This window comes from Streptomyces sp. NPDC107500, from assembly GCF_055582785.1.
On sequence record NZ_JBVJPF010000013.1, the window covers coordinates 57,672 to 115,342 of the forward strand.

General features: G+C 74.3%; 30 protein-coding genes and 1 pseudogene (2 of these 31 cut by a window edge). 11 read left to right on the forward strand and 20 right to left on the reverse strand.

The window, feature by feature from the left end:
• The 8 genes from ACZ67M_RS37455 to ACZ67M_RS37490 all read right to left on the reverse strand — a co-directional run.
• Positions 1-3,572, reverse strand: partial view of a non-ribosomal peptide synthetase gene (locus ACZ67M_RS37455; protein ID WP_469854327.1) — the 5' portion only. 307 nt of this gene lie to the left of the window's left edge; only the first 3,572 of its 3,879 coding nucleotides appear in the window; the start codon lies at positions 3,570-3,572; its stop codon lies off the left edge, out of view.
• Positions 3,573-3,577: 5 nt separating this feature from the next.
• Positions 3,578-11,332 (reverse strand): amino acid adenylation domain-containing protein, encoded by a 7,755-nt coding sequence (locus ACZ67M_RS37460; protein WP_469854328.1) that lies wholly within the window; start codon positions 11,330-11,332, stop codon positions 3,578-3,580.
• A 12-nt stretch (positions 11,333-11,344) separates the two neighbouring features.
• Positions 11,345-19,123 carry an amino acid adenylation domain-containing protein gene (locus ACZ67M_RS37465; RefSeq protein WP_469854329.1) on the reverse strand — a complete coding sequence of 2,593 codons (7,779 nt, stop codon included), beginning with the start codon at positions 19,121-19,123 and terminating at the stop codon, positions 11,345-11,347.
• Positions 19,124-19,165: 42 nt separating this feature from the next.
• The gene (locus ACZ67M_RS37470) at positions 19,166-20,353 is read right to left on the reverse strand and encodes an NAD(P)/FAD-dependent oxidoreductase (protein ID WP_361362355.1); all 1,188 of its coding nucleotides are present in this window, start codon (positions 20,351-20,353) and stop codon (positions 19,166-19,168) included.
• Between the two features lie 40 nt (positions 20,354-20,393).
• Entirely contained in the window at positions 20,394-20,627 is a 234-nt protein-coding gene (locus ACZ67M_RS37475) for a phosphopantetheine-binding protein (RefSeq protein ID WP_064732275.1), read from the reverse strand.
• A 34-nt stretch (positions 20,628-20,661) separates the two neighbouring features.
• A complete protein-coding gene (locus ACZ67M_RS37480) occupies positions 20,662-22,245 on the reverse strand; it encodes an amino acid adenylation domain-containing protein (RefSeq protein WP_469854330.1) in 1,584 nt (527 codons plus the stop codon).
• A 67-nt stretch (positions 22,246-22,312) separates the two neighbouring features.
• Entirely contained in the window at positions 22,313-23,014 is a 702-nt protein-coding gene (locus ACZ67M_RS37485) for an LmbU family transcriptional regulator (protein WP_469854331.1), read from the reverse strand.
• A gap of 80 nt (positions 23,015-23,094) precedes the next feature.
• Positions 23,095-23,310, reverse strand: coding sequence for an MbtH family protein (locus ACZ67M_RS37490; protein WP_361362364.1), 216 nt, complete (start codon positions 23,308-23,310; stop codon positions 23,095-23,097).
• A gap of 544 nt (positions 23,311-23,854) precedes the next feature.
• On the opposite strand from ACZ67M_RS37490, the gene ACZ67M_RS37495 reads away from it, so the two are divergent.
• From ACZ67M_RS37495 to ACZ67M_RS37525, 7 genes are all read left to right on the forward strand, one after another.
• A complete protein-coding gene (locus ACZ67M_RS37495) occupies positions 23,855-24,601 on the forward strand; it encodes a thioesterase II family protein (protein WP_469854332.1) in 747 nt (248 codons plus the stop codon).
• A 186-nt stretch (positions 24,602-24,787) separates the two neighbouring features.
• On the forward strand, positions 24,788-26,065 hold the full coding sequence (locus ACZ67M_RS37500) for a serine hydrolase domain-containing protein (protein ID WP_469854333.1): 1,278 nt from the start codon (positions 24,788-24,790) through the stop codon (positions 26,063-26,065).
• A gap of 59 nt (positions 26,066-26,124) precedes the next feature.
• On the forward strand, positions 26,125-27,153 hold the full coding sequence (argC, locus tag ACZ67M_RS37505) for an N-acetyl-gamma-glutamyl-phosphate reductase (protein ID WP_469854334.1): 1,029 nt from the start codon (positions 26,125-26,127) through the stop codon (positions 27,151-27,153).
• Complete coding sequence (gene argJ / locus ACZ67M_RS37510; RefSeq protein ID WP_469854335.1) at positions 27,150-28,301, forward strand: bifunctional glutamate N-acetyltransferase/amino-acid acetyltransferase ArgJ; 1,152 nt, start codon at positions 27,150-27,152, stop codon at positions 28,299-28,301. Before argC ends, argJ begins: the two co-directional genes overlap by 4 nt.
• Entirely contained in the window at positions 28,298-29,263 is a 966-nt protein-coding gene (gene argB, locus ACZ67M_RS37515; protein ID WP_469854336.1) for an acetylglutamate kinase, read from the forward strand. Before argJ ends, argB begins: the two co-directional genes overlap by 4 nt.
• Positions 29,260-30,480: an acetylornithine transaminase gene (locus ACZ67M_RS37520; RefSeq protein ID WP_392239622.1), complete on the forward strand. Its 1,221-nt coding sequence runs from the start codon at positions 29,260-29,262 to the stop codon at positions 30,478-30,480. Before argB ends, ACZ67M_RS37520 begins: the two co-directional genes overlap by 4 nt.
• A 132-nt stretch (positions 30,481-30,612) precedes the next feature.
• Positions 30,613-31,413: an LmbU family transcriptional regulator gene (locus ACZ67M_RS37525; protein WP_450736637.1), complete on the forward strand. Its 801-nt coding sequence runs from the start codon at positions 30,613-30,615 to the stop codon at positions 31,411-31,413.
• Between the two features lie 21 nt (positions 31,414-31,434).
• On the opposite strand, the gene ACZ67M_RS37530 is transcribed toward ACZ67M_RS37525, so the two are convergent.
• Positions 31,435-32,079 carry an FMN-binding negative transcriptional regulator gene (locus tag ACZ67M_RS37530; protein ID WP_361362386.1) on the reverse strand — a complete coding sequence of 215 codons (645 nt, stop codon included), beginning with the start codon at positions 32,077-32,079 and terminating at the stop codon, positions 31,435-31,437.
• A gap of 298 nt (positions 32,080-32,377) precedes the next feature.
• On the opposite strand from ACZ67M_RS37530, the gene ACZ67M_RS37535 reads away from it, so the two are divergent.
• Together ACZ67M_RS37535 and ACZ67M_RS37540 are read left to right on the forward strand one after the other, a co-directional pair.
• Entirely contained in the window at positions 32,378-33,730 is a 1,353-nt protein-coding gene (locus ACZ67M_RS37535; RefSeq protein WP_361362388.1) for a lysine N(6)-hydroxylase/L-ornithine N(5)-oxygenase family protein, read from the forward strand.
• A 94-nt stretch (positions 33,731-33,824) separates the two neighbouring features.
• Entirely contained in the window at positions 33,825-34,310 is a 486-nt protein-coding gene (locus tag ACZ67M_RS37540; protein WP_385797546.1) for a hypothetical protein, read from the forward strand.
• 441 nt (positions 34,311-34,751) lie between these two features.
• Here the strand turns inward: ACZ67M_RS37540 and ACZ67M_RS37545 are convergent, their stop codons facing one another.
• The 3 genes from ACZ67M_RS37545 to ACZ67M_RS37555 all read right to left on the reverse strand — a co-directional run bounded on the left by ACZ67M_RS37545 (position 34,752) and on the right by ACZ67M_RS37555 (position 36,701).
• Positions 34,752-35,216: a nuclear transport factor 2 family protein gene (locus tag ACZ67M_RS37545; protein WP_361362394.1), complete on the reverse strand. Its 465-nt coding sequence runs from the start codon at positions 35,214-35,216 to the stop codon at positions 34,752-34,754.
• 82 nt (positions 35,217-35,298) lie between these two features.
• Positions 35,299-36,216, reverse strand: a complete 918-nt coding sequence (gene mca / locus ACZ67M_RS37550; RefSeq protein ID WP_392103202.1) for a mycothiol conjugate amidase Mca — start codon at positions 36,214-36,216, stop codon at positions 35,299-35,301.
• 302 nt (positions 36,217-36,518) lie between these two features.
• Positions 36,519-36,701 carry a DUF5302 domain-containing protein gene (locus ACZ67M_RS37555; protein WP_064732257.1) on the reverse strand — a complete coding sequence of 61 codons (183 nt, stop codon included), beginning with the start codon at positions 36,699-36,701 and terminating at the stop codon, positions 36,519-36,521.
• Positions 36,702-36,911: 210 nt separating this feature from the next.
• On the opposite strand from ACZ67M_RS37555, the gene rfbH reads away from it, so the two are divergent.
• Positions 36,912-38,210, forward strand: a complete 1,299-nt coding sequence (rfbH, locus tag ACZ67M_RS37560; RefSeq protein ID WP_361362402.1) for a lipopolysaccharide biosynthesis protein RfbH — start codon at positions 36,912-36,914, stop codon at positions 38,208-38,210.
• A 143-nt stretch (positions 38,211-38,353) separates the two neighbouring features.
• Complete coding sequence (locus tag ACZ67M_RS37565; RefSeq protein ID WP_469854337.1) at positions 38,354-39,541, forward strand: prephenate dehydrogenase; 1,188 nt, start codon at positions 38,354-38,356, stop codon at positions 39,539-39,541.
• 97 nt (positions 39,542-39,638) lie between these two features.
• Here ACZ67M_RS37565 and hflX read toward each other — a convergent pair whose 3' ends face one another.
• The 8 genes and pseudogenes from hflX to ACZ67M_RS37605 form a co-directional block, all read right to left on the reverse strand.
• The gene (gene hflX, locus ACZ67M_RS37570; RefSeq protein WP_361362445.1) at positions 39,639-41,006 is read right to left on the reverse strand and encodes a GTPase HflX; all 1,368 of its coding nucleotides are present in this window, start codon (positions 41,004-41,006) and stop codon (positions 39,639-39,641) included.
• A gap of 128 nt (positions 41,007-41,134) precedes the next feature.
• Positions 41,135-43,684 carry a glycoside hydrolase family 3 protein gene (locus tag ACZ67M_RS37575; RefSeq protein WP_392103205.1) on the reverse strand — a complete coding sequence of 850 codons (2,550 nt, stop codon included), beginning with the start codon at positions 43,682-43,684 and terminating at the stop codon, positions 41,135-41,137.
• Positions 43,685-44,092: 408 nt separating this feature from the next.
• Positions 44,093-44,836, reverse strand: a complete 744-nt coding sequence (locus ACZ67M_RS37580) for a class I SAM-dependent methyltransferase (RefSeq protein ID WP_361362410.1) — start codon at positions 44,834-44,836, stop codon at positions 44,093-44,095.
• Complete coding sequence (locus ACZ67M_RS37585; protein ID WP_469854338.1) at positions 44,833-46,134, reverse strand: activator-dependent family glycosyltransferase; 1,302 nt, start codon at positions 46,132-46,134, stop codon at positions 44,833-44,835. Before ACZ67M_RS37585 ends, ACZ67M_RS37580 begins: the two co-directional genes overlap by 4 nt.
• Entirely contained in the window at positions 46,122-47,450 is a 1,329-nt protein-coding gene (locus ACZ67M_RS37590) for a cytochrome P450 family protein (protein ID WP_467322850.1), read from the reverse strand. Before ACZ67M_RS37590 ends, ACZ67M_RS37585 begins: the two co-directional genes overlap by 13 nt.
• 52 nt (positions 47,451-47,502) lie before the next feature.
• Positions 47,503-52,956: pseudogene (locus ACZ67M_RS37595) on the reverse strand (SDR family NAD(P)-dependent oxidoreductase); the annotation flags it as partial.
• Positions 52,957-52,994: 38 nt separating this feature from the next.
• The gene (locus ACZ67M_RS37600) at positions 52,995-57,632 is read right to left on the reverse strand and encodes a type I polyketide synthase (protein WP_469854339.1); all 4,638 of its coding nucleotides are present in this window, start codon (positions 57,630-57,632) and stop codon (positions 52,995-52,997) included.
• 33 nt (positions 57,633-57,665) lie between these two features.
• On the reverse strand, positions 57,666-57,671 hold part of the coding region annotated (locus ACZ67M_RS37605; protein ID WP_469854340.1) for an SDR family NAD(P)-dependent oxidoreductase (this coding region is incomplete at its 5' end). 9,894 nt of the annotated region lie beyond the right edge of the window; 6 of 9,900 annotated nt are visible.

The following is a 57,671-nucleotide window of genomic DNA, read 5'->3' on the forward strand; positions in this document are numbered from 1 at the left end:
AAGTCGGAGGAGTCCTTTCCGGCGTGCACCTGCTCGAAGCCGTGACCGCCCGGCTGGGCGTCCAGTACGGCCACCAGGGCCACCTCGTGGCCGCGCCGGTCCAGGGCGTCGGCGACGGCCTGCACGACGGAACCGCCGTAGGACCAGCCGATGAGGTTGAAGGGCCCCTCCGGCTGGACCTTCAGGATCTGCGTGACGTAGTCCTCGATCATCTCCTCCACGGAGGCTGCCAGGGGCTCCACGCCGTCGGAGCCGCGGGACTGGAGCGCGTACGCGGCCCGGTCCGGCAGGTGCAGCACGAAGCTGTAGTACGCCCAGCCGAGACCGCCGCCGCCGTGCAGGAACCACACCGGCTTGCGGCCCTTGCCGGGGTCGCTGTTGAGGGGCAGGACGACGGCGAAGGAGTCGGCGTCGTCGTCGGGGATGCCGCCGGCCAGCATCAGCGCGGCCAGTTCGGCCACCGTGGGATACCTGATGATCGTCCTGATGGGGATGTCGATGTCGAACCGGTTGCGGATGCGGACGCTGAGCCGGGTGGCGAGCAGCGAGTGGCCGCCGAGCGCGAAGAAGCCGTCGTCGATGCCGACCCTCTCCAGGCCGAGCAGCTCGGCGAACAGCTCGCACAGCGCCCGCTCGTAGGTGTTGCGCGGCTCCCGGCCGACCGCGGCCGTCGTCTCCTCCGCCGGCAGGGCCCGCTTGTCGAGCTTGCCGTTGGAGGTCAGCGGGATCTCGGCCAGCGGGATCACCGTGGACGGCACCATGTAGTCCGGCAGGCGTCCGCGCAGGTACTCCGAAAGCTCCTCGCCGGTGACGGCGGCACCGGCCTCGGGCACGGCGTAACCCACCAGGCGCTTGTCGCCCTCGTGGTTCTCGCGGACCAGGATCACCGCCTGGGCCACGTCCGGGTGTCCGGCCAGCGCGTGCTCGATCTCGCCCAGTTCGATGCGGAAGCCGCGGATCTTCACCTGGGAGTCGGCGCGTCCCACGTACTCCAGCCGGCCCTCGCGGTCCCAGCGGACCAGGTCGCCGCTGCGGTACATCCGCTCGCCGGGCTCGCCGAACGGGCAGGCCACGAAGCGCCCCGCGGTCAGGCCGGGCCGGCCGTGGTAGCCGCGGGCCAGGCCGTAGCCGCCCACGTACAGCTCACCGGTGACGCCTGCGGGCACCGGCCTGAGGTGGGCGTCCAGGACGTGGGCGCGCAGCCCCGGCACGGCCGGACCGATCACGCCGGCCCGGTGGCGGGCGACGGAGTGCTCGTCCAGGTCGACGCGGGTGACGTGGACGGTGGTCTCGGTGATGCCGTACATGTTCACCAGCACCGGCGCGTCGGACGCGTGGCGCGTGTACCAGTCCGTGAGGCGGTTCAGGTCGAGGGCCTCGCCGCCGAAGACCACGTACCGCAGGGCCAGTTCCTGGCCGGGGGCGTCGGCGTCGGCCTGGGCGAGCTGGTAGAAGGCCGAGGGCGTCTGGTTGAGGACGGTGACCCGCTCGCGGGCGAGGAGCCGGAGGAAGTCGGCCGGGGAGCGGGAGACGTCGAAGGGGACGACGACCAGGCGTCCGCCGTGCAGCAGCGGGCCCCACAGCTCCCACACCGAGAAGTCGAAGGCGTAGGAGTGGAAGAGGGTCCACACGTCGTCCGCGCCGAACCCGAAGTCCCGGGTGGCGGTGAAGAGTCCGACCACGTTGCGGTGCGGGACCGGCACTCCCTTGGGGCGGCCGGTCGACCCGGAGGTGTAGATGACGTACGCCGGGTGCGCGGGGCGCAGGACGGTGCGGCGCTCGGCGTCGGTGAGGTCGGCGGCGGACTCCGCGTCGAAGGCGTCGGCCCGGTCGAGGCGGACCACGGGGAGGTCGTGGGCGAGGTCCCCGGCGGCGCCGCCCGTGACCAGCAGGACCGGTGCGGCGTCCTCGACGATGTAGGCGATGCGGTCGGCCGGCGAGTCGGGGTCGATGGGCAGGTAGGCGCCGCCCGCCTTGAGCACCGCGAGGAGCGCGACGACCAGGTCCGCCGAGCGCTCCAGGCAGACGCCGACCAGGGACTCGGGGCCCACTCCCCGGGCGACCAGGTGCCGTGCGAGCCGGTTGGCCCGGGCGTTCAGCTCGCCGTAGGTGAGCGAGGTGTCCTCGTGCACCACGGCGACTTCGCCGCTCCGGCGCGCGGCCTGCCGCTCGAACAGCTCCACGAGGGTGACCTCGTCGATGGTCCCGCCGGCGGTGTTCACCCCGAACAGCAGCCGCTCGCGCTCCGACGCGCTGAGCACGTCGACCTCTCCGACCCGCAGGCCCGGGTCGGCGGCGAGCTGCTCCAGCACCCGCACCAGCCGGGCGGCGATCTCCTCGGCGGTGCCGCGGTCGAACAGGTCGGTCGCGTACTGGAGGTCGCCGCGCAGTGCCCCCGTGGCGTCCACGGCCAGGAAGAAGGTCAGGTCGACCATGGCGGTCGACGGGATGGCCTGCTCGAACCTCATCTCCAGGCCGGGCAGCGCGAGGTCCGGCTTCTCGTAGCTCTGCCAGGAGAAGATCACCTGGAAAAGCGGCTGGTAGGCGGCGGAGCGGTCGGGGTTGATCGCCTCGACCACCACGTCGAACGGCACGTCCTGGTGCTCGTAGGCGCTCAGCGCCTTGTCGCGCACCTGCGCCAGCAGCTCCCTGAAGGGCGGGTTGCCGGAGAGGTCGGCGCGCAGCACCTGGGTGTTGACGAAGCAGCCGATCATGTCGGCCAGCGCCTCGTCGGTGCGGCCGGCGATCGGGGAGCCGATCGTCACGTCCTCGCCGCCGCCGAGCTTGCCCAGCAGCACCGCCAGCGCGGACTGCACCACCATCGACAGGCTCATCCCGCGCTCGTCGGCGAGCTTCTGCAGCCCGGCCGCCACCTCGGGGCCCGCCTCGATGGCGACCGTGTCGCCGCGTGAACTGGCCTCGGCGGGCCGCGGCCGGTCCAGCGGCAGGCTCAACGGCTGCGGCACGCCGTCGAGTTCCCCGCGCCAGTACTCGATCTGCGCCGCGGCGAGACTGGCCGGGTCGGCGACGTCGCCGAGCACCTCGCGCTGCCACAGCGCGTAGTCCTTGTACTGGAGCGGCAGTTCCTCCCACGCCGGCGCCCCGCCGCCCAGGCGGGCGGTGTAGGCGGCGACCAGGTCCCGCATCAGCGGGGCGCTGGAACTGCCGTCCGAGGCGATGTGGTGGATGACCAGGACGAGGACGTGCTCCTCGGGCGAGCAGCGCAGCAGGGTGGCCCGGAAGGGCAGTTCGGCGGCGAGGTCGAAGCGGTGCGCGACCGCCCGGTCGACCTCGGCGGGCAGCTCCTCGGGGCTCACCTCGGCCACCGGGACGGCGAGCCCGGCCTCGGCCGTCGGCCACACCCGCGCGTACGGCTCGCCCTCGTCGTCGGTCAGGTACGTGGTGCGCAGGATCTCGTGCCGCCCGACCACGTCGTGGAGGGCCCGCACCAGGGCGTCCCGGTCCAGGGTGCCGGTCAGCCGGAACGCCGCCGATATGTTGTAGGTCGCCGCCCCGCGCTCCAGTCTGTGCAGCAGCCACATGCGGCGTTGTGCGAATGACAGGGGGATCATGGGCTTCACTCCTTGTTGAACATCTGGCGCATACTCGGGCGACGGGGAGCGGCCGATTCCTCCGACCACGCGGCGAGCGCGGCGACCGTCGGCTGGTCGAAGACCTGGCGGATGGGTATCTCGACGCCCAGTTCGGCGCGGGCGCGGCTGATCAGCCGGGTGGCGAGCAGGGAGTGCCCGCCGAGTGCGAAGAAGCCGTCGTCGAGGCCGACCCGGTCCACGTCGAGGACCTCCGCGAACAGTTCGGCCAGGGCCTTCTCGCGGGCGGTACGGGGCTCGCGGTACGGGGCGCCGGTGAACTCCGGCTCGGGCAGCGCGGCCCGGTCCAGCTTGCCGTTGGGCATCAGCGGCAGCCGGTCCAGGAGCACGACGGCGGAGGGGACCATGAACTCCGGCAGCCGCTCGGCGGCGAACCGGCCCAGGTCCGCCGAGGAGGTACCGCCCGAGGGCACGGCGTACGCGACGAGCCGTCCGGCGGCGCCGGTGCCGCGGACGACCACGGCGGCCTGGGCGATGTCGGGGTGCGCGGTCAGCGCCGCCTCGACCTCGGCCGGTTCGACGCGGAAGCCGCGCACCTTGACCTGGGTGTCCGCGCGGCCCGCGTACTCCAGCAGGCCCTCGGCGTTCCACCGGGCCAGGTCGCCGGTGCGGTACATGCGCGCGCCGGGCGGGCCGTACGGGTCGGCGACGAACCGCTCGGCGGTCAGCGCGGCCCGGCCGTGGTACCCGCGGCCCACGCTGCCGCCGACGTACAGCTCGCCGACCGCACCCGGCGGTACGGGGCCGAGGCCGGGGTCGAGGACGTAGGCCCGCATGTTGCCGAGCGGGGTGCCGACGGGGGCGTTGCCCGGCGCGTCCGGCTCGCCCGCTCCGTCGGCGAGGGTGCAGGTGGTGGCGTAGAACGACTCGCTCTGTCCGTAGGCGTTGACGATCCGCGCCCCGGGGAAGGCGCCGCGCACCTTCCGGACGAGGGCGAGGGGCAGGGCCTCGCCGGCGAAGACGAGCGTCTCGACGTCGGTGCGGTCGGCGATCTGGTCGACGAGTTCGGCGAAGGCGGACGGCACGGTGGAGATGACGGCACCGCTCCAGGCCTTGCGCTCCCCCAGCACCAGGACGTCCCGAACCAGTTCGACGATCCCGCCGGTGGCGAGCGTGGTGAAGATCTCGAAGGCGGAGACGTCGAAGTTGACCGAGGCGCCGGCCAGCATGCGCTTGCCCGGACCGAGTTCGAGGCGGGAGGCGAGCCGCAGCACGCCGTTGACCACGTTGGCGTGAGTGATGGCGACGCCCTTGGGCGTGCCGGTGGAGCCGGAGGTGTACATCACGTACGCCAGTTGCCCCGCGTGCACCGGCGGTGCCGGGTCGGCGGCAGCCGCGGCCGGGTCGAGCGTGTCGAGCAGGAGGTCCGGGGTGTCGTGCCCGGGCAGCGTCGCGGCCGTCGCGGTGTCCGTCAGGACCAGGTGGGGCCGCGCCTCGCCGAGGATGGCCCGCAGGCGCTCGCCGGGGTAGCGGGGGTCGGCCGGCAGGTACGCGCCGCCCGACCTGAGGACCGCGAGCAGGGCGACCACCAGGTCCGCCGACCGGGGCAGGGCCACGGCGACCACCGACTCGGCGCCCACGCCCCGCCGGGCCAGTTCGCCCGCCAGGCGCGCGACCCGGTCGTCCAGCTCGCGGTAGGTGAGCGTGACGTCGCCGGCGACGAGGGCCGTCTCGTCCGGGGTGCGTGCCGTCTGCGCCTCGACGAGCCCGCCGATCGTGGTGGCCGGCGTCGGGGCGGCCGTGTCGTTGAACCGGTCGAGGAGCAGGCGGCGTTCGGCCGGCTCCAGGACGTCCAGCCGCCCGGCCGGCAGCTCGGGGGTGGTGGTGAGCTGCTGGAGGACCCGGACCAGCCGGGCCGCGTAGGTCCGCACCGTCGCGCGGTCGAGGGCGCCCTCGGCGTACTGGAGAGTGAGCCGCAGCTCGGGTTCGACCAGCGCCATCAGGGTCAGCGGGTAGTTGGTGCCGGTGGCGGCGGTCATGCCGGTGAGGGTGATCCCGGCGGTGGCGTCGAGGGCGGCGCCGAGGCCCTCCTGGTCGACGGGGTACGACTCGAAGACGACCAGGGTGTCGAAGAGGGATTGCAGTCCGGTGGCCCGCTGGATCTCGGTGAGCCCGTGGTGGTGGTGTTCCAGCAGGCCGGCCTGGCGGTCCTGGAGGCGGGTGAGGATCTCGGCGAGGGTGTCCCCGGGCCCGTAGCGGACGCGGACGGGGAGGGTGTTGATGAACAGGCCGACCATCGACTCGACGTCGCTGACGGCGGGCGGGCGCCCGGAGACGGTCGCGCCGAACACCACGTCCTGGCGTCCGGTGAGCCGGCCGAGCAGCAGCGCCCAGGCGCCCTGTACCAGGTTGTTGACGGTGACGCCCAGCGCGGCGGCGCGGCGGGCGACGCCGCGGGCCGTCTCGGGCGGCAGCGGGACCTCGACCTGGCCGAGGCCGTCGTCGCCCGCGCTCACGGCACCGGGGACGAGCAGCGTGGGCTCCTCCAGCCCGTCCAGCTCGGCCGCCCAGGCGCGGGCCGACTCGTCCCGGTCCTGCCGCGCGCGCCAGGTCAGGAAGTCGCCGAAGCCGCGCGCGGCGGGCAGGGCGGCGCCGTCGCCGTCGAAGGCGTAGAGCAGCAGCAGGTCCCGCATCAGCAGCGGCGTGGACCAGCCGTCGAACAGGACGTGGTGGGCGGTCATCACCAGTTCGGTGCGGTCGGGTCCGAGAACGGCCAGGGCCAGCCGGAACAGCGGCGGGGCGGCCCGGTCGAAGTGGGCGGCCCGGTCCTCGGCGAGGAAGCGCTCGAACGCCTCCGTCCCCTCCGCGCCGTCCGTCGCGCTCAGGTCGAGGTGGCGCCAGGGCAGGGTCACCTCGCGCGGCACCACCTGCACCACGTCGCCGTCGGCCTGCTCGACGTAGGCGGCGCGGAGGTTGGCGTGCCGGTCCAGCAGTGCCTGCCCGGCGCGGCGCATCCGCTCCGGGTCGACGTCGCCGCGGAGGTGGAAGACCATCTGCATGTGGTAGGCGTCGAAGGACGACGTCCCGGCCAGCATGGTGTGGAAGAGCATCCCGGACTGCGCGGGGGTCACCGGCCACACCTCGGTCAGCCGGCCGAAGCGCTCCTCCCAGGTGTCGATCTCCTCCTGGGTCACCCGGACCAGCGGTGCGTCGCTCGGCGTCGGTCCGCCCGCTCCGGGGGTGGCGGCGTGCCGGGCCAGCGCGGTCAGCGCCTCGACCCACAGCCCGGCCAGCTCGGTGACCTCGTCGCGCGAGAGCACACCGGTCGGGAAGCCGAAGTAGGCGGTCAGCTCGTCGCCTTCGGGGGTGGCGCCGGCGACCGCGTTGATCTCCAGCGCGGAGAGCACCGGCATGTCGGCGTCGGGCGCGGCGATCAGGTCGCGGTGCCCGGGGTCCGGGTTCCAGCCCTGGCCGCGCAGTTCCTCGGGGATGTCCGCCGCGGAGGACTTGCCGAGGTAGTTGAAGCCGATCTGGGGCGTGCGGCGCCCGGCGAGGTGGGCGGCGGTGCCGGGGTTGAGGTGGCGCAGCATGCCGTAGCCGACGCCGTGGTCCGGTACCGCGCGGAGCTGCTCCTTGACGGCCTTGACCGCCCGTCCGGCCGCCGGTCCGCCGGCGAAGGCGTCGGCCACGTCGACGCCGGCCAGGTCCAGGCGCACCGGGAACATGGCGGTGAACCAGCCGACCGTGCCGGACAGGTCGGCGCCCGGCACCACGTGCTCCTCCCGGCCGTGTCCCTCCAGCCGGACCAGTGCGGTGGAGCCGGGCACGCCCCGGGTACGGCGCCAGCGCAGCAGCGCGAGGGCCAGGGCGGCCAGCAGTCCGTCGTCGGCTCCGGCGCGGAACACCGCGGGCACCGTGTCGAGCAGCGTCCGGGTGACGTCGGCCGGCACCCGGACGCGGACCGTGTCCACGGTGGCGGCGACGTCGCGCACGAAATCGGTCTCCCGCGCGCCCAGCGGCGCTTCCTCGCCGCGCAGGATCTCCTGCCACACGGGCAGTTCCGCCTCCCGCTCCGCGGTGGCGGCCTCGTCGGCCAGGGCGTGCGTCCAGCGGCGCAGTGAGGTGCCCGTCTCGGCCCGCCGCGGCGGCAGTCCGTCGCGGACCCGCTGCCAGGAGGACACCAGGTCCGGCAGCAGGATCCGCCAGGACACCCCGTCGACGACGAGGTGGTGCAGCACGATCAGCAGCCGGTCCGCGTCGGTGGCCGAGGTCAGCCGCACGAACTGCGCCATGACGCCCGCGTCCGGGTCGAGGCGGTCGGCCGCCGCGTCCAGTTCGGCCTGCGCGTCGGCGCCGTCCCAGGGGACCTCGCGCACCAGGGCGCCGGCGTCCACGCTGCCGGCCGGGGCCATGTGCAGGCACCGTCCGGTGCGGTCGAGCCGGGACCTGAGGACGTCGTGGCGATCGAGTACGGCCTGAAGTGTGGCGGCCAGTTGCGGCCGGTCGATCTCCTCGGGGAGGACCAGCAGCGCGGACATGCAGAACCGGCCGAGTCCGCCGCCGAGTTCGAGGACGTGGGCCGCGGTCGGCGGCAGCGGGCAGGACCCGGTCCCGCCGCCGGGCAGCTCGGCCAGGGTCACCGGTTCCCGCTCCGCGCGGCCCTCGACGAGTTCCGCGAGGCGGACGACCGTGCGGTGTTCGAAGACCTCCCGGGTGCTGACCGTGACGCCCCGCGTCTTGGCCCGGGCGACGACCTGGATGGAGCGGATGCTGTCGCCGCCGCTGGTGAAGAAGTCGTCGTCGACGCCTATCCGTTCGGCGCCGAGTACGTCCGCGTACACCTCGGCGAGGATCCGCTCGGTGGCGGTGCGCGGCGCCCGGTACTCGGCGGCGGTGAACTCCGGATCGGGCAGCGCGGCCCGGTCCAGCTTGCCGCTGGCGGTCAGCGGGAGCCGGTCCAGCACGACGAGCAGCGCGGGCACCATGTAGTCCGGCAGCCGCCCGGCGGCGAACCGCCGCAGCTCCGCGGCCGGGACGGCGGCGGGGTCCGCGCCGCCGTCCGCGGTGCGGGGCGGTGCCACGTAGCCGACGAGCCGGGCGTTGCCCGCGGGGTCCTCGCGCACGGTGACCACGGCCTGGCCGACCGCGGGGTGCTGGGCGAGGACCGTCTCGATCTCGGTGGGCTCGACGCGGATGCCGTTGACCTTGACCTGGGTGTCGGCGCGTCCCGCGTACTCCAGCCGGCCCTCGCGGTCCCACCGCGCGAGGTCGCCGGTGCGGTACATCCGCGCGCCGGGTGCGCCGAACGGGCAGGGCACGAAGCGCTCGGCGGTGGCCCGTCCGTCGCGGTGGTAGCCGCGGGCGAGCCGCCCGGCGACGTACAGCTCGCCGACGACGCCCGGCGGCACCGGGGCGAGGTCCGGGCCCAGGACGTGGGCGCGCATGTTGGCGAGCGGGCGTCCGACGGGGACCGCGCCGGTCCCCCCGGCCTCCTCGGGGACGGTGTGCGTGGTGGCGTAGAAGCTCTCGGTCTGCCCGTAGGCGTTGACGACGCGGACGCCGGGCAGGGCTTCGCGGACCTTGCGCACCAGGCCGGCCGTGAGGGCCTCGCCGGCGAAGACGACGGTGTCCACGTCGAGTCCGCCGCCGCTTCGGCCGGTGGCGGCGAGTTGGTCGAGCAGGGCCGAGAAGACGGTGGGCACGGCGCTGATCGTGGTGCCCGACCACGTGCCGCGTTCGGCGAGTTCGAGCACGTCGCGGACGATCTCGACGGTGGCGCCCGCGGTGAGGGCGGTGAAGATCTCGAAGACGGAGACGTCGAAGTTCACGGACGTCGCGGCGAGCATCCGGGAACCGGCCCCGACGCCCACGGTGCGGCGCAGGTCCCGCACGCCGTTGACCACGGCTCCGTGTGTGACGGCGACGCCCTTGGGGGTGCCGGTCGAGCCGGAGGTGAACATCACGTAGGCGAGGTCGTCCGCCGAGACGCGGGGGCCGGGGGCCGGGGGCGCCGGGGCGTCCAGGGCCGGGTCCAGCTCCTCCAGGCGGAGCACCGGAGGGCGGCATCCGGCGACGCTCGCCGCCGCCTCGTGGCCGGTGAGCACCAGCGCCGGCCGGGCGGTGTCGAGCAGCAGGCCGACCCGCGAGGACGGGTATCCGGGGTCGACCGGGAGGTAGGCGCCGCCGGCCTTGAGCACGGCGAGCGTGCCGACGACCAGGTCGGCGGTGCGGGGCAGGGCCACGGCGACCAGGACGTCCGGACCGACGCCGTGCTCGCGCAGCACGGCGGCGAGACGCCCGGCTCGGTCCTCCAGTTCCCGGTACGTCAGCGCGGTACCGGCGCACACCACGGCCGTCGCGTCGGGGGTGCGGGCCGCCTGGGCGGCGACCAGCTCCGGCACCGTCGACGCAGGCACCGGGGCCGCCGTGTCGTTCAGCCGGGTCAGCTGGTCCCGTTCGGCGTCGCTGCGCACGTCCACCGCGGCGAGCGGCGCGCCGGGGTCGGCGACGACCTGGCGCAGGACTCGCAGGAAGCGGTCGACGATCGCCTGGGCCGTGGCGTGGTCGAAGAGCTGTGCGGCGTACTCCAGCCGCCCGTAGGCGCCGCCGTCGGCCTGCGGGACGACGTTGAAGAACAGGTCGAACTTGGCGCTGCCGGTGTCGGCCGCGACGGGGGTGGCCCGGAGACCCGGCATCTCGATGCGCGGCCACACGAACTGCCAGGCCAGCATGGTCTGGAAGAGCGGCTGGTAGGAGGTGGCGCGTTCGGGGCCGAGCAGCTCCACCAGCCGCTCGAACGGCATGTCCTGGTTGTCGTAGGCGGCGAGGGCCTTGTCGCGCACCTGCTCCAGGAGGTCGCGGAAGGCCGGGCCGCCGGACAGGTCGGCGCGCAGGACCCAGGTGTTGACGAAGAAGCCGATCAGGTCGTCGAGCTGTTCGTCGGCGCGCCCCTCGATGGGGCTGCCGATGGTCAGGTCGGTGCCGCCGCCGAGTTTGTGCAGGAGGACCGCGAGCGCGGCCTGGGCGGCCATCGGCGGTGTGGCCCCGTGCTCGGCGGCCAGCCGGCCGAGCCCGGTGAGGAGGTCGGGGGCCAGCTCGAAGGAGACGTGGCCGCCGCGGTGGTCGGACATCGTGGGGCGGGGCCGGTCCAGCGGGAGCTGGACCGGCTGCGGCACCCCTGCCAGCTCCTGGCGCCAGTAGTCGATCTGCGAAGCGGCGACCGACTCGGGGTCCGCTTCGTCGCCGAGGACCTCCCGCTGCCACAGCGTGTAGTCCTTGTACTGCACCGGCAGCGGCTCCCAGCGGGGGGCGCCGCCCCGGCGGCGGGCCGTGTACGCCGACACGAGTCCCTGGAGGAAGGGGGCCATGGAGGCGCCGTCCACCGCGATGTGGTGGAAGACGAACGCGACGACGTGCTCCTCGGGGGAGAGCCGCAGGACGGTGACGCGCAGGGGCAGCTCCGTCTCCAGGTCGAAGCCCTCGCGCAGCTCCTCGCCCAGTGCGGCGTCCAGCGCGTCCGCCGTCACGTCGGCCACCCGGAACGGGACGAGTGCCTCCCCCGCGGGCAGGACGCGCTGCTCGGGGGTGCCGTCCGCGTTCTCGGCGATCAGGGTGCGCAGTGTCTCGTGCCGGGTCACGACGTCCGTCACGGCCGCGGCCAGGGCCGCGGTGTCCAGCGGCCCCTCCAGGCGCAGCGCGAAGGGGATGTTGTAGGTCGCGGACGGGCCTTCCAGACGGTGGAGGAACCACAGCCGGCGTTGGGCGAACGACAGCGGAATCATCGGCGCAAACTCCTACACGGTCATCTGACGCAGCTGGGGGCGGTTCTTCTTGCGGGGCCGGGAGTCGTCCGCGGTCAGTTCCTCGATACGGGCCGCCAGTTGGGCGACGGTCGGGTTGCGGAACACCATCGTGACCTTGGAGTCGACGCCGAACCGGTTGCGGATGCGCCCGCTGAGCCGGGTGGCCAGCAGGGAGTGGCCGCCGTTGCCGAAGAAGTCGTCGTCGATGCCGATCTCCTCCCTGCCGAGCAGGTCGGCGAAGAGTCCGCACAGGGCTTCCTCGGTGGGTGTGCGCGGAGGCCGCCCGGTCCCGGCGCCGCCCTGGTCGGGTGCGGGGAGCGCGGCGCGGTCGAGCTTGCCGCTCGGGTTCACGGGCAGCTCGGCGAGGGGCACGATCGCGGAGGGGACCATGTACTCGGGCAGGCGCCGGCGCAGCAGCTCCGCCAGGGGCGCGAGGTCCAGCCCGGCCGCGTCCGCCTTGCCGGCGGGCACCAGGTACGCGACCAGCCGCTGGTCGCCGGGGCGGTCCTCCCGGACCACGGCGACCGTCTGCGCCACGGTGGGGTGTTCGGCCAGGACGTGCTCGATCTCGCCCAGCTCGATCCGGAATCCCCGGACCTTGACCTGGAAGTCGGAGCGTCCGATGTACTCCAGCCGGCCGTCCTCCCGCCAGCGCACCAGGTCGCCGGTGCGGTACATCCGGTCGCCGGGTCCGCCGAACGGGCAGGCCACGAAGCGGCCCGCGGTGAGGTCGGGCCGGCCCTGGTAGCCGCGGGCCAGGCCGTCGCCGGCGATGTACAGCTCGCCCTGCACGCCGCGCGGTACGGGCCGCAGTCGCGCGTCGAGCACGTACACCTGGGTGTTGCCGATCGGTGCCCCGATGGCCGGGGTGCCGGCGCCCGGGGTGACCGGGGCGCTCGTGGACCAGATCGTGGTCTCGGTCGGGCCGTACACGTTGGCGACCTCGGCGGCCTGCCCGGCGAGGTCCTCGGCCAGGCTCGGCGGCAGCGCCTCTCCGCCGACCAGGACCCTGAGGCCGGTGGCGGCGTCGGGTTCCTCCATGAGCAGGATCTGCCAGAACGCCGGTGTCGCCTGGACGACGGTCACCCCGTGGCGGCGCATCGCCTGGCGTACCGCCGCGGGCTGGGCGACGGTCTCCTTGCCCGCGAGCACCACCGCCGCCCCGGAGATCAGCGGCAGGTACAGCTCCAGGCCCGCGATGTCGAAGGAGACGGTCGTCACGGCGAGCAGCCGGTCACCCGGGGTCAGCGGGTGGCGCCGCCGCATGGTGGCCAGGAAGTTGGCCAGGCCGCGGTGGGTGACCGACACGCCCTTGGGCCTGCCCGTGGATCCGGAGGTGTAGATGACGTACGCGGCGTTGTCCGGGTGGACGGTCACGGTGGGCGCCGACGCGGGGTGGCCCGCGCAGTCGGCGCCGTCGAGGGTGTCGGCGTCGAGGACGAGGGCGGGGCGGGCGTCGTCGAGGATGTGGTCGATGCGGGTCGCCGGGTGGTCCGGGTCGACCGGGACGTAGGTGGCGCCCGCCTTGAGCACCGCCAGCAGCGCGACCACGAGCCGCGCGGACCGGGGCAGCCGTACGGCCACCGGCGACTCGGGTCCCGCGCCGCGGTCGATCAGCCAGTGCGCGAGGCGGTTGGCGCGTGCGTCCAGCTCGGCGTAGGTGAGCGACTCGTCCTCGGCGATGACCGCCGGGGCCTCGGGGGTGGCCTCCGCCTGCCGGCGCACTTCCTCCACCAGGCCGGCCCGGAGGGTGGGTTCGGCGGTGTCGTTGACCTCGCGCAGCAGCCAGTCGCGCTCCCGGTCGTCGAGTACGTCGACGTCGCCGAGGCGGGTGGCCGGGTCGGCCAGCAGCAGGTCGAGGACGCGTACGAGCCGGGCGGCGATCTCCTCGGCCTGCGCGCGCTCGTAGAGGTTGTTCTGGTAGTCGAGGGAGAGCCGCAGGTAGGGGTCGGAGGAGTTGAGCGTGAGCGGGTAGTGGGAGCCCGCGAAGGGGCGGATGCCGTCGATGGTGAAGCCCGCCGAGGTGTTGGCCTCCACCATGCCTTCGCGGTCGATCGGGTAGTTCTCGAACACGATCAGCGTGTCGAACAGGGCGGGCAGTCCGACGCTCCGCTGGATGTCCGCCAGCCCGTGGTGGTGGTGGTCGAGCAGGGCGGTCTGCCGGTCCTGGAGGCCGGTGATGACCTCGCCCATGGTGTGCCGGGGGCCGCAGTCGACCCTGGTCGGCAGGGTGTTGATGAACAGGCCGACCATCTCGTCGGAGCCGGCCAGGTCGGCAGGGCGGCCGTTGACGGCGGCTCCGAAGACCACGTCGCGCTGCCCGGTGAGCTGCGACAGCAGGATCGCCCAGGCCCCCTGGAGGAGCGTGTTCAGGGTGACGCCCAGCTCCGCCGCCCGGCGGGCGAGTTCGCGCCCCTTGTCGATCGGCAGCGGTACCTCGACACGGCCGAGGGCGGACGCGCTGCCCTTGAGGGCCGCGTTCGGGGCGACGAGGGTCGGCTCGTCGAACCCGTCCAGCTCGGCCTTCCACCGCGCCTCGGACACCGCGTGGTCCTGGCGCGACAGCCAGGTCAGGTAGTCGCCGTAGTCGCGGACCGGGGTCAGGTCCCGGCTCCCGGAGTACAGCCTGATCAGGTCCGTGATCACCATGGGTGAGGACCAGCCGTCGAAGAGGGTGTGGTGCGCGGTGACGATCAGCTTGGCCCGGTCGGGGCCGCAGGTGAGCAGCGCCAGGCGGATCAGCGGGGGCCGGGCCGGGTCGAGCTGGTCGGCCCGGTCGTCGGCGAGCGCCCGGTCGAGCGCCGCGTCCTGCTCGGTCTCGCTCAGCCCGGTCAGGTCCAGGTGCCGCCAGGGGATGTCGACGTGTTCCGGCACGACCTGCACCGGGTCGCCCTCGTCGGTGGTGAGGAACGCGGAGCGCAGGTTCGGGTAGCGCTCCAGCAGTGCCTGTCCGGCCGCCCGCATGCGCTCGGGGTCCACGTGTCCGTTCAGGTGCAGCGCGAACTGCATGTGGTAGACGTCGAAGGAGCCCTCGGCGAGCGCGGCCTGGAACTGGATGCCGGACTGCCCGGGGGCCTGCGGCCACACCTCGGTCAGCCGGCCGTAGCGCTCCTCCCAGGCCTCGATCTCGTACTGCCGGACCGGGACCAGCGGGGCGTCGGAGGGGGTGAGCCCGCCGATGCCGGCCCGCGCGGCGTGGGCGGCCATGCCGCGCAGCACCTCGACCCACAGCTCGGCCAGTTCGGTGGTCCGCTCGCGGGAGAGGACCTTGCCGGCGAACATGAAGGCGGCGTGCAGCCGGGTGCCGTCGGGGGTGTCGGTGGCGACCGAGTTGACCTCCAGCGCGGACAGCGCCGGCAGGTCCCCGTCGGGCAGCGCGATCAGCTCGGCCGACCAGGACGCCGGTCCCCAGCCCTCGGCACGCAGGTGCTCGGGCACGTCGGAGTCGGAGATCCGGCCGAGGTAGTTGAACCCGACCTGCGGCACGGGGCAGTCGGCGAGCTGCTCGCCGGTCTCCTGGTTCAGCCAGCGCAGCATTCCGTAGCCGACGCCCTTGTCGGGGACGGCGCGCAGCTGCTCCTTGACGAGTTTGACGGCCTGCCCGGCGGCGGGGCCTCCGGCCAGTACGTCGGCCAGGTCCACGTCCCGCACGTCGACGCGGGCCGGGTACATGCTGGTGAACCATCCGACGGTGCGGGAGAGGTCGGCTCCGGGGACGACGTCCTCCTCGCGGCCGTGCCCCTCCAGGCGGACCAGGGTCGAGGCGTCCGCGCCGCGCCACCGCTCCATGGCCAGCGCGAGGGCGGCGAGCAGCACGTCGGTGCCGGTGCCGCGGAACGCGGTGGGGAGGGTGGTCAGTACGGCCTCGGTGACGTCGGCGGGCAGCTCCACCCGCACGGTGTCGACGGTGGACCACACATCCACCGACGGGTCGAACGGCCGGCTGCCGAGCGGCGGGTCGGACGCCTCCAGGACGTTCAGCCAGTGCGTCAGTTCGGCCTCCCGCCCGGGGGTGTACGCCTCGTCCTCCAGCGCGGCGGCCCAGCGCCGGGCCGAGGTGCCGACCGGCGGCAGTTCGGGCACCTTCCCGGCCCGCACCCGCTGCCAGGCCTCGGCGAGGTCGGACATGAGGACGCGCCAGGAGACGCCGTCCACGACCAGGTGGTGCAGCACCACCAGCAGCCGGCCCCGGCCGGAGCCCGCGTCGAACCAGACGAGGTCCGCCACGGTGCCGGCCTCGGGGTCCAGGCGACCCACCGAGGCGTCCAGTTCCGCCCTGGCCGCGTCCAGCGCGGCCGGCTCGTCCCAGCGGCCGTCGCAGCCGACCCGGCGGATCAGGTCCGCGGCGCGGACGGTGCCGGGGCCGCTCACGACGAGGGTGGGCTCGTCGCCGCGGACCAGGCGGGCGCGCAGCAGGTCGTGCCGGTCGAAGACGGCGTCCAGCGTCGCGGCGAGGGTGCCGGCGTCGATGCCCTCGGGCAGTTCCAGCACCATCGACATGGCGAACCGGTCGGTGCCGCCGCCGTGTTCGAACACCTGCCGCGCCACCGGCGGCAGCGGCATGGGGCCGACGCCGCCGCCGTCGAGTTCGGCGAGGACGGGCGCCCGGTCCCGGCGGTCGGCGGCCACCTCGGACAGCCTGGCCGCCGTGCGGCACTCGAAGATCTCCCGGGTGGTCAGTTCCAGGCCCTTGGCGCGGGCCCGGGCGACGACCTGGATGGAGCGCAGGCTGTCCCCGCCCACGGCGAAGAAGTCGTCGTCGGCGCCGACCCGGTCGACGCCGAGCACGTCCGCGTAGGCGGCGGTGATGATCTTCTCCGCCTCGGTGCGGGGCTCCCGGTAGGTCTCGCCGAGGAACTCCGGCTCGGGCAGCGCCGATCGGTCCAGCTTGCCGGTCGGGCCGAGCGGCAGCCTGCCGAGGGCGACGAAGGCCGACGGCACCATGTAGTCCGGCAGCCGGGCGGCGACGTACTTGCGCAGCTCGGCGGCGGACGCGCCGGACTGCACGTCGACGTCGCCGATGCCGCCGACGCCGTCGTCGCCCACGGCCCCCTCGCCGGTGTGCACCACGTAGGCGACGAGTTGCTTGCCGCCCGAGGGCTGCTCCCGGCCGATGACCACGGCCTCGCTGATGCCGGGGTGGCCGGTGACGACGGCCTCGACCTCGGTCGTCTCGATGCGGAATCCGCGGACCTTGACCTGGCCGTCGCCGCGGCCGACGCACTCCAGTTCGCCGCGGGCGTTCCAGCGGGCCAGGTCGCCGGTGCGGTACATCCGCTCGCCGGCCGGGCCGAAGGGATCGGCCAGGTAGCGTTCGGCGGTCAGGGCGGGGCGGCCGTGGTATCCGCGGCCCAGGCAGGCGCCTGCCACGTACAGCTCGCCCACCACGCCCTCGGGTACCGGGGCCAGGCCCGGGCCGAGGACGTAGGCGCGCATGTTGCCCAGCGGCGTGCCGATGGGCGCGACGTCGCCGTCGGCCCACTCCTCGTCCGCGGCGAGGGAGAAGGCGGTGGCGTAGAAACTCTCGCTCTGGCCGTAGGAGTTGACGATCCGCGCGCCGGGCAGCGCCTCGCGCACCTGCCGCACGAGCCGGCCGGGCAGGACGTCGCCGGCGAAGACGACGGTGCGTACGTCGGGCGCCTTGTCGAGGTGGCCGACCAGCTCGCCGAGGACCGAGGGGACGCCGCTGAGGACGTGGCCGTCGAAGCCGTCCCGTTCGCCGAGCGCCAGGGCGTTCGGCAGGATCTCTACGGTGCCGCCGGTGGTGAGGGTGGTCAGCAGCTCGAAGACCGAGACGTCGAAGTTGACCGAGGTGCCGGCCGGCATCCGCCACCCGGGCGGTGTGCCGAGCACGCGGACCAGTTCCCGTACGCCGTTGACGACGTTGCGGTGGGTGATCGCCGCGCCCTTCGGCTTGCCGGTGGAGCCGGAGGTGTACATCACGTACGCCAGGTTGTCCGGCCCGAGCGGCGCGGCAGGGGCCCTGGAGGGCTCGTCGGCGGGTCCTTCCCACCCGGCGCGCTCGTCGAGGAGGACCGGCGCGAGGTCGCCCGGCGGCATCTCGCGCCAGGTGGCGGTGTCGGTGACCGCGTACCGGGGGCGGGCCTCGGCCAGCACGGTCGGGGCCCGCCCGCTGAGGTACTGCGGGTCCAGCGGGACGTATCCGGCGCCGGACTTGAGGATGCCGAGCAGGCCGGTGACGAGGTCCTCGGTGCGGGGCAGCGCGAGCACCACCAGGTCCTCGGGGCCCGCCCCGCGCCGGACCAGCTCCCGGGCGACGGCGTCCGCCCGCCCGTCCAGCTCCCGGTAGGTCAGGGTCCGCCCGTCGCACACGAGCGCGGGGGCGTCGGGGGTGGCGGCCGCCTGCCGCTCGAACAGCTCGGGGACGGTGAGGTCGGGCAGTTCGGCCGCGGTGTCGGTGGCCCGGTCGAGCCAGCGCCGACGCTCGGCCGGGTCGAGGACGTCGACGGCGGCGACCGCGCGTTCCGGTTCGGCCACCAGCCGGCGAAGGACGCGGACGAACCGGTCGGCGATGCTCTCGGCCGTGTCCCGGTCGAAGAGCCCGGTGGAGAACTCCAGCCGGCAGTCGGCGCCGCCGGAGGCGTTCGGCAGCAGGTCGAAGAAGAGGTCGAACTTGGCGGTGCCGGTCTCCAGCCGCTCGACCAGCACGCCCAGGCCGGGCAGTTGGAGCGGCGGCACGGACGGCTGCCAGGAGAGCATGACCTGGAAGAACGGGTTGTAGGCGGTGGAGCGGTGCGGGTTGAGCAGCTCCACGAGCCGCTCGAAGGGCATGTCCTGGTTGTCGTAGGCGGCCAGGGACCTCTCCCGCACCCGCTGGAGCAGCTTGCGGAAGGTGGGGTTGCCGGCCAGGTCGACGCGGAGCACCCAGGTGTTGACGAAGAACCCGACCAGGTCGCGCAGGTCCTCGTCGGTGCGGTCGGTGATCGGGGCGCCGATGGGCACGTCGTCGCCGCAGCCGAGGTGCTGGAGGAGCACCGCGAGCGCCGAGTGCATGACCATCGAGACGGTGGTGTCCAGGTCGGCGGCCAGCTTCTCCACGGACTCCAGCAGGCCGGGGTCGAGGGCGAACGGGACGCGGTCGCCGTCGGGGCTGGTCGTCGAGCGGCGCGGGCGGTCCGTCGGCAGCGGCAGCGGCTGCGGCAGGTCGGCCAGTGCCTCGCGCCAGTAGTCGAGCTGCCGGGCCGCCAGGCTCTCGGGGTCGGACTCGTCGCCCAGCACGTCGAGCTGCCAGAGCGTGTAGTCCGCGTACTGCACCGGCAGCGGCTCCCAGGCGGGGGCCCGGCCCTCGGCGCGTGCCGAGTAGGCGGCGGTGAGGTCGCGGAAGAGCGGACCGAAGGACTCGCCGTCCACGGCGATGTGGTGCGCGACGACGACGAGGGTGTGGTCGTGCGGTCCGCCGCGCACCAGCCGGGCGCGGATCGGCACGTCGGCGGCCAGGTCGAAGGTCTCGGTGGCGGTCTCCTCGATCGCCGCCGCGCGTTGTTCGCCGGCCGCGTCGAGGACGGGCAGGTCGAACGGTCGCTCCCCGGCCGCCAGCACCCGCTGGTGCGGGACACCGTCGTCGCCCTCGACGATCACCGTGCGCAGGACCTCGTGCCGGTCGACGACGTCGCGGAGCGCCGCCGTGAGCGCGTCCACGTCCAGCTCGCCGGTGAGCCGCAGGGCGAACGCGCCGTTGTAGGTCGGTGAGGGGCCTTCGAACCGGTCCACGAACCACAGCCGGCGCTGCGCGAACGACAACGGGATCATTGTGTCTCCAATATCGGCGAGCCAGGGGGCGGGGTGGCGGGCTCAGCCCTGGTCGAGGAGGGTCAGGAGTTCGTCGTTGTAGAAGTCGTCGATGGAGCACGCTCCCGACAGCGTCGAGAAGTACCGGTCGATGTGCTCCTGGTGGCCGACCAGCTTGCGCAGCATCTCGGTACGCCCCTCGGGCTTGAGTTCGGCCACGTTGAGCGCGCCCTGGTAGTGGTTGAGGGCCTCGTTGCCCAGCTCGTTCTCGTAGCGCCGCAGGGCGGACCTGAGGGCGGCGTCGTCGTGCAGCCGGTCCCCGATCAGGTCGGTGAGCGACTGGGCCTGGACGAAGGCCTCGGTGATGCCGCGGGCGGTGATGGAGTCCTTGTGGTTCACCGCGTCGCCGACCAGCACCCAGCCGGGTCCGTAGGCCTTGCGGAAGTAGTTCTCCTGGTGGCCGGTGCCGTAGAGCTGCTCCTCGCGCCGGCCCGAGCGCATCCGCTCGTACAGCTCGGGGGCCGTGGTGCGGAACGCCTCCAGGTAGGCGGGCTCCACGTTCTTGCGGATGTCGTTGTAGTCCGCCTGCGGGAAGTACGTCATGAGCAGGGTGAGGTCGTCGTTGGTCGGCAGGACGCCGATCCAGCGGCCCGGCCGCTCGTACAGCTCGAAGTCGGCCGGCACCCCGGACCAGTAGCTGTAGTAGGTGGTGGTCATGCGCGGGTGCTCGATGACGTTCTCCGCGCCGGTCTTGCGCGCCACCAGCGAGCGCATGCCGTCCGCGCCGACGACCAGGCGGGCCCGGTCCGTCGTCTCGGTGCCGCCGGGCGTGGCGTACCGCACCCCGACGACCCGGTCGTCCTCGAACACCAGGTCCTTGACCGCGCAGCCCTGGCGGAACTCCACGCCGGCCGCCACCGCGCCCTCGGCGAGGATCGGGTCGAGCACGTACCGCCGCGGCGCGTACGTGGTGGTCAGTCCGTCGATCGGCAGGGAGAAGCCCTCGATGCGCACGCCGGGGCCCTGGTAGACCTGGTGGGTGATCGGCTGGGCGCCCGAGTCGCGGATCCGGTCGAGCAGCCCCCAGCGGTTGAGCAGCGCCACGCCCTGCATGTGCAGGTAGTGCGAGGAGAGCGTGTCCTGCGGGAAGCGCGCTTTCTCCAGGAGCAGGACGCGGTAGCCCTGCCGCGCGAACAGCATGGCCGTCGGCGATCCCGCACAACGGGCACCTATGACAATCACGTCGTACATGGCGCGCCTCTCTTACCAGTAGTTCTTCGACACGGGGCGGCTACGGGGCGGTCGTAGCGGCCTGGGACTCGATGTAGGCGGAGATGGAGGCCACCGTCGGGTTGAGGAACATCTGGTCCATCGGGACCTCGACGCCCAGCTCCTCGATGTAGGCGCCCTGGATCCGCACCATGACCAGGGACTGTCCTCCCAGGGCGAAGAAGTCGTCGTCCACGGAGATGTCGTCCCGCTGGAACTCCCGGCACCAGATGGCACGTACGCGGTCGGCAGTCATCGCTGTCCTCTCGGTTCTCGTCGCTGTTGCGCCGCTAGGCGGCCGTGCCGCTGCCCGCGTAGTGCTCGCCGCGGGTGTCGGCCAGCGCGGCGCGGTCGACCTTCCCGTGCGGGCTCAGGGGCAGCCGCGGGATGTTGTGGAACCGGGCGGGGACCATGTTCCGCGGCAGCACCGCCAGCAGGCGGGCGCGTACGTCGTCCGCCGCGAGGTCGTCCCCGGCCGGGACGAGGAACGCGGTCAGCTCGGCCTCGCCGGTGTCGCCGGCGGTGACCACCACCGCGGCCTCGCGTACGCCGTCGAGGCGGGCGAGGGCGCGTTCGACGTCGGTGGGGTCGATGCGCATGCCGCGCACCTTCACCTGGGCGTCGATCCGGCCGAGGACGACGAGGTCGCCGGCGTCGGTCACCCGGCCGCGGTCGCCCGTGCGGTAGACGCGGACCCGCTCGCCGCCCGCCTCCAGGGTGGTGAACCTGGCGTTCTCGGGACCGGCGCCCAGGTAGCCCGCGCCGACGCCGGCTCCGGCGATGCAGATCTCGCCCTGCTCGCCGGGGGCCACGTGGCGCAGGTCCTCGTCGACGAGGTGGATGTCGGTGTTGTGGGCGGGCCTGCCGACCGGCGGGACGTCCTGTCCGCCGGGGTGGTGTCCGGCGAGGTCGTAGGAGGTCGCCACGTCCGTGCACTCGGCGACGCCGTACTGGTGCAGCAGGGTGCAGGTGTTGCCCGGGCGCCGCGCCCAGTCGGTGAGCCGCTCGGCCTTGAGGGCCTCGCCGCCGAAGAGGACGTAGTCGAGCCGGGTGAGGGCGTCGCCGCCGCGCGCGGTCTCCCAGTCCACCAGCACGTACAGGGTGCTGGAGGCGCAGTGCACCACGCGGATGTCGTGGTCGGTCAGGATGCGGTACGCCATCATGGCGTCGAAGTTCCGGCTGGCCAGGAGGTACTGGGTGGCGCCGCAGAACAGCGGTGTCATCAGGGCGCGTTGGGACAGGTCGAAGCCGAAGGCGCTGACCACCAGGTTGTGCGACCCGCTGTGCAGGCCGTACTCCAGCTTGAGCCAGTGCATGAGGTTGAACCAGCCCTCGTGCCGGACCGCGGTCAGCTTGGGCGTCCCGGTCGACCCGGAGGTGAAGACGGCGTAGCACACGTCGTCCCCGGTGACGTCGGTGTCGGGCGCGGTGGCCGCCAGGCCGGCCAGGTGGCCGGCGAGCCGTTCGAGGTCGACGGTCTCCACGCCGGCCGACTCGACCATGGCCGCGGTCGCCGGGGAGGCCACGATCAGGGCGAGGCCGGGCACCTGGCCCAGCAGCAGCCGCAGGCGCGCCTCCGGGTAGGCCGGGTCGAAGGGCACGTAGGCGGCGCCGGCCTTCAGCGTGCCGAGGATGGCGACGAGCAGGTCGGGCGAGTAGTCGAGGCAGACGCCGACCTTCGCGCCGCGGCCGTGCCCGCGGGCGAGGAGGAAGCGCGCGAAGCGGTTCGCCCGGGCGTCCAGCTCCGCGTACGTCACCTGCCGGCCGGCGTGGACGACGGCGACCGCGTCGGGGGCCGCCGCCACGTGCGACTCGAACTGCTTGTGGACGACGGGCGCGGAGGGCAGGGCGACCCGCTTTCCCTGAAGGATCATCAACTGACTCCGATGTGGGCGGTGCCGGCGGGCGGGCCGCCGGGCGGGGGCGTCGGGCGGGGCACCGTCAGGCGGTGCGCCGTTCGGTGGTGGGGGCGACGGCGCTCTCCAGCGTCCGGGCCACCCACTCGTCGACGGGCAGGCCGTGTGCGGCGGCCGCCTTCGCGCAGTGGTCCAACTGGTCGGCGGACAGCTCGATGGTGAGCGTGGTGACCTTCTGGCGGCGCTTGTCGGCCGCCGGCTCGGGGAGCCGGGTCACCTCCTGCTGCTCCTCGCCGCACGCGGGGGCCTCGGCCGCGCCGCTCTGCACGGCCAGGCTCGCGCGGACCGCCCGGCGCAGCTCGTTGCGCGACCACTTCTGCTGTTCGGCCTTGCGCAGCCAGTAGTCCTGCTCCGGCGGCGACAGGCGGGTCACCTCGGCGTGGTGGGCGAAGCTGAGGGCGTCGCGCCTGCGGTGGTGCTCGAACCGCCGGGCCACCCACGCGTAGTTGCGCAGGGTCTGGTAGTCGAGCCCGGTGCGCTCGATCGCCTCCTTGTAGCGCCGCCAGCCGTATGTGCTCTCCCCGTAGATCAGCCAGTCGGCGAGCCACCACGCCGAGGAGTTCACCAGCTCGCGCAGATTGCTGCCGATGCGCTCCCAGGACCGCTCCGGCAGGTTCTCCGGGAAGACCATTCCCGACTTGCGCACCGTGGTCTGGGACCCCACGAAGGACAGGACCACATCGCGCTGCGCGGGCTCACCGGCGCCTGCCGCAGGCCGCGCGCTCACGGTTCTCACAGCGCCCCTCACAACTTCATCTCCCCACTCAGAGTGCTTGCCTGGAACGTCCGCCTGGCGCCGCGCGGCGCTCAGTTGGCCGCCATGGCCTCCCGCAGGCTCCGGGGCCGCAGGTCGGTCCAGTGCCGCTCGACGTACTCCAGGCACTCGGACCTGGCCGCCTCGCCGAAGACCACCCGCCAGCCGGCGGGGACCTCGGCGAAGGCCGGCCACAGAGAGTGCTGGTCCTCGTCGTTGACGACTACGCGGAAGCGGCCGTTCTCGTCGTCGAAGGGGTTCGTGCTCACCTGGGCACCGTCCTTTAACCGTCAGGGGTGACTCGGGATGGGATGTCGCCGGGCCGGTGCGGAAGGGCACCGGGCGGGAGGGCCACCGGTAGGCGCGTCCGGTCGACGGGACATTCGGCTGTCCGGTCGACGGGACATCCGGCATCGGGGCGGCCCCCGGCGTTGCCACGTCACCGTAGGAATCGGCGGTCGGTGCTTCAAGGGCGGCGGGCCCGTCGGCGGACCGCCCGACCGGACCGGTCCGCGGCGGCCCGGATCTCCTGTACTTCGCCGGGCCGCTGTGCCAGCATGCGGGCCGGTCGCCCGCACCCGCCGCGCATCCGGCGGGAGAGCGTCGAGCACCCCTCGCGGGCGGACGGCCGGTCCGTGTACCGTCCACAGCGGTCCGAGCGGAGGAGCGCGGCCTCCGTCCCATTGTCGCGCCGGGCCTTCGAGACGGGCTCGACATCCGCTGGACGGGGCGGCGTCCGCGGACCCGTGCCCCGCCGGCCGCTCCCCCGCCCCCCGTGGCGCGAGGACGCGCGGCCCGATCCGAGGGAGAGCGATGGACAGCACCCGACCGGCCCTGCGCCTGTTCGTCATGCACCACGCCGGGGGTTCGCACCTGCTGTACCGCACCTGGCCCGCCGCGCTCCCGGACTCCTGGGACGTGCGCCTGCTCGACGCACCGGGTCACGGCCTGCTGCTCGACCAGCCGCGGATCCCGGACGCCGGCCGGCTCGCCGACCACCTGCTGCGGGGCATCGAGCCCCATCTGGACGGCCCCTACGCCCTGTTCGGGCACAGCATGGGCGCCCTGGTGACGTACGAGATGACCCGGCGGATCGTCGACCGGGGCCTGCCGCCGCCGGTGTGGCTCGGGATCTCGGCACGTACCGCGCCGGAGGAGGCACGGCCGGCCGAAACCTACCGCGAGCCGTCCCAGGCCGAGCTGCGCGCCCGGCTGCGGCAGCTCGGCGGCACGCCCGACGAGATCTTCGGCGACGCCGAGCTGTGGGCCCTGTTCGACCCGATCATCCGCGGCGACCTGCGCCTGGTGGACACCTGGCGGCCGGTGCCCGGTGCCGCCCCGCTGCCCGTGGCGCTGTCGGCGTACGCGGGCCGCGAGGACCACTCGGCGCCGCCGCCGCGGATGACCGGCTGGGCGCGGCACTCCCGCCGCTTCCTGGGCCTGCGGGTCTTCGACGGCGGTCACTTCCACTTCCAGCACGACCCCGGGCCGCTGCTGCGGCAGATCGAACGGGACGCGTCCGCGGCCCTCGACGCGGCGGGCGCGGCGCGGCCCGCCTGACCTCTCGGACGGGTGGCCCCCGGGGACCACCCGCACCCGCACCGAGCGGGCCTGCCGTACGGCGGCGCCCCGCACTGCCCGAGCACGTCCACCCACGCCCGACACACGGGTTGGCTCCGGTGCCGCCGGCGTACCGCCGGCACGGCACCGGCCCACCACGGAGCACACACCAACGGGGAGCACGAAATGACGAGACGAGTGAGACCGAGAGCCGCCCTGGTCGCCCTGGCGGCCGTCGTGATCACGGCCACGGCCCTGACGGGCCCCGCCGGTGCGGCACGCGGGCCGGCCGCCCCCGCGGCCGCCCCCGCGGCCGGCCACGAGGCGACCCGGCAGGCGATCGAGGCGGGCCCCGCCGGTGCGGCACGCGGGCCGGCCGCCCCCGCGGCCGCCCCCGCGGCCGGCCACGAGGCGACCCGGCAGGCGATCGAGGCGGCCGTCCGGGCCGGCGTCCCCGGCGTCGCCGCCGAGGCGCGGGACGCCGACGGGGTCTGGCGCACGGGAGTGGGCGTCGGCGACCTGCGCACGGGGAAGGCGCGCGGCGCTGCCGACCGGTTCCGCGTCGGCAGCATCACCAACACCTTCGTGGCGACAGTCCTGTTGCAGATGACGGCGGAGGGGAAGCTCTCCCTGGACGACACGGTCGAGCGGCACCTGCCCGGCGTGGTCACGGGCAACGGCAACGACGGCCGGACGGTCACCGTGCGGCAGCTCCTGAACCACACCAGCGGCCTGTTCGACTACCTCTCCGAGCCGTCCTACTACCAGAAGTACGTGCTGGGCGACGGCTTCCTGCGGCACCGCTACGACACCCTGACCCCCGGGGACCGCCTGGCGGTGGCCTTCTCCCACCCGCCGCTGTTCCAGGCCGGTGCCCGGCACGCCTTCTCGCACACCAACGACCTCCTGGCCGCGCTGATCGTCGAGAGGGTCGGCGGCGGATCGTACGAGCGGGAGGTGCGCAGGCGCATCGTCCGGCCCCTGGGTCTCGAGGCCACGTCCCACCCCGGCGCGAGCACCGTGCCGCCCCGGCCGAGCGGCCGCGGGTACTCGAAGCTCTTCTTCGACACCCTGCCGGACCGGATCGACGACGTCACCGCGTTCGACGGGTCCCAGGTCTGGGGCGACGGCGACATCATCTCCAGCGCGGGCGACCTCAACCGCTTCTACCGCGCGCTGATGCGCGGCACGCTGCTGCCGCCCCGCCAGCTCGCGGAGCTGAAGACGACGGTCGTCAACCCCGACCTGCCGATCTCGTCGTACGGGCTGGGCATCGAGCGGCTGGAGATGAGCTGCGGCAAGTCCCTCTGGTACCACGACGGCGGCACGGTCGGCTCCCTCACGTTCGCCGCCACCACCGAGGACGGCGGCCACCAGTTCACGTTCAACTACAACGGCGACTGGGAGGTCTCCCAGCTCCTGCCCACGCTGAACGCCGAGTTCTGCGAGCCGACGTCCGGCTGACGCCGCGACGGCACCCCCACGACGTGTGAGAACGACATGCCTGTCCCCCAGGAGGGTTTATGACCGTGCGAGCAGCCGTCGCCGGGGCCAGCGGCTACGCGGGAGGCGAGCTTCTGCGCCTGCTGCTGGCCCACCCCGGCGTGGAGATCGGTGCGCTGACCGGCCAGTCCAGCGCGGGCCTGCGGCTCGGGGCGCTCCAGCCGCACCTGGCGCCGCTGGCGGAACGGGAGGTGCTGCCCACCACGGCCGAGGCCCTCGCCGGGCACGACGTCGTCTTCCTGGCCCTGCCGCACGGCCACTCGGCGGCCGTCGCCGAGCGGCTGGGGGACGACACCCTCGTCGTCGACTGCGGCGCGGACTTCCGGCTGGCGGACGCGGCGGTCTGGGAGGCGTTCTACGGCACGCCGCACGCGGGCAGCTGGCCCTACGGACTGCCCGAACTGCCAGGCGTCCGCGTCACGTTGGCCGGAGCGCGGCGGATCGCGGTGCCGGGCTGCTACCCGACCGCGGTCCTGCTGGCCCTGTTTCCCGCGTACGCCGGCGGGCTCGCCGGGCCCGAGGCGGTGGTCGTCGCGGCGTCCGGCACGTCCGGCGCCGGCCGGGCACCGAAGGCGGACCTGCTCGGCAGCGAGGTCATGGGCTCCATGCGGCCCTACGGCGTCGGCGGCGGCCACCGGCACACGCCGGAGATGGCGCAGTACCTCGGCGGGGTGGCCGGCCGCCCGGTCTCCGTCTCCTTCACCCCGACCCTGGCCCCCATGCCCCGCGGCATCCTCGCCACCTGCTCGGCTCCGGCGCTGCCCGGTGTCGGATCCGACGACGTACGCGCCGGCTACGAGAAGGCCCTGGGCGACGAGCCGTTCGTCCGGCTGCTGCCCGAGGGGCAGTGGCCGAGCACGGCGGCCGTGTACGGATCGAACGCCGCGCAGGTCCAGGTGGCCCTCGACCCGGCGGCCGGACGGATCATCGCGATCAGCGCCATCGACAACCTCACCAAGGGCACCGCGGGCGCGGCCGTGCAGTGCATGAACCTCGCGCTCGGCCTGCCCGAACATCTGGGGCTCTCCACGATCGGAGTCGCACCGTGAGCGTCACCGCGGCACGCGGCTTCCGGGCGGCGGGCGTCGCCGCGGGCATCAAGAGCAGCGGGGACCGGGACGTGGCCCTCGTCGTCAACGACGGGCCGCGCCGCGCCGCCGCGGGCGTGTTCACGTCCAACCGCGTGCAGGCCGCCCCGGTCCGGTTGACCCGCGAGGTCCTCGCCGACGGTGCGCTGCGCGCGGTCGTCCTCAACTCCGGTGGTGCCAACGCCTGTACGGGGCCGCGGGGCTACCAGGACACCCTCGCCACCGCCGAACGCGCCGCCGGCCGCCTCGGCGTGGACGGCGCCGACGTGGCGGTCTGCTCCACCGGGCTCATCGGCGTGCCGCTGCCCATGGACCGGCTGCTGCCCGGCGTCGACGAGGCCGTGGCCCGGCTGTCGGCGGACGGCGGCCAGGACGCGGCGCGTGCCGTCATGACCACGGACACCGTGCCCAAGACGGCGTCCGTCACCCGGGACGGCTGGACCGTGGGCGGCATGGCCAAGGGCGCCGGGATGCTCGCCCCCGGCCTCGCCACCATGCTCGCGGTGCTCACCACGGACGCCGACGTGGACGCCGCGGCCCTGGACCGGGCGCTGCGCGAGGCCACCCGGCTCACCTTCGACCGGGTCGACTCCGACGGCTGCATGTCCACCAACGACACCGTGCTGCTGCTGGCGTCCGGCGCCGCCGGGACCGCCCCGGACCCCGCCTGCTTCGCCGAGGCGGTGCGGGACGTCTGCGCCGACCTGGCCGCGCAGCTCGTCGCGGACGCCGAGGGGGCGAGCAAGGAGATCCACGTCGAGGTCGTGGGCGCCGCGGACGAGGACGACGCCGTCGAGGTGGGCCGCTCCGTCGCGCGCAACAACCTCCTCAAGTGCGCCGTGCACGGCGAGGACCCCAACTGGGGCCGGGTGCTGTCCGCCGTCGGCACCACCTCCGCCGCCTTCGAGCCGGACCGGCTGAGCGTCGCGATCAACGACGTGTGGGTGTGCAGGGACGGGGGCGTCGGCGAGGACCGCGCGCTGGTCGACATGACCGGCCGTGCGGTCCGCATCACCGTGGACCTCGCCGCCGGCAAGGACTCCGCCGTCATCCGGACCAACGACCTCACCGCCGACTACGTCCACGAGAACAGCGAGTACTCCTCATGAGCGCTTCCGATTCCCCCCGGCCGTCCGGCGCCGACCGCTCCGGCGGGCCCGCGGCCCTGCCCAAGGCCCGTGCTCTGGTCGAGGCGCTGCCCTGGCTGGCGCGCCACCGCGGCAAGACCGTCGTGATCAAGTTCGGCGGCAACGCCATGGTCGACGACGGGTTGAAGGCGGCCTTCGCCAAGGACGTCCTGTTCCTCAGGCACGCGGGCCTGCACCCGGTCGTGGTGCACGGCGGCGGACCGCAGATCAGCTCGCAGCTGCGCCGGCTCGGCCTGGAGTCCCGGTTCGAGGGCGGCCTGCGGGTCACCACCGACGAGACCATGGACGTCGTACGGATGGTCCTGGCGGGCCAGGTGCAGCGCGAGCTGGTCGGGCTGCTCAACGAGCACGGTCCGCACGCGGTGGGCATGACGGGTGAGGACGCCCGCCTGATGACGGCCGTCAAGCGCTACGCGAGTGCCGGCGGGAAGCCGGTGGACATCGGCCGCGTCGGCGAGGTCGTCCACGTCGACACCGGGGCCGTGCGCGCCCTCGTCGCAGACGGGCGCATCCCCGTCATCTCCTCCATCGCCCGGCCGCTGGACGACAAGGACGCCGCCGGGGGCGGGGTGTTCAACGTCAACGCCGACACCGCAGCCGCGGCCCTGGCCGCCGCGCTCGGCGCGGAGGCGCTGCTGATCCTCACGGACGTCGCGGGCCTGTACGCGAACTGGCCGCACGCCGACGAGGTGATCCCCCGCCTGACCGCGCGTGAACTGACCGAGCTGCTGCCCCGGCTGTCCTCCGGGATGGTGCCCAAGATGGAGGGCTGCCTGTACGCCGTGACCAACGGGGTGCGCACCGCGCGCATCGTCGACGGCCGGGTCAAGCACTCCGTACTGCTGCCGATCTTCACCGACGAGGGCGCGGGAACGGTGGTCGTGCCGGACGGCGCGGACGGCGCCGAGGGGGCGACGGCATGACCGGCGGCGGGGAGGCCCGCGGGGCGGGCAACGCGGCGCTGACCAGGCGCTGGCAGGACGTCATGATGGACAACTTCGGCACTCCCCGGCTGCCTCTGGTGCGGGGGCGGGGCACCCGGGTCTGGGACGCGGAGGGCAACGAGTACCTCGACTTCGTCGGGGGCATCGCGGTCAACGCGCTCGGTCACGCGCACCCGGCGGTCGTGCGGGCCATGTCCGAGCAGGCGGCCTCGCTGGGCCACGTCTCGAACCTGTTCGTCGCCGAACCGACGGTGCGCCTGGCCGAGCGGCTGCTGGGGCTCGCCGGGCGCCGCGGCCGGGTGTACTTCTCCAACTCCGGTGCCGAGGCCGTCGAGGCGGCCTTCAAGATCGGCAGGCTCACCGGCCGCACCCACATGGTGGCGGCGGCCGGCGGCTTCCACGGCCGCACCATGGGCGCCCTGGCCCTGACCGGACAGCCCGCCAAGCAGGACCCGTTCCGGCCGCTGCCGGGCGACGTCAGCCATGTGCCCTACGGCGACGTCGGGGCGCTGCGCACCGCCGTCACCGCGCGCACCGCGCTGCTGGTGCTGGAGCCGCTTCAGGGCGAGAACGGCGTGATCGTGCCGCCGCCCGGGTATCTGCGCGCAGCCCGGGAGATCACGGCGGCGACGGGAACGCTCCTGGTGCTGGACGAGATCCAGACCGGCGTCGGGCGCACCGGCCACTGGTTCGCGGCGCAGGCCGAGGATGTCGAGGCCGACGTGGTCACCCTCGCCAAGGGGCTGGGCGGCGGCCTGCCCATCGGTGCGACGCTCGCCTTCGGCCCGGCGGCCGGGCTGCTCACGCCCGGCACGCACGGTTCCACCTTCAGCGGCAATCCCGTGGTGTGCGCGGCCGCCCTCGCCGTCCTCGACACCATCGAGCGGACGGGCGTCCTCGGCAACGTGCGCCGGGCGGGGCGGCGGCTGCGGCACGCCCTGGAGGGCCCGGGTCACCCGCTGGTGCGCGAGGTGCGCGGCGCCGGGCTGCTGCTGGGCGTCGTGCTCGACGGCGCCCATGCCGCGCGCGTGCAGCGGGCGGCGCAGGACAGGGGGCTGCTGGTGAACGCGGTGGCGGCGGACGTCGTCCGGCTCGCTCCGCCGCTGACCGTCTCGGACCGTGAGGTGGAGGTCTTCCTCGACGGCTTCGGGGCTGCTCTCGCCGAGGTGCTCGAGGAGGGGCGGAGGGCGGCCTGAAGTCCCCGTGACAGCGGGCGGAGCCGGGGCCCGAATAGGTGCACCGTACAGTCGTTCGAGCGCGGCTCCGACGTCCTTCCAGCCAGCCCTGCGAGATTTCTCGCCAGTTGTGTGCACCCTTCCCATGGAGGCATGATGGCGCGTCAGGCCGGACAGACCGCGGGGTCGCAGGGCGGCCCGGCAACCGCTCTCCCGCAGCCCCCGTCCCGGCAGCCGCGCCCCGCCGGGGCGGCGCCGCGCCGCGGTCAGGTGCTGACGACCAAAGTGGGCCTGCGGATGCCGGCCGGGATGGCGTACGACGAGTGGGAGCGGGCCGGCCGCCAGCTCGCCGACGTCCTCGACTCGTCCTCCTGGTGGCTCGGCGACTGGCTGGTGTACGGCAAGGACCACTACACCGACCGCTACCAGCGTGGGATCCGTGCCGTCGGCCTCTCCTACCAGACGCTGCGCAACTACGCGTGGGTCTCGCGCCGCTTCGACCTCAGCCGGCGCCGGCCCGACCTGAGCTTCCAGCACCACGCCGAACTCGCCTCCATGCCGGCCGAGGAGCAGGATCTCTGGCTCGACCGGGCCGAGGAGCGGCAGTGGACCACCAAGCAGCTGCGCGGCGCCGTCCGCGCCACGCGCCCGAGCGCGCCGGGGCCCTCCACCGCCGTCGAACCGAGCCGGCGCCTGGAGGTTCCTGGCAGCCGCCTTCAGTGGTGGCACAAGGCCGCCGAGCAGTCGGGCGTCGACTTCGAGGAGTGGGTCACGGCCACGCTGGACACCGCGGCGGCCAGCGCCCTGGAGGCGCCGGCCGGACCGGAGGGGGCCGCGCACACGCCAGGCCCCGGGTGTGGCACGCCGCCGGCCGGGTCCGTGGACGCCCCCGGGGACGGGGTGCGGCCCGAGGGCCGCGTCGGGCGGACCCGGCCGGTGGCCGTCAGCGCCTGACCGACCGGCGCACGCGGCACGTCACGGCAGCCGGCTCATCAGCCCCGCGGTCCCGCGCTTGTGCACGCACCCGCTCTGCCCGAAGGACTCCCTCACCCGCTCGCGCACCTCGCCGGGCTGCTCCTGGCTGAGCTTGAACATGCCCTCGGCCCCGGTGACCGTGAACCGGAAGGCACCGACACCCGGCGCGATCTTGCGGAAGTAGCCGAGCGACTCCGTCATGTCCCAGCCGTTGCCGAACTCCCCCTCGAAGGCACGCACGGTGGACTGCACCACGGCGAGCGTCTCGTCCGTCGAGTCGAGCTTCTCCACCACGCCCCGGACGTGCACCGCGGTGAAGTTCCAGGTCGGCGCGGCCGGCGTCACCTCGTACACGGTGGGCGACACGTACGAGTGCGGGCCGGTGAACGTCAGCAGCAGCACGCCGCCCGTCTCCAGCGAGCCCCAGTGCGGATTCGCCCGGTTCATGTGTCCCAGCAGGGTGGCGCCGGTCAGGTCGTCGTCGCGGTCGAGGGGGTGGTCGGGGTCGAAGATGACCGGCAGATGCGTGGCGAACGGCCCCTCGTCGGGTTGTCCGTTGGCCACCGCGAGGGCCAGCGGATTACCACGGATCAGGTCCACCATCCACGAATTGCTGGGTTCGCGATAGAAACTGGGCACGAACATGAGGTTTCACCTCTTCGGCAGTTGACTCGACGCACGGCTCCGGTTTCGGGCATGACGGATCGCACTGCTCCGGACACCCACGTCATCGGCCGCACCATGCGGAGTTTCGGGAATTCCCGCCGAACGTAGCTCCGTCCCGTCGACGGGACAACGCTCTGCCGGTCCAGAGGGACTCAAGTCGCCCTCCAGCGGCCCTCATGTGCCATTCCAGTTGCCTTCGAGCGCTTTCCGAGGCAACACTGCAGACGGTCTCTCGGGCCACCGGCCGAGTTTTCCAGACGCAATCGGGAGAATTTCTATGGGCATAACTGGCAGGCGCAACGAAGAGATCCTCGACGTGGTCGGAATCGGGTTCGGCCCGTCCAACCTGTCGCTCGCGATCGCATTGGAGGAGCACGGGGCGAGCGCTCCGCAGCATCCGGTCACGTCCCACTTCTTCGAGCGGCAGCCCACATTCGGCTGGCACCGGAACATGCTGCTGCCGTCGACGACCATGCAGATCTCGTTCCTGAAGGACCTGGCGACCTTCAGGAATCCGATGTCCCGCTTCAGTTTCATCTCGTATCTGCACGCCTCCGACCGGCTCGTGCAGTTCGTGAACAACCAGGACTTCTTCCCGACCCGGCAGGAGTTCCACCAGTACCTGGAGTGGGCCGCCTCCGGCCTCGCCGACCGGGTCACCTACGGCGCCGAGGTCACCGCGATCCGGCCCGGCACCGACGGGAACGGCCTCTCGCCCGACCTCCTGGAGGTCGAGGCACGCACCGCCGACGGTGCCACCCGGGTGGTCACCGCGCGCAACGTGGCCATCTCCACCGGCCTGGTGCCGCGGCTGCCGGACGGCGTGACGGCCGACGAACGGGTCTGGCACAGCTCGCAGTTCCTCAGCAGGTTCAACGCGCAGTCGCCGGACGACCTCAAGAGCGTGGCGGTGGTGGGCGCCGGCCAGAGCGCCGCCGAGATCACCCGCTTCCTGCACGACGCGCTGCCGCACGCCCAGGTCTGCGCCATCGTCCCGTCGTACGGCTACTCCGTCGCCGACGACACCCCGTTCGCCAACCAGGTGTTCGACCCCGCCGCCGTCGACGACTACTACTTCGGCACCGACCGGGGACGGGACGCCTTCTGGCGCTACCACCGCAACACCAACTACTCGGTGGTCGACGCCGACGTCATCCGGGACCTGCACCAGCGCACCTACGACGAGGAGGTGCGCGGCACCCGGCGGCTGCACTTCCGCAACCTGACCCGGGTCGCCGAGGTCGAACGGTCCGGGAGCACGACCCGGGTGGTGCTGCGTTCACTGCTCGACGACCGGACGGAGGACCTGTCCGTCGACGCGCTGGTCTTCGCCACCGGCTACGACGGCCTGGACCCGGTCGGTCTGCTCGGCGACTTCGACCGGCACTTCCAGCGGGACGCGGCCGGCCGGCACCGCCTGGAACGCGACTACCGCCTCGTCCCGGCCGCGGACCTGACCTGCGGGGTCTACCTCCAGGGCGGCACCGAGCACAGCCACGGTCTGTCGTCGTCCCTGCTGTCGAACATCGCGATCCGCAGCGGTGAGATCGCCGACTCGATCGTGCTGCGGCGCACCGAGCGGGAGCTGGAGCGCGACCGTCCCGTGGAGGTGGCACCGCCGGTCGCCTGAGAGGGCACACCCAGGGGGCGGCCTCCGGGCCGAAGACGACCATCGAGCGAAGGCGAGGGCAGTGCCCGTGACACGAGAGCCCCGGGCTCAACCCGTGGCGGACAGCCGCCATCCCGGCACATCGACGCCGGCGGTCTGGGGGCGCGAGCTGACCGTCGCGGCCCGCAGGGGCGGGGACGAGGCCCAAGGACTCGCCCGCCGTCTCGTCGGCTGCCTCTCGCCGGAGGCCCGACTCGTCCTGCTGCGCGCCCTGGCCGACGCCGACGGTCGCGGCGGGCGGACCTTCGGGGCCGGTGAGCGGCCGGCCGCGCCGCCCCCGGGTCTCATCCGGCTGCGGTTCGCCGACACGTTCGCGCTCGACCGGGCCGGCGCCGCCTTCGGCGCCGGGTCAGGCCCCGGCCTGGGCGACGTGCGGAGCCACTCCCCGACCCTCACCCTCGAAATGGCCGGCGACAGCGGGGTCGACACCCTGCGGTCCGTGCTCGCGGTACTCGACGCGGCGGCGGTCACCGCCGAGTCGGTCACCGTCCACAGCCGTGAACTCGACGACGTCCTGGCCTCGTTCGGGGGGCGGCGGTGATTCCCGCGTCCGGTCGTCGCACCGTGCCGGGCGGGCGGCGTAGACCGCGAGGAAGGCGGCGAGCCCGGGCACACCGCCGTCCGGTCCGAGGGCGGGGACCGGGAGGTGTCCCAGTTCCCGCGTCATCCCGCGGTGCGCCTGGAGCGCGGCGGCCACGATTTCTCCCGGGCCGCGGGCGGGGTCCGGGCCGGCGCCGGCCATCGCCAGCGCCTCGGCCCAGGCCCGGGAGGCGATCTCCGCGCGGTGCGGGTGCGGTACCGGGTCGGGGTCCGGCATGACTGCCTCCTCGGCGTCTGGGCCTTCTCGGTGCAGGTGCTTCCCGGGTGTCGTGGAACAGGTGCGGTGGAGGGCCACGCGGCCCCGCCCCAGCATGCACGGGACCCGCCACACAGCCCTGACACGGTCCTGACGCCCGCCTCGGTCCACGTGCGCCAAAGGGGCTCAGGCCAGGTCGTCGCGGACGACCCGGCGGTGGGCGGCGCGCCAGGTGCCGCCGCGGGTGCGCACGAGGACGTCCTCCATGACGCACACGTACAGGACCTTGGGGCCGCCGCCGCTGGGGGTGGCGTACACGAGGGCGGAGCAGCGGGTGCTGAGCGACCCGTCCGCCCGGGGGCGGACGTCGAGCATGCCCACCCAGTGGTCGAGCCGGCCGCCGGCCCGCCGCCGCCGGGCGGCGCCCGCGCGCACGTAGTGGGTGAGTGCGGCGTGGGCGCGGGCCGGCTCGGGCATGGTCGGGAGCTCCAGGACGGCGTCCTCGGTGAAGGTGTCCGCCCAGCTCTCGGTGTCGTGCGCGTCCAGGATCCGCATCTGGTGCGCGTAGAAGTGCTGCGCCTCGGCGTAGAGGGCGGCGAACTCCAGGCTGCCGGAGGGTGGTTCGGCGGTGCCCGTCAGCTCGGCGGTCATGGTATCGGCCTCCGTTCCCCTCGGGGTTGGGGGACGCGGGGTCAGGCGCTCCTGCCCTCGGTGGCGGGCGGGGTGCCGGTCGTCACGGCGTCGTGAGGGCGGTCTCCCGGTGCCGGGCCGGGGCGGCGGGGGCGGGGGTGTGCCCCGTCGTGGTAATGCCGGCGAACAGGTCGTGTTCCGGCAGCTCGGCCGGCACCAGGGAGCGTGCCAGCGTGTAGTCCTCGGTGGGCCAGACCTCCTGCTGCACGGTGGTCGGCACGGCGAACCAGGGGCCGTACGGGTCGACCTGCGAGGCGTGGGCGAGGAGAGCACGGTCGCGGCGGGGGAAGTACTCGGCGCACGGCACCCGGGTCGTCAGGTGCGGCTGGTGGGCCGGCTCGCCGGGCGGCGGCGTGTACGGCAGGGTGGCGCCGCGCCGCCGCAGGGCCAGGTGGAGCGCGGTGCTCCGGGCCGGGTGGGAGGCGTGGCTGTAGTACAGCTTGAGCGGCTGCCAGGGCGGTCCGGCGCCCGGGTGGGCCGCGCGGTCGCCGGCGGCGGTGAACGCCGCCGCCGTGACGCGGTGGGCCATGAGGTGGTCGGGGTGCGGGCGGACGCCCTCCCCTTCGTGGGTGGTGACGACGTGCGGGCGGAAGCGCCGGATCAGCCGCACGAGGCGGTCGGTCGCCGCCGTGAGGCCGGCGCTGGCGAAGCCGTCCGCGGGCAGGGGTTCGCCGGGTCCGGCGACGCCGGAGTCCGGATATCCGAGCCAGCACTGGGCCACGCCGAGGATGCGGCTGGCGCGTGCCGTCTCGCGGGCGCGGGTCGCGCCCAGGTCGGCCGGGCACGCGGGGAGTGGGTGCGCCGGATTGAGAACGGTGCCCCGTTCCCCTCCGGTACAGGTGACCACGAGTACTTCGGCGCCCTCCGCGGCGTATTTCGCCAGGGACGCCGCGCCTTTCCCGGATTCGTCGGACGGGTGGGCGTGGACCGCCATCAGCCTGAGCCGTGTCGTACCGGTCATGGAGCCTCCTTTCCCTCGGGTTGTGGTCGTTGCCGCACGAGACCCTATGGACGGCGACTTGAGAACCGGTCGAGGTCCGCCACAGGGCGGCGGGCGGCCGGAAAATCCGCCGAACGCGCCGGGAAGGGCCTCTTGAACACGCGGACTCGGCCGGATCTCATGCCTGTGGAGGACGGTTTTCGAGCCGTTCTCCGACCCTTCTCAAGGGATACTCCAGAATCGCGCGGAGGTGCGGCGCCAAAAAGGGCCGCGGCACCTCTCGTGGGGAGAGGTGCCGCGGCCCTGCGGCCGCGCCGGGAAAGTCAGCCGGACTTGCGGCGGAATTGCCGGGTGCCGTTGTTGACGGCTCCGCTGCCCTTGATCTTCAGGCGGCTTTCCAGGTGCGCACGCTGGGATCGGGCGTTGTTGGCCTTCCGCTCCAGGGCCTGACGGAACTTGCGGCGGGCCTCGGTCTCGGTGGCGTTCTGCTCCGGCTGTTCGGTCATGCGTACCTCCATGCGAGTTGTCGAGCTGATTCACTGTGACAGTCGTCGCGGCGGGACGGGAGGGGCCGCGGACGCCCGGCGACGCAATTACGCCAGCCTTCGGGAAAGGAGTCGGGGACCGGTGATATTCGACCGGTACTCAGGCGATCCCATGCGGCCGCGGTTCTACGCTCAAAATTCCGTCATCGGTGCCATCTGGAAGGAACGGGCATGGGCGAGACCAAAGACCGGATCGAGGAACTCGTCCGTGAGTACCACCGGGAGCAGGCTCCGGGGCCGTTCGTGCCCGGTGTCAGCCCCGTGCAGGTCTCCGGGGCGGTGCTGAGCGCCGAGGACCGGCTGGCGCTGGTGTCGGCCGCGCTGGATATGCGGATCGCGGCCGGGACCTCCTCCCGGCGCTTCGAGCGCGAGTTCGCCCGGTTCATCGGCACCCGCAAGGCGCACCTGACGAACTCGGGGTCGTCGGCGAACCTGCTGGCGCTCAGCTCCCTGACCTCACCGCAGTTGGAGGAGCAGCGGCTCAAGCCCGGCGACGAGGTCGTGACGGTGGCCGCCGGGTTCCCCACCACGGTCAGCCCGATCCTGCACAACGGGCTGGTGCCGGTCTTCGTCGACGTCGAGCTGGGCACCTACAACACCACGCCGGAGCGGATCGCCGCCGCCATCGGTCCCCGGACCCGGGCGATCATGATCGCGCACTCGCTCGGCAACCCCTTCCAGGCCGAGGAGATCGCTCAACTCGCCGAGGATCGCGGCCTGTTCTTCGTCGAGGACAACTGCGACGGGGTGGACTCCACCTACCGGGGCCGGCGCACCGGTTCCTTCGGCGACCTGTCCACGACGAGCTTCTACCCGGCGCACCACATCGCGATGGGCGAGGGCGGCTGTGTGCTGACCGGCAACCTGGCCCTGGCCCGCATCGTGGAGTCCTTCCGGGACTGGGGCCGGGACTGCTGGTGCGAGCCGGGTGAGGACAACCGGTGCATGAAGCGCTTCGACCAGCAGATGGGCAAGCTGCCGCACGGCTACGACCACAAGTACATCTTCTCCCACGTCGGCTACAACCTGAAGGCGACGGACCTCCAAGCGTCCCTGGGGCTCAGTCAGTTGAGCCGGATCGACGAGTTCGGCGCGGCCCGCCGCCGCAACTGGCGGCACCTGCGGGAGGGTCTGGAGGGGCTGCCGGGCCTGCTGCTGCCGGAGGCCACCCCGGACAGCGACCCGAGCTGGTTCGGCTTCCTGATCACCGTCTCGCCGGACGCCTCGTACAGCCGGGCCGCGCTGGTCGACTTCCTGGAGTCCCGCCGGATCCACACCCGGCGCTTCTTCGCGGGCAACCTCACCCGCCACCCCGCCTACGCCGACCGCCCGCACCGGATCGCCGAGCCCCTGGTCAACAGCGACCTGATCACGGACCAGACGTTCTGGATCGGGGTGTATCCCGGACTGACGGAGGAGATGCTGGACTACGTGATCGCCTCCGTGCGGGAGTTCACCGCCCGCGGCTGACGAGCGGCGCCCTCCGCCGCGGACGGAGTCCGCCCGCTGACCCGGCCGCGGCCGGGTGCCGTTCCAGGGCCGCGGCCGACCGTGGCGTCGACCAGAGGAGACCTGCGGTGGCCGGTGGCCGCCCAGAGGCTGAGGGGGTAACGATGCTACGAACGGTGGCCGTCGTCGGCACCGGCCTGATCGGCACGTCCATCGGTCTGGCCGTCAGCCGGCACGGCGTCACGGTGCACTTGCTCGACCAGGACGAAGTGGCCGCCCGCACGGCCGCCGCGCTGGGCGCGGGCCTGGTGGGCGCCCCGGACGAGCCGGCCGACCTGGCGGTGATCGCGGTACCACCGGGCGCCGTCGGCGAGGTGCTCGGGCGGACGCAGGCACGGGGCCTGGCCCGGAGCTACACCGACGTGGCCAGCGTGAAGGCGCAGCTGACGCGGGAGATGCTCACGTCCCTGCCCGACCCGTCGCACTACGTCGGCGGTCATCCTCTGGCCGGCCGTGAGCACAGCGGCCCGCTGGCGGCGCACGCCGGACTGTTCGAGGACCGGGCCTGGGTCCTGACCCCTTCGCCGACGACGTCCCGGGACGCGGTGAACCGGGTCTTCGAAATGATCGCGCTGTGCGGCGCGGTCCCGGTGATCATGGACAGTCGCGCGCACGACGACGCCGTGGCGTTGACGTCGCACGCTCCCCATCTGCTGGCCAGCCTCATGGCCGCGCGACTTCGGCTCGGCTCGCAGGACGAGATCCGGCTCGCGGGGCAGGGGCTGCACGACATCACGCGGATGGCCGTCAGGGATCCAGAGCTGTGGAGCGACATCCTTCAGGCCAACGCGCCGGCCGTGGCCGGGGTGCTCCGCGAGTTGAGGGACGACCTGACGACCGTGCTGGGCACGCTCGACGACCTCTCCGACGCGCCCCGGGACATGCGGAGCCGGACCCTGAAGCCGGTTGTGGACCTGCTGGACGACGGTGCCGCCGGACTGGCGGCGATCCAGGGACGGCGCTCCGCGGACCGGGAGACTCAGGTGGAGGTCCTGGTCGCGGACCGCGCGGGCCAGTTGGTCCGTCTGCTGGACGCCCTCAGAGCGCTCCGGGTGGAGCCGGAGGACGTGGTGCCGCGGCTCTCCCCGGAGGAAGGCACCCTCTCCATGAGGTTCGCGGTGCCGGCGGTGCGGGCCGGCCGGATCGTCCTGGAACTGGAGCAGGGCGGCTGGGACGCCGACTCGATCGACCCGGCCTCCGGCGCCCGCCGGCAGAGGGCGGTCGCTCCGCCCCGCCGGACGGGTGAGCCGCACCGGGGATTCCGGGAGCCCCTGGTACCGGCACGGAAGTGAAGATTGCCGACCGGAGGCGCACAGCCTTGAGCGTGCGCGAGGCGGCCCCCTCCGGTCTCGGACGGGAGGGGGCCGCCGGCGTTCCCGGGGCCGCCGGTCAGACGGCGTAGTCGGCCAGTTCGGCGGCCAGGGGGGCCTCCACGTTGGCCTTGATGCGGGTGCCGTCCTCCTCGTGGGTCTCGGCGAGGACCTCGCCCGAGGAGTGGATACGGGCGACCAGGTGGCCGGCCGTGTAGGGGACCAGGACCTCGATCTCGGTGTCGGGGTGCGGGAGTTCCCGCTCGATCCGGGCGCGCAGGGCGTCGATGCCGTCGCCGGAGCGGGCCGAGACGGTGATCGCGCCGGGCTCGGCGGCGAGCAGGCGGTCCAGGGTCTCCGGGTCGGCGACGTCGGCCTTGTTGATGACGACGACCTCCGGCACGCCCGCCCCGCCGACCTCGCCGACGACGGCGCGGACCGCCTCGATCTGTGCCTCGGGGTCGGGGTGCGAGCCGTCCACGACGTGGAGGATCAGGTCCGCCTCGGCGACCTCCTCCAGGGTGGAGCGGAAGGCGTCGACCAGCTGGTGGGGCAGGTGGCGCACGAAGCCGACGGTGTCGGCCAGGGTGTAGGCGCGTCCGCCGGGCGTCTCGGTGCGGCGCACGGTCGGGTCCAGGGTGGCGAAGAGCGCGTTCTGCACGTGCACGCCGGCCCCGGTGAGCCGGTTGAGCAGGGAGGACTTGCCGGCGTTGGTGTAGCCGGCGAGGGCCACGGAGGGCACCTTGTTCCGGCGCCGTTCCTGCCGCTTGAGGTCCCGGGAGGTCTTCATGTCCTCGATGTCCCGGCGCATCTTGGCCATCTTGTCGCGCAGCCGGCGCCGGTCCGTCTCGATCTTGGTCTCGCCGGGGCCGCGGGTGGCCATGCCGCCGCCCCCGCTGCCGCCTCCGCCCATCTGCCGGGACAGCGACGCGCCCCAGCCGCGCAGCCTCGGCAGCATGTACTGCATCTGCGCGAGGGCGACCTGGGCCTTGCCCTCGCTGGAGGTGGCGCGCTGGGCGAAGATGTCGAGGATCAGGGCGGTGCGGTCGACCACCTTGACCTTCACGACCTCCTCCAGCCGCACCAGCTGGGCCGGGCTCAGCTCGCCGTCGCACACGACGGTGTCGGCGCCGGTCTGCTCCACCAGGTCGCGCAGTTCGGCCGCCTTGCCGGAGCCGATGTAGGTGGCCGGGTCCGGCTTGTCCCGGCGCTGGACGACCCCGTCGAGGACGAGGGCTCCGGCGGTCTCGGCGAGGGCCGCCAGCTCCGCGAGCGAACTCTCGGCCTCGGCGACCGTGCCGGAGGTCCAGACACCGGCGAGCACGACCCGTTCCAGGCGGACCTCGCGCTGCTCGACCTCGACGACGTCCCTGAGGTCGGTGGACAGGCCGCTCACGTGTCGCAGGCCGGTGTCCTCGGTGGCGTCGATGGCGTCGGCGGTGCCGATGACGTTCCGGGTCCGGGGCGTTTCGTTCGTGTGGTTCGTCAACGTGTTCCTTTCGGTTTCCCGCGGTTCGGGAGCGGTGGGGGGTCGGGGCCCGCGGGGCCGGTGGTCCCGCGGGCCCGGTGGCGGGCTCAGCGTGCGAGACGTCCGGTGAGCCGTATGTCGGCCGACGAGGAACCGACCTGGACGTCCCGGGCACCGGGGGCCGGCTGCCAGGCGTCTCGGGCGGTGTCCCAGTACTGGAGGGCGCGGGCGCCGACCGGGACGGTGACGCGCTTCTCCTGCCCCGGCGCGAGCGTCACCTTGGTGTATCCGGCGAGCTTCCTGACCGGCTGCGGTACGCCGGTCTCCGCGCTCGGGCCGAGGTAGACCTGGACGACCTCCTTGCCGGTGCGGGCACCGGTGTTGCGCACGGTGACGCGCACCGCGGCACCGGTGGCGGTGCGTTCGACGGCCAGGTCCCGGTAGGCGAACGAGGTGTACGACAGGCCGTGGCCGAACGCGAAGAGCGGCCGCACGCCCTGCTGGTCGTACCAGCGGTGGCCCACGTGCACGCCTTCGCTGTACTCCTGCTCGCCGTTCACGCCGGGGAAACGCTCGGGGTGTCCCGCCATGGGGTGGGCGTCCTCGGCCGCGGGGAAGGTCTGGGTGAGCTTCCCGCCGGGGTTGGCGTCCCCGTACAGCAGGGCGGCGGTGGCCTGGGCGCCCTCCTGGCCGGGGTACCACATCTGGAGTACGGCGGCGGTGTCGTCGAGCCACGGCATGAGCACCGAGGAGCCGGTGTTGAGGACCACGACGGTGTTGGGGTTGGCCTCGGCGACGGCCGCGATCAGCCGGTCCTGGCCGTCGGGCAGGGACAGCGAGGGCCGGTCGTAGCCCTCGGAGCCCTCGTCCTGGGCGAAGACGACGGCGGTCTCGGCGGCGGCCGCGGCGGCCACGGCCCGGTCGAAGTCGGCGGCGGCCTGCTGCGGGGTGACCCAGGTCAGGTCCACTTCCAGCGGGCGGTCCGGCCACGCCCAGCCGCTCATGGTGACCCGGTGGGTGCCGCGGGTGAGCCTCATCGGGACGCTGGTGGTGTCGCTGAAGGAGTCGGCGGCGTAGACCGGGGCCTGGCCGTCGATCTGGAGGATCGCCATGCCTCCGTCGACCCGGACGCCGATGCGGTAGTCGCCGTCGGCGGGCACGGTCAGGGTGCCTTCGTAGAACTGGCGGTCGCCGCCCGCGTCGAGCTGCTTGCCGTTGGTGAAGGCGGGGCTGAGGTTCTCGGTGGGCAGGGGGGCGCCGAGGCGGTCGATGCCGGGTTCGTAGGTGACGGACGCACCGGCGCCCGCGCGCTCGCGCAGCAGGTCGACGGGTGCCGCCGCGGCGTCCGGGACGACGTGGGCGCTGCCCAGGCCGGAGACCTTGGGGCGCTTGGCGCTGTCGCCGATGACGGCGAGGTCGGAGCCGGCCGTGCCGGTCAGCGGCAGGGCGGGGCGGTCGGCGGTGGTGGTGTTGCGCAGGAGGACGGCGCCGTTCTCGGCGATCTCGCGTGCGGTGGCGCGTCCCGCGGCGGTGTCGCGTGCGGGGCGGGCCGGGGCGGTGGCGGCGAGCAGACCGAAGCGTTCCATCCGGCCGACGATGCGGGTGACCGCGGTGTCGAGGGCGGCCTCGGGGACGGTGCCGTCCTGGACGGCGGCCTTGAGGGCGGCTCCGAAGTACTTGGTGTCGGGGACGGGGTCGGTGGGCTTGCCCATCTCCAGGCCCAGTTCCTGGTCGAGTCCCTTGGTGAGGTCGGTGGTGGCGTGGGTGGCCAGCCAGTCGGACATGACCCAGCCCTTGAAGTCCCACTGGTCGCGCAGCACCGACCGCAGCAGTCCGTCGTTGCCGCAGGAGTGGGCGCCGTTGACCTGGTTGTAGGAGCACATCACGGCGGCGGCGCCGGCGTCGACGGCGGCCTGGAAGGCGGGGAGTTCGACCTCGTGGAGGGTCTGCTCGTCGATGGCCGCGTCGATGGTGAAGCGGTCGGTCTCCTGGTTGTTGCCCGCGAAGTGCTTGACGGTGGCCATCAGGCCCTGGCTCTGGATTCCCTGGATCTCGGCGGCGGCGGTGCGGGAGGTGACCAGCGGATCCTCGCTGAACGTCTCGAAGTTCCGTCCGCCGTGCGGCACTCGGATCGTGTTGACCATGGGGGCGAGCACCACGTCCTGGCCGAGGGCGCGGCCCTCGTGCCCCAGCACCTTGCCGTACTCCCGCGCGAGGGAGTCGTCGAAGGTGGCGGCGAGCGCGGTCGGGGTGGGCAGCGTGGTGGCGCGGGTGCCGTTGAGGCGTATCCCGGTCGGGCCGTCGGAGACCTGGAGCTGGGGTATGCCGAGGCGCGGGACGCCGGGCAGGTGGCCGACGCCGCGGGCGAGCGGTCCGCCTTCGGGGCCGGCGGTCCAGTGCACGAACGACAGCTTCTCGTCCAGGGTCATCCGGGCGACCAGGGACTGGACGCGGGCGCTCGCCCCCGGCGTGGCGGAGGGGGCGGACGCCGGGGTCGCCGTGGCCGGGGTGAGCAGGCCGCTCGCGCACCCGAGGGCGACCGCGGCGGCCAGCAGTCGGGCGGGGCGGCGGACCAGGTCGCGCCGGGCGCGGACGCCGGTGCCGGTACGGGGGTGGAGGCGGGGTCTTGGCTCCCCTGACCCGCGGCGGAAGAGCATGAGGTCTCCGTAGGTTGTCGGATGGCCCGGGTGGGCCGGTTGTCGCTGACGGGATGTCATGTCGTCCCCTCCGCCCCGCGAACTCGGCCCTGCTCTCCTGCGGGGGAACGTAACTTCCCTTTTCCGCGCGGGCAATTGGCCGGCCGGGGGCACGGGAGGGTCGTCACGGCCGCCGCGAGGGCGGACGTACGGGGGTGGGAGGACGGCCGGAGCTGCGGATTCCGTGCGCTGTCCGGGCCGTGGGGCCTCGGACCGGCACCGCGGGGTACGGCCGGGCGTGCCCCGGCGTCCGCCGCGGGGCGCCGGCGCGGCGGCCGGCCTCCAGCGGACTTCGAGCGGGTGTCGAGCGGTTCTCCGGTGGATGTCCTGCGCGGACCGGCGCGCTCGCCGCGTCGTACGGCGCCGGCCTCAGGGGCGCAGGCCGGTGAACAGGCCGCGGCCGGAGGGTCCGCCGGGAAGGAACTCGACGGCCAGTCCGGCGCGTTCGAAGGCCAGCTCGTAGGCGGAGCGCGGGAAGAGGGTGATGCGGTGGCTCTCCGACAGGTGCTCGACGCCCTCCCCGGGTTCGGCCACGAGGTAGTGCACGTCGATGCGGGTGGCACCGTCCTCCAGCCGGGAGTGGGAGACCCGGGAGATCGTCTTGCCCTCGGCCTCCACCACGGCGGCGCCGACGTAGCCGGGGGTGAACGTCTCGGGGAACCACCAGGGTTCGACCACGACGACACCGCCGGACTCGGTGTGGGCGGCGAAGGTTGCCAGGGCGGCGTCGAGTTCGGCCTGGTCGGTCATGTGGCCGATCGAGCTGAACATGCAGGTGACGGCGGAGTACGTGGTGCCCAGGGCGAAGTCGCGCATGTCGCCGTGGTGGACGGTGGTGGCGGGGTTGCGGTGCCGGGCCGCGGCGAGCATGTCCGGGGAGAGTTCCAGGCCCTCGACACGCTCGAAGCGGGCGGCCAGGTGGGACAGGTGCAGACCGGTCCCGCAGGCCACGTCCAGGAGGCTGCGGGCACCGGGGACCCGGGCGGTGACCAGAGCGGCCAGGTCGGCGGCCTCTCCGGCGTAGTCCTTGCCCTTGCCCTGGTGCACCAGGTCGTAGACCCGGGCGATGGCGCCCGTGTAGCCGTCGGCGGGACGGGCGTCGGTGGTGGTCACTGGGACTCTCCTCGGCGTCGGGGGGTGGGGCGGGATCGGGCGGCCGTGAGCTGCTCCAGCCGGGTCACGACGGCGGCCGGAGTGGGGTCGGCGAGGGCCTGGGCGCGCAGCCTCCGCGCTCCCGCGGCGAGCGCCGGGTCCTCGACGGCCCGGACGATCGCGGCGCGCAGCGTGCCGGTGTCCAGCTTGTCGGGCGGCAGGTCGATGCCCGCGCCGGCCTCGGCGTGCAGCAGGGCCTTGAGCGGGGCGTCCCACAGGGCGCCGACGATGATCTGCGGTACGCCGTGCAGGGTGGCGGTGGAGTGGGTGCCGGCGCCGCCGTGGTGGACGATGGCCGAGCAGGTCGGCAGCAGGGCGTCCAGGGGCACGAAGTCGACGACGCGGATGTTCTCGGGCAGCGCGTCGCGGTCGGCGAGCTGGGCGGCGTCGAGGGTCGCGACGATCTCGGCGTCGACGTCGCCGAGGGCGTGCAGCAGGTCCTCGAAGGGGACGGCGTCGCGGCCGAAGGTCTCGCGGGCGGAGACCCCGAGGGTGAGGCAGACCCGGGGCCGGGAGGGCGGTGTGCTCAGCCAGTCGGGGACGACGGAGGGGCCGTTGTAGGGGACGTAGCGCATGGGCAGGACGTCGCCGACGGCGGGCAGCCGCAGGCTCGCGGGGGCCGGGTCGATGGTCCAGTCGGCGGTCACGATCCGTTCGACGGCCTCGGCGTCGGCGGTGACGCCGTGCCGCTCCAGCGTCCACGTCAGCCACTCCGCCATCGGGTCCTCGCGCCGCTCGGCGGGCTGCCGGCTCATCAGGTCGAGGAACTGCGCGCGGGCGTTGAGGACGACGTCCGGGCCCCACAGCACGCGGGCGTGCGGGGTTCCGGTCACGTGCGCGGCGATGGCGCCGGCGTAGGTGAAGGGCTCCCAGACGATCAGGTCGGGCCGCCACGAACGGGCCACGTCCACCAGGTCGTCGATGGTGGTGTCGCCGTTGAGCGGCGCGAACGACATCGCGGTCATCATGGTCTGCTGGCCGAGGGCGTGCTCCCAGCCGAACGGCAGGTGGCGGGTCTCGGCGAAGTCCAGTCCCCGCTGGTACGGGGTGGGGTCGCCGGCGATCTGCGTCATCAGCTCGGTGATGGAGTCCAGGTCGCCGACGGGCTGGGCGGTCAGGCCGGAGCCGTTGACGACCTCGGTGAGGGCGGGCTGGCTGGCCACCCTGACCTCGTGGCCGGCCGCGCGCAGCGCCCAGGCCAGGGGCACCAGGGGGTGGTAGTGGGTGTTGTGCGCGAAGCACGTGATCAGGACGCGCATGGCGTCGACTCCCTCTTGGCGACCGGGAAACGGGCGGGGGCGAGCAGGACGGGCGACCGCGGGCGGGTGACCGGCTCGCCGGCCTCCCGCAGGTGGGGCAGCGTCTCGGCCAGCGTGCGCAGCGCGGCCCCGGCGATCGAGGTGATCAGGGGCGCGGACAGGGCGAAGTGCAGGTCCGGGGCGAGGCCCAGGGGTGCGGCGCCGGCCGGTGCCCCGGGGTCGCGGCCGGCCGCGGCCATCAGCACGGCGACCCGCGCGCCGGCGGGCAGTTCGGTCCCGGCGAGGGTGGTCTCCGTGCGGGTGGTCCTGGTCTCCAGGCGGACCGGCGGGGACGTCCGCAGGGTCTCCCGTACGGCTTCCGCGGCGAGCGCGGGGTCGGCGGTGAGGCGCTCCCAGGCGCCGGTGCGGGCGCGCAGGCGCCGTACGGTCTCGACGATGAGGACGGCGGTGGTCTCGGCGGCGCTCACGGCGAGGACGCCGGCCGCGCGGGCTGTGTCCTCGCCGGCCCCGCCCGCCTCGGACAGGTGCCGGGTGAGCAGGGCGGCGACGGTGGCCTCGGCGGCGCGGGTCGCGCGGGCGGTGGCGTACGGCTGGGGGCAGACCAGGCCGTCGAGGGCGTACCGGCAGTCGGGCAGGACGCGGGCGAACTCCTCGTGGGCGGTGTCGGGCAGGCTGAACTGCTCGGCGAGGACGGCGCCTGGCAGCCGGCGGGCGAAGTCCTCGGCGAGGTCGAAGTGCTCTCCGCAGCCCTCCAGGAGCCGCCGGGCGTAGGTGGCGGCGCGCTGCGCGACGCAGTTCTCCTCCCGCGCCCACAGCAGCGGACCGCCGAACGCGGTCAGGGGGGCGAGGCGGGCGGCGGTGGCGCGGTCGAGGGAGAGCAGGTCGCTGCGCAGGGGCAGGCCGTCCAGCCCGTCGGGGGTGCCGTCGGGTCCGGTGCCGTCGAAGGCCGGGTCGGTGAGGACCTGTTCGGCGACGGCGCGGTGGGCGGTGACCCAGGTGTCCAGCGGCGCGCTGCGGTACAGCGGCCCCTGCTCGCGGACGCGCTCCTCGTGGCGCGCCGGGTCGTCCGCGCCCGCCCGCAGCAGCAGCCCGTACGGGTCGCCCTCGGTGCCGGCGAACCACTGGGCGGCGCGGGTGAGCTGGTTGCGCCGTGCGACGAGCGCCTCGGCGAGGCCGGCGCGCGGGCGGGTGGTGGGGGCGGGCTCGACGGGCGGCACGGCGGTCAGCCGCTTCGCGGGTGCCGGCCCGGCGGGCGACGGGTCGGTGCGGGTCCGGTCCGCGGGCAGGGGCTCGGCGGACAGTGGCTCGGCGGTCATGTGCGGCTCCTCATCTGTCGCCGCCGGGCAGCGCTCCGGTCCACGCGTCGATCGCTCGGGCCGTGTCCGGGGCGTGCTCGGTCATCATCGTGAAGTGATTGCCGGGGATGTCGGCGGTGGTGTGGGCGCCGTCCCACACCGAGCGCCAGTCCCGGTCCGGGTCGGTCCAGGGGGCCATCGGCAGGCCGGCCCGGAGGTGGAGCACGGGGGCGCGGGTGGGCGACGGCCTCCAGTCCTGGAGCAGCCGGTGGTAGGCGCCCATGGCGGTGAGCCGGGTGTCGTCGAGCGGCAGGACCGCGCGTTCGCCGGCCCAGCGCAGCATGACGTCCCGCCAGACGCCCATCGCCCCGGGGTCGGCGGGTGTGTAGACGTCGGCGAGGACGAGACCGGCCGGCGCGGTGCCGCCGGCGCGCTCCAGGTGGTCGGTGAGGGCGTGGGCCAGGTTGGCGCCGGCCGAGTGGCCGACCAGGACGTAGGGCCTGCCCCCGGTGTACTCGGAGAGCGCGTCGGCGTGTGCCGCGCACAGGGCCGCCAGCGACCGGGGCAGCGGCTCGCCGGTCCTGAACCCCGGCTGAGGCAGGGCGATTACGGTGCGCCGCCCGGCCAGCGCGGCGGCGAGGGCGGTGAACTCCGCCGGGCCGGAGACGGCGGCGGTGCCGGCCAGCGCGACGAGCAGCGGGCCGTCGTCGGCGCCCTCGGGCCCGTCCGCGAGCCGGACGGGGCGGGTCGGGCGCCGGGTCTCGGTGGTGAACACCGGGCGCAGCGCGGCCACGCCCGACAGGGCGTCCACGGCGTCGCCGACCCGGCCGGCGTCCAGCGCGGCGCGGTAGAGGGCGACCAGGGTGCCGTCGGCGCCCGAGCCGGTGGCGGGCCGGGGGTCGGGCTCCTCGCGGCCCAGGAGGTCCAGCAGGTGGGCGGTGAGCGCCTCGGGGGTGTCGTGCTCCAGGAAGGTCTCCGGCGGCAGGTCGGTCCCGGTGGCGGCGGACAGCCGGCGCCTGAGGCGGGTGACGGCGAGGGAGTCGAAGCCGCTGTGGGTGAACGTCGTGTCGGTGGACACCTCGTCGGCGCCGTCGAGACCCAGCACGGCGGCGGCCTCGGCGCACACCAGGGTGCGTACGGCGGTGGTGCGGGCGGCCCGGTCACGGCCGGCCAGTTCGCGGCGCAGGTCGCGCGGGGCGGTCCGCGGCGCCTCGCGGCCGGGGCCGTCGTGGTCCGGGTCGTCGTGGTCCGGGTCGTCGCCGTTCGCGGGGTCCGGGCCGGTCGCGCCGGTCAGTTCGGCGATGAGGGGGCTGGAGCGGTAGCCGGTGAAGCCGGCGGCGAAGCGGGGCCAGTCGGTGTCCGTGACGGTGACGGCCGTCTCGCCCGCGCCGACGGCGCGCAGGAGTTCGGTGAGCGCGTCGTCGGGGTCCATGGGACGCACTCCGTGGCGCCGCAGGTGCGCGGCGCCCGCGCCGTCCCCGAGGTCGCCCATGCCGCCGCCGCCCCAGAGCCCCCAGGCGACGGACGTGGCGGGCAGCCCCCGGGCGCGACGCCGCTCGGCGAGCGCGTCCAGTGCCGCGTTCGCCGCACCGTAGGCACTCTGCCCCGCGCTGCCCCACACGCCGGCTCCCGACGCGTACAGCACGAACGCGTCCAGCTCCAGCGTGCGCGTCAGTTCGTCCAGGTGCAGCGCGCCCGCCACCTTCCCCGCGTACACGTCGCGGACGAGGTCCGGTCCGCTCTCGGTGAGCGGGGCGAGCTGTGGGACGCCCGCCGCGTGGAACACGGCGCTCAGCGGGGCGTCGGCGGGGACGGCGGCGAGCACGGCGGCGAGCGCGTCCCGGTCCGCGACGTCGCAGGCGGCGAAGGTCACCTTGGCGCCCAGTGCGAGGAGTTCGGCCTCCAGGGCGTCGGCGCCGGGCGCGCCGCGTCCGCGACGGCCCACCAGCAGCAGGTGGCCGGCGCCCTCGCGGGCGAGCCGGAGCGCGAGCCGGCCGCCGAGGGCACCGGCGCCCCCGGTGATCAGTACGGTGCCGCGTGGCCGGTACGGCGTGGTCGATGCGGGCCGGGGCGCGGGGGTGAGCCGGCGGCCGTGGAGCCCGTCGGCGCGTACGGCGACCTGGTCCTCGTCGCCGGTGAGGACGGTGGCGAGCCGGTCCCAGTCGGCGGGGCCGGGCCGCGCGGGCAGGTCGGCCAGGCCGCCCCAGAGGGCGGGCAGTTCGAGGGCGGCCGTGCGGCCGAGGCCCCACAGGGCGGCGCCCGCGACACCGGGGGTTTCGGTGGGCGTGACGGCGACGGCCGCCCGGGTGACGCACCACAGCCGGGCGGGTACGGCGCTGTCGGCGAGGGCCTGGGTGAGGGCCAGGGTGGCCCGTACGGCGGTGGGCACCGGTTCGGTGGGGGGCGCGGATTCGTCCAGGGCGAGCAGGGAGAGTACGCCGGTGAGGGGGCCGGCCGCCGGGCCGGTGTGCGCGTCGCGCAGGGCGGCGGCGAGTGCGCGGCGGTCGGCGGTGGCGGGGTCGGCGGCGAGGCGGTGGACGGCGGCGCCCCGCGCGGTCAGGGCGCGCGCCGCCTCGTCGGCGGCGGCGGTCCCGGCGCGGGGTTCGACCAGCAGCCAGGTGCCCGCCGGTGCGGTGGGGCCGGACGGTACGGGGCGCCAGGTGACGCGGTAGCGGCGGGGGCCGGTGGCCCGCTCCGGGGGCCGCGGGGTGGGTTCGATCCAGTACCGGCGGTGCTGCCAGGCGTACACCGGCAGCGTGAGCGCGTGGCCCGGACGGTCCGGGAGGAGGCCGGCCCGGTCCAGGGAGGCGCCTCGGGTGTGGGCGGTGGCGACGCCCCGCAGCAGGGTGGCCGTCTCCTCGTGCCCTCGGCGCAGCAGGGGCACCGTGCCCGGGTCCGCGCCGTCGGCGAGGGTCTCCTCGGCCGCGCCGCACAGCACGGCGTCCGGGCCGAGTTCCACGAAGGTGGCGGCGCCGAGGACCCGGGCGGTGCGCACGGCGTCGGCGAAGCGGACCGTGCCGCGCACGTGCCGGGCCCAGTAGGCGCCGGTGCGCAGGTCGTCGCCGGTGGCGCGGCGGCCGGTGACGTCGGAGACCACGGGGATGCGGGGCGCCCGGTAGGTGAGCCGGTCCGCCAGCGCGCGGAACTCGTCCAGCATCGGCTCCATCAGCGGGGAGTGGAAGGCGTGGCTGACGGTCAGCGGCTTGGTCTTGTGGCCGAGGGCGCGCAGCGCGGCGCCGATCCGCTCGACGGAGGCGGCGGCGCCGGAGACGACGACGGAGCGGGGCCCGTTGACGGCGGCCACGTCCAGCAGCGGGTCGCCGTCGAGCAGGGCGCGGACCTCGTCCTCGGCGGCGCGTACGGAGAGCATCGCGCCGCCCGCCGGGAGAGCCTGCATCAGCCGGCCGCGGGCGGCGACCAGGGCGCACGCGTCGTCGAGGTCGAGGACGCCCGCCGCGTGGGCGGCGGCGATGCCGCCCACGGAGTGGCCGAGCAGGACGTCGGGCCGCATCCCCCAGTCCTCCAGGAGCCGGAAGAGGGCGGTCTCCAGGGCGAAGAGCGCGGCCTGGGCGTTCTGGGTGCGGTGCAGGGCCTCCTCGTCGTCGAGGAGGGCGGTCAGCGGCCGGTCCAGCCGGGGGTCGAGGAGGGCGGCCACGGCGTCGAACGCCTCCGCGAACACGGGGTGCGCGGCGTGCAGTTCGCGTCCCATGCGCAACCGCTGGCTGCCCTGCCCGGTGAAGAGGAACGCGGTCTTCGCGTCGCGGCGGTACACGCCCTGGGCGAGGGCGGGGTGTTCCTCGCCGGCGGCGAGCGCGTCGAGACCGGCGGTCAGCCGCTCGGAGGTCTCGCCGAGGATGACGGCACGGTGCTCGAAGGCGGACCGGGTGGCGGCGAGGGCGCGTCCGAGGGCATGGGGGTCGGTGCCGGGTGCGGCGGCGAGGTGCTCGCGCAGGACGGTCGCCTGGGCCCGCAGGGCCTTGGGGGAGCGCCCGGACACGAACCAGGGTACGAGGGCGGGTTGGGCGGGAGCCGGGGAGACGGGTTGGGTGGGAGCCGGGGAGACGGGTTGGGTGGGAGCCGGGGAGACGGGTTGGGTGGGAGCCGGGTCGGCGGCGGTCGGTGCGGCCGGTGACGGGGCGGGCGGTTCCTCCAGGACGACGTGGGCGTTGGTGCCGCCGACACCGAAGGCGGAGACGCCCGCGCGGCGGGGCCGGTCGGTGTCGGCGGGCCAGTGCACGGGCTCGGTCAGCAGGCGCACCCGGCCGGCCGACCAGTCCACGTGCGGGGTGGGCGTGCCGGCGTGCAGGGTGCGCGGGAGCAGGCCGTGGCGCAGTGCCTCGACCGTCTTGATGATGCCGCCGACCCCCGCGGCCGCCTGCGCGTGGCCGATGTTGGACTTCAGCGAGCCGAGCCACAGCGGGTGCCGCTCCGGCCGGCCGGGCCCGTAGACGTCGAGCAGTGCCTGGGCCTCGATGGGGTCGCCGAGCCGGGTGCCCGTGCCGTGCGCCTCGACGGCGTCGACGTCGTGCGGTTCGAGCCCCGCGTCGGCCAGCGCGCGTCGGATCACGCGCTGCTGGGAGGGGCCGTTGGGGGCGGTCAGTCCGTTGCTGGCACCGTCCTGGTTGACGGCGGTGCCGCGGATGACGGCGTGCACGGTCCGTCCGGCGCGTACCGCGTCGGAGAGTCTCTCCAGCACCAGGACGCCGACGCCCTCGGCCCAGCCGGTGCCGTCCGCGTCGGCCGAGAAGGCCTTGCATCGGCCGTCGGAGGCCAGGCCCTTCTGCCGGGAGAACTCCACGAAGGCCGCCGCGTCCGGCATGACCGCCACGCCGCCCGCGAGCGCCAGGGCGCACTCGTCGCGCCGCAGGGCGGCGACGGCCAGGTGCACGGCGACCAGGGAGGAGGAGCAGGCCGTCTCGACGGTCATCGCCGGGCCTTCGAGGCCGAGGACGTAGCTGACGCGCCCGGACAGCACGGCGTCCGCGCTGCCGGTGAGCAGGTAGCCCTCCGAACCGGCCGGGATCCTGCCGGGGTCGGTGGCGTACTCGCCGTGGGCGGCGCCGACGTACACGCCGGTGCCGGACCCGCGCAGGGTGCGCGGGTCCAGGCCGGTGCGTTCCAGTGCCTCCCAGGTGGTCTCCAGGAGCTGCCGCTGCTGGGGGTCCATGACGACCGCCTCGCGCGGCGAGATGCCGAAGAACGCGGCGTCGAAGTCGGCCGCGCCGGAGAGGAACCCGCCTTCGGCGCAGTACGTCGTCCCCTGCGACTCGGGGTCCGGGTCGTACAGGGCGGCCAGGTCCCAGCCGCGGTCCCGCGGGAACGGTCCGACGGCGTCCGTCCCCGTCTCGACGAGCCGCCACAGTGCCTCGGGTGAGTCCACACCCCCCGGGTACCGGCAGGCCATGCCGACCACGGCGATCGGCTCGTGCGCTGCCTCGGTCAGATCCCGGTTGCGCCGGCGGAGCCGCTCCGTCTCCTTCAGTGAGGTCCGCAGCGCCTCCATCAGCTTCTCGGAGGACATGGCCATCGGTGAGGGTCACCTCTCTCGGCGGACGTGGCTGCGGTTCAGGCGGCGTCGCGCAGCGCCAGTTCGATCAATGCCTCGTCGTCCAGCGCGTCGATGTCGGCACCGCCGTCCGGCTCAGTGAATCGGGCGGCGCCTGAGAATCGCTCGGGCGACGCCAGTGCGAGCAGCGCGTCCAGCAGTCCCGCCTCGCGCAGTACGGGCAGCGGGACCGTGGCGAGGGCGGCCCGGACGCCGGCCTCCTCGGGGTCCGTCGCGAAGACCGGCACCTCGTCCGGCACGAGCAGGCCGACGAGGTGTTCGGCCAGCGCGGAGGCCGTCGGGTGGTCGAAGACGAGGGTCGGGGGCAGTTTGCGTCCGGTGGCCCGGCCGAGGCGCGCGGCGAACTCGCTCGCGGTCAGCGAGCTGAACCCGAGGGCGCTGAACGCCTGGTCGGGGTCCACCTCCTCGGCCCCGGTGTGGCCGAGCACGGCGGCGACGCCGCCGCACACCTGCGCCAGTACCCTCTCGTACCGCTCGGCGGGGTCCACGTCGGCCAGTCGCGCCGCCCAGTCGAGACCGTCCTGCTCGCGTCCGGCGTCGTCCTGTGCTCCCAGCGCCTCGCGCACGCCCGGCAGGGCGCCGATGAGCGGGCTCGGGCGCAGGGCGCAGTACGCCCGCGCGAAGAGCGGCCAGTCCAGGTCGGCGAGGGCCACGCAGACGTCGTCGCGGTCCAGGGCGTCGCCCAGGGCCCGCACGGCCGACACCGGGTCCATGGTGCGCAGGCCGCGGCTGCCGAGGAACTCCTCGCCGGCCCCGTCGCCCATGCCGCCGCCGCCCCACAGTCCCCAGGCGACGGACGTGGCGGCCAGCCCCCGGGCGCGACGCCGCTCGGCGAGCGCGTCCAGCGCCGCGTTCGCCGCACCGTAGGCACTCTGTCCCCCGCTGCCCCACACGCCGGCTCCCGACGCGTACAGCACGAACGCGTCCAGCTCCAGCGAGCGCGTCAGCTCGTCCAGGTGCAGCGCACCCGTCACCTTCCCCGCGTACACGTCGCGCAGCGAGTCGAGGCCGGTGTCGAGGAACGCCTCCGAGTGCGGCACTCCGGCGGTGTGGAAAACGGCGGTGGGCGGGTGCCGGTCCAGCAGTGCGGCGAGCGCGTCCCGGTCGGCCACGTCGCAGGCGGCGACCGTCACCTCGGCGCCCAGCGCGCGGAGTTCGGCGGCGAGTTCGGAGGCTCCGGGGGCGTCGGGGCCGCGCCGGCCGGTGAGGACCAGGTGCTCGGCGCCGGCGCCGGCCAGCCAGCGGGCCACGTGCCCGCCGAGGGCACCGGTGCCGCCGGTGACCAGCACGGTGCCGCGCGGGGTGTAGCGGCGTCGGACGGGCGCGGTCGCGTCCGTCACGAGCCGGCGGCCGTACGTCCCGGAGGCCCGTACGGCGATCTGGTCCTCGTCGTCGCGGCCGGTCAGCGCGGCGACGACGCGCTGCCAGGCGCGCGCGTCGGGCTCGTCGGGCAGGTCCACCAGACCGCCCCACAGCCGGGGGTGCTCCAGCGCGACGCCCCGTCCCAGCCCCCAGACCTGGGCGCCCGCGGGGGCCGGCTGTTCGGCGGGCGAGACGGCGACGGCCCCCTGGGTCAGGGCCCACAGCCGCGCTCCGGTACCGCAGTCGGCGGCGGCCTGTGCGAGGGCGGTGGTCCCGGCCACGGCGAGCGGCAGTCCGGGGTCGCGCGGGTGGGTGCGCTCGTCGATGCCGAGGAGGGACAGGATGCCGGTGAGGTCGCCGTGGGCCGCCAGCCGCGCGGCCAGCTCCCCGCGCTCGACGTTCCCCGCGTCCACCACCAGCCGCTCGACCCGCGCACCGGCACCGGCCAGCGCGGCCTCGGCCCCGGCACTCTCCACGCCCTCCGGCACCACGACCAGCCAACGCCCGCCGAGCGCACCGCCCGCGTCACCGGCCAGCCCCTGCCACGACACCCGGTAGCGCCAGGTATCGGTGCCGGCAGGCCGGGCGTTCTGGGACCGGGTGCCGGGGTCGAGCCAGTAGTGCCGGCGTTGGAAGGGGTAGGTGGGCAGATCGACCCGCTGGGCACCGGTGCCTTCGAAGAGGGGCGCCCAGTCGACGGACGTGCCGTGCACGAACAGTTCGGCGGCCGAGGTCAGGAAACGGGCCAGCCCGCCGTCGTCCCGGCGCAGGGAGCCGACGGCCGTCACATCGGCCGTCTCCTGCACGCCCATCGTCAGGACCGGGTGCGCGCTGGACTCGACGAACGTCCCGAAGCCCTTCGAGGCCAGCAGACGCACGGTCTCCTCGAAGCGGACCGTGTGACGGAGATTGCGGTACCAGTAACCGGCGTCGAGGGTCGTGGTGTCCGCGGGGGCGGCATCGACGGTCGAGTAGAACGGGATCCGCGAAGCAGTCGGGGTGATCGGGGCGAGCACGTCGAGGAGTTCGGCCTCGATGCGCTCCACGTGTGCGGAGTGCGAGGCGTAGTCCACGGGGACCTGCCGGGCCCGGATCTTCTCCGCCCGGCAGGCGGCGACGAACTCCACGATCGCGTCGGCGTCACCGGCGACGACCGTGGAGGACGGCCCATTGACCGCGGCTACGTCCAGACGGCCCTCCCAGTCGGCAGACAGCCGTGCCTCCACGCCCGCACGCGGCAGCGACACCGACGCCATGCCGCCCAGGCCGGCCAGCTCCCGGCCGATCACCTGCGCCCGCAAAGCCACCACTCGGGCGGCGTCCTCCAGGGAGAGCGCACCACTCACAGCCGCCGCGGCGATCTCACCCTGCGAGTGACCCACCACCGCATCCGGTACGACGCCCACCGAGCGCCACAGCTCGGCCAGGGACACCATGACCGCCCACGTGACCGGCTGGATCACCTCCACCCGCTCCAGAGCAGCACCCGACCGCAGCACCTCGACCGGATCGAAGTCCACGAACGGCTCCAACGCCGCCGCACACTCCCCCATCCGAGACGCAAACACCGGCGAGACATCCAGCAGTTCACGGCCCATCCCCGCCCACTGCGTCCCCTGACCCGGGAACACCAGCACCGTCCGGCCGGACGAGTCCGAGGCGACGCCCTCCACCGTGATGTGGTCCAGCGTCACCGAGCGGTGTTCCAGGGCCGAGCGTCCGGTGGCCAGGCTGAAAGCCACGTCGAGCGGCCGCAGTTCACCGGCCGGCTCCAGCAGTCGCCGTACGCGCTCCGACTGGTCGGCCAGCGCGGTCCGGGACTTGGCGCTCACCACCAGCGGGACCACGGGCAGTCCCCGTGTCGGCGCCGGGTCCTCGTCGGGCTCCACGGCGGGCGCCTGCTCCAGGATCACGTGCGCGTTCGTGCCGCTCACCCCGAACGACGACACCCCAGCCCGGCGCGGGCGGTCCGCCGCGGGCCAGTCGCGGGTCTCCGTCAGCAGCTCCACTCCCCCCTCGGACCAGTTGATCTCCGCCGACGGAGCGTCGACGTGCAGTGTCTTCGGCAGGACGCCGGTGCGCAGCGCCATCACCGTCTTGATGACGCCCGCGACGCCCGCGGCGGCCTGGGTGTGGCCGATGTTGGACTTCAGCGAGCCCAGCCACAGCGGGCGTTCGGCGGTGCGGGTGCGGCCGTAGGTGTCCATGAGGGCGTGCGCCTCGATCGGGTCGCCGAGCCGGGTGCCGGTGCCGTGCGCCTCCACGGCGTCGACGTCGGCGGCGGTGAGCCCGGCGTCGGTGAGCGCCTGGCGGATCACGCGCTGCTGGGCGGCGCCGCTGGGGGCGGTGAGGCCGTTGCTGGCGCCGTCCTGGTTGACGGCGGAGCCCCGCAGGACCGCCAGGACGCGGTGGCCCCGGCGTACGGCGTCGGAGAGCCGTTCCACGAGCAGCATGCCGGCGCCCTCGCCGGGTCCGAAGCCGTCGGCCGCGTCGGCGAACGCCTTGCACCGGCCGTCGGCCGCCAGGCCCCGCTGCCGGGAGAACTGGACGAACACGGCGGGGGTGGACATGACGGTGACACCGCCGGTGAGCGCGAGGTCGCACTCCCCGGCACGCAGTGCGCGGACCGCCTGGTGCAGGGCGACCAGGGAGGAGGAGCAGGCCGTGTCCACGGTCACGGACGGGCCTTCGAGGCCCAGGGTGTAGGAGATGCGGCCGGAGGTGAAGCTGACGACGCCTCCGGTGAGCAGGTCGCCCTCCAGCTCGGCGGAGGGCTCGTGGACGGCGGAGGTGTAGCCGCCGTCCCAGGCCCCGACGAACACGCCCGTGCGGGAGCCGCGCAGGGTGCGCGGGTCGATGCCGGCCCGCTCCAGGGCCTCCCAGGAGGTTTCGAGCAGCAGTCGCTGCTGGGGGTCCATGGCGAGGGCCTCGCGGGGCGAGATGCCGAAGAACGCGGGGTCGAAGGCGCCCGCGTCCGGCAGGAAGCCGCCCTCGCGGCAGTAGGTGCGGCCGGCCGCGTCCGGGTCCGGGTCGTACAGGCCCGCGGTGTCCCAGCCGCGGTCGCCCGGCAGCGGGGAAACGGCGTCGGTGCCGGTGGACACCAGCTCCCACAGGGCCTCGGGCGAGGCGGCGCCGCCGGGCAGGCGGCAGGCCATGCCGACGATGGCGACGGGCTCGTGGGCCCGCGCCTCCAGTTCCCTGAGGCGTTCGCTGGTGCGGTGCAGTTCGGTGGTGGCCCGCTTCAGGTAGTCGCGGAGCTTGTCTTCGTTCGCCATGTCTGTCTGTTCACCCCGTCACGTGGTCGCGGCTCAGTA

Bases quoted from the DNA above. Each gene is read 5' to 3' on its own strand.
- ACZ67M_RS37555 (WP_064732257.1), bottom strand. From the start codon at position 36,701: ATGACCGAACAGCCGGAGCAGAACGCCACCGAGACCGAGGCCCGCCGC.
- ACZ67M_RS37480 (WP_469854330.1), bottom strand. From the start codon at position 22,245: ATGATCCTTCAGGGAAAGCGGGTCGCCCTGCCCTCCGCGCCCGTCGTC.
- ACZ67M_RS37465 (WP_469854329.1), bottom strand. From the start codon at position 19,123: ATGATCCCGTTGTCGTTCGCGCAGCGCCGGCTGTGGTTCGTGGACCGG.
- ACZ67M_RS37585 (WP_469854338.1), bottom strand. From the start codon at position 46,134: ATGCGCGTCCTGATCACGTGCTTCGCGCACAACACCCACTACCACCCC.
- ACZ67M_RS37525 (WP_450736637.1), top strand. From the start codon at position 30,613: ATGATGGCGCGTCAGGCCGGACAGACCGCGGGGTCGCAGGGCGGCCCG.
- ACZ67M_RS37475 (WP_064732275.1), bottom strand. From the start codon at position 20,627: ATGACTGCCGACCGCGTACGTGCCATCTGGTGCCGGGAGTTCCAGCGG.
- ACZ67M_RS37535 (WP_361362388.1), top strand. From the start codon at position 32,378: ATGGGCATAACTGGCAGGCGCAACGAAGAGATCCTCGACGTGGTCGGA.
- ACZ67M_RS37520 (WP_392239622.1), top strand. From the start codon at position 29,260: ATGACCGGCGGCGGGGAGGCCCGCGGGGCGGGCAACGCGGCGCTGACC.
- argB (WP_469854336.1), top strand. From the start codon at position 28,298: ATGAGCGCTTCCGATTCCCCCCGGCCGTCCGGCGCCGACCGCTCCGGC.
- ACZ67M_RS37575 (WP_392103205.1), bottom strand. From the start codon at position 43,684: ATGCTCTTCCGCCGCGGGTCAGGGGAGCCAAGACCCCGCCTCCACCCC.
- mca (WP_392103202.1), bottom strand. From the start codon at position 36,216: ATGACCGGTACGACACGGCTCAGGCTGATGGCGGTCCACGCCCACCCG.
- rfbH (WP_361362402.1), top strand. From the start codon at position 36,912: ATGGGCGAGACCAAAGACCGGATCGAGGAACTCGTCCGTGAGTACCAC.
- ACZ67M_RS37590 (WP_467322850.1), bottom strand. From the start codon at position 47,450: ATGACCGCCGAGCCACTGTCCGCCGAGCCCCTGCCCGCGGACCGGACC.
- argC (WP_469854334.1), top strand. From the start codon at position 26,125: ATGACCGTGCGAGCAGCCGTCGCCGGGGCCAGCGGCTACGCGGGAGGC.
- ACZ67M_RS37500 (WP_469854333.1), top strand. From the start codon at position 24,788: ATGACGAGACGAGTGAGACCGAGAGCCGCCCTGGTCGCCCTGGCGGCC.
- ACZ67M_RS37470 (WP_361362355.1), bottom strand. From the start codon at position 20,353: ATGTACGACGTGATTGTCATAGGTGCCCGTTGTGCGGGATCGCCGACG.
- ACZ67M_RS37565 (WP_469854337.1), top strand. From the start codon at position 38,354: ATGCTACGAACGGTGGCCGTCGTCGGCACCGGCCTGATCGGCACGTCC.
- ACZ67M_RS37460 (WP_469854328.1), bottom strand. From the start codon at position 11,332: ATGATTCCGCTGTCGTTCGCCCAACGCCGGCTGTGGTTCCTCCACCGT.
- ACZ67M_RS37530 (WP_361362386.1), bottom strand. From the start codon at position 32,079: ATGTTCGTGCCCAGTTTCTATCGCGAACCCAGCAATTCGTGGATGGTG.
- ACZ67M_RS37600 (WP_469854339.1), bottom strand. From the start codon at position 57,632: ATGGCGAACGAAGACAAGCTCCGCGACTACCTGAAGCGGGCCACCACC.
- ACZ67M_RS37545 (WP_361362394.1), bottom strand. From the start codon at position 35,216: ATGACCGCCGAGCTGACGGGCACCGCCGAACCACCCTCCGGCAGCCTG.
- ACZ67M_RS37495 (WP_469854332.1), top strand. From the start codon at position 23,855: ATGGACAGCACCCGACCGGCCCTGCGCCTGTTCGTCATGCACCACGCC.